This is a genomic window from Amycolatopsis sp. NPDC114484 (genome assembly GCF_055633755.1).
The window spans coordinates 113,937-169,728 of record NZ_JBVKDQ010000006.1 but is presented as its reverse complement, the minus strand read 5'-3'; the positions used below and the strand labels follow the sequence as shown (position 1 = coordinate 169,728).

Genomic DNA, 55,792 nt, shown 5'->3' with positions numbered 1-55,792 from the left:
GACGACGACGAGCTGCTCGCCGGGGTGTTGCGTGCGGGTGCGGTCGGGTACGTGTTGAAGGATTCCTCGGCGGAGGACCTGATCCGGGCGGTGCGAGCGGTCGCGATGGGTGAGGCTTGGCTCGACCCGGCGGTCACCGGACGCGTGCTCACGACCTACCGCCAGGCGGCTTCCAGTCGCCCGGCAGTGCCGTCCGGGTTGTTGACGCCGCGTGAGCTGGACGTGCTCACCGCGGTCGCGCGGGGTCTGACGGACGCGGAGATCGCCGGAACGCTGGGGATTTCCGCGAGCACGGTCGAGGCGCATTTCGAGCGGGTGTGCGCGAAACTCCGCCTCCGCGACCGTGCGGCGGCGATTGTCTACGCCTTCGACCACGGCCTGGTCACGCCCGGTGCGGCTCCGGCTCCGGCTGGTCCGGACTCATTGCGGTTCAGCGTCCTCGGCCCGTTGCAGGCTTGGCGGGGACCGAACCCGCTGGACCTGGGCCCGGTGCGGCAGCAGGCTCTCCTGGCGGCGCTGGTCCTGCGCCCCGGGGAGACGGTCAGTCCCGGGGAGCTGCTCGACGGCGTGTGGGGGCTGGAACCGCCGGGCACCGGTGGCCGGGTGGTGCCGGTCTACGTGCATCGACTGCGGAAATGTCTGCGTGCGGTGGGCGAGCGAACGGAAGACTCAGTCATCGGCAGCGATCGCGGCGGATACCGCTTCGCCCGGGAGCGAGTACGGCTGGACGTCACCGAGCTGACCGACCGGATCTCGGAAGCCGCGACCGCCACCCACGGCGGCGATCCGGCGGCTGCGGTCGACGCCTACGCCGGTGCGCTGGCCCTGTTCCACGGCGAGCCGTTGGCCGGGTTGCCCGGCCCGTTCGTCGAGGGGGAACGCCTGCGGCTGACTGAACGGCGGTTGACGTTGGTGCAAGAGAAAGCCTTGCTGCAGCTGAAGTTGGGGCGGACCGACGAGGTGGTGCACGAGCTGTCGGCGCTGCTGGCGGTGCATCCGCATCGGGAGCCGTTGGCGGTGCTGCTGATGCGGGCGCTCCACGGCGGCGGTCGCCGGGCGGACGCGCTGGCGGTCCATCGGCGGATGCGGGAGCGGTTGCGGACGGACCTGGATGTCGAACCGGGGGCGGAGCTGGACCGGGAGCTGCGAGTGGTGCTCAGCTCGGATCGGGGTCACCCGTGAGTGAACACGGGACCCTGCACCATGTCGAGTTGTGGGTGCCGGACTTCGGCCGCGCGGTCGCGTCGCTGGGATGGCTGCTGGAGGAACTGGGATATCAGCGGTTCCAGAACTGGGAAGCCGGGCGCAGCTGGCGGCTCGGGCCGACGTATCTCGTGGTCGAGCAGTCCCCGGCGCTGACCGCGGACCGGCACGACCGCTGTCGGCCGGGGCTGAACCACCTCGCTTTTCACGTCCGGGACGCCGCGACGGTCGAGCGACTGGCCGCCGACGCCGCCCGGCACGGGTGGCAGCTGATGTTTCCGGAGAAACATCCCCATGCGGGCGGCGCGGAGCACTACGCCGCGTACTTGCAGAACGACGACGGCTTCGAGGTCGAACTCGTCAGCTCTGCTGGGCAGTGCTGACCGGAGTTCGCGGGCGGTTCTGGCCCGGGTACTGCGAATCCGCCGAGTCCGAAGAATCCGCGTACTGCGAAGAAGCCGGATAACGCGACGACGTCTCCGAAGAGCTGGAATCCTCCCCGGAGCCGCTCTTCGAAGCCTCGCTCAGCTTCGTCATCAGCTGCGTAGCCGCCTCCAGCCCCTGAGTCACCGAAGTGATCAGCTGCAGCAGATTGTCCGAATCCGACAGCAAAACCCCGAGCTTCTGCGCGATCTGCCCGCCGTACTGGGTAGCGATCGCCACCGCCTGCGGGATCGCCGCCGCGATGCTCGCGCCGAACGTCGCCTGCGCCGCGGCGAACGCCTGCGTCATCAGCTGGATAATCTGCCCGACAGCCTCCGAAATGAGCCCGCCGACCTCCTGCTGCGCCTTCGCGACGACCTTCCCCGCCCCGGTAGCCGCCTTCGCCATCGCGATGCCCGCCTGGCCGACCGCCTCGACGCAGTCCGCGTGCTGCGAGCTGTTGTCGCGGTAGCTCGAAGCCGAAGATCCGCTCCACTCCGACGTTTCCGGGCCCGCGGACTGCCGGTAATCGTCCGCGACCGACGACACCTGCTGGCCGCCGCCTTCCATGCCCTGCGAATGCGACGACACCGAATCCGGGTTGCCCTGCAACTGTTTCAGCGGTTCTTCCAGGAACCGCACCAGTTCGGTGATCATGCCGAATCCGGCCGACGTCAGCGCGGCGAGCGGGTCCTGCGACGCGCCGAGCAGGTCGAGCGCGGTGGTGGCGCCGCCGAGTCCGGCGGACACCCAGTCGTGGTTTTCGACCGCCTGCGTGGTGGTTTTCAGGTCTGCCAGCAGCTGGCTGGAGTCGGTCACGGTAGCTCCTTGCCCGGCAGCGAGGCCGCGTTGCCCTGGTCGCGCCGCTCGTAGCTTTCCGCGGCCTGGGTCAGGTTCGCGCTCACTTTGTCCACAGTGGACGAAGCGTGCGACACGGCGTCATTGGTCTTGCCGACCGCCGACTGCAGGCCCGCGGTGAGGAACTGCACGAAGACGCCGAGTGCCTGGTCGCCGAGCCCGGACGGGGCGCTGCGGGCGACATTGCCGAGCCGGTCGGCCAGATCGCCGACGGTGGCCGCGTGCCGCCGCAACTGCGCGGGGTCGACCTCGAAGCCGGCGGTCACGAGATGATCCCCGGGTTCGCGAAGTAGTCGTCCTCCTGGCGCGGTGCGGCGGGGGCCGCCTCGACCGGCAGGTTGTCGCGGACGAGCTGGAGTGCGGGGCCGTCGCCGACGTAGTCGGTCATGATGTCCACGACCTGCGCGCCTGCCTGGCGGTGCGCGTCGTGGACGGTCGCGAGGATGAGCCGGGCGAGCGCGTCGGCTTCCAGCGCGCGAGCGGCGGGGCTCAGCCGCAGGTCGGTGAGCGCGCCGCTCGGGCCCACCTGCACCTCGACCTCTCCGCGCGGCGACGCGGCCCGGCCGCCGACCCGGCTGAGGCTCGCGCTCGCGGCCTCGGCGTTGGCCCGCATCCGGGACAGGTTTTTCTGGTAGTCGGCGAGCCAGGCCGCCGAGTCTTGGATCGGCACGGAAGGTCCTCCGGTCGTTTTCGGTGCGGTCATCGCGGCCGCCGCGCGACGGTGGCGAGCTCGCCGAGGGCGAAGCGCAGATCGGCCGGGCGCAGCGAGTTCACGCTGAGCCAGCCGTCGCGCGCGGGGTTGATCCGGACGCGGCCGCGCGGTCCGTCCAACCAGGACAGTTCGCGGCCCGCACGGGTGCGCCCGTCGCGGGTCGCGCCGAGCTGGCCGCGGCCGGTCAGCGGGACGACCAGGCCGACGAGACTGTCCAGCGCCGCCGGGTCTCCGCCGCTGTCCCGGACCAGATCGCGCAGCCGGTGGGCGCGGGAGACGTCGTCCTCGTCGTCGGTGAGCGCCAGTGCCTCCTTGACCGCGTGCGCGGGCAGCGTGACCGGCATCGTGCGGGCCGCCTCCACCTGCGGGATTTCCGCGAGCACGGCGTCCAGCAGCGCGGTCTCGTCCACCCGGCGCACCGACAGCGTGTCGGCTTCGAGCCCCTGACGGCAGATCAGCGCTGAGGACCGGTAGACGAGTGCGGTGACGGCGGTCGCCCCCTCGGCGTCCGCCACCACCAAATCAACGATGCCGCGACATTCCCGCAGCGCGGTCACCGCTTCCGCGGCGAGGCCGTCCGGCCCGGAGTCGTCGGCGAGACCGCGCGCCTTCAGCGCTTGTCCGGCGGTGGCGAACAGGATCTCGCGTTCGCCCTCGATCCGGCCGTAAGACGGCACCCGCAACGGAAACGGCCAGCTCGCCCCGGCGTGCACGGCCAGCAGGTCGGCCTCGACGAGTCCGATGTGGACGGTCTCGTCGCCGGCACGGGGCAGCACGGCGGTCATTCGGCGTGCCGTTCGAGCCGCTGGAACGCTTCCCGCACGCCGGATTCGTGCTCCTGATAGCGCCGGATGCCTGCCTGCAGCGCCTCGTGGAATCCGGTCAGTTCGGTGTCCGCCGCGCCCAGTTCGCCGGTGAGCCCGGCGTGCCCGGCGGCCTCGCGCAGCCGCTGCGCCAGGTGCAGCGCGGGCGGCGCGGTGCCCAGCTGCGGGAGCCGGTCGGCGAGCCGTCCCGCCGAACCGACGAGTTGCCCGGTCTGCTCGCCGAGCCTGCCCAGCGCGGCGACCTGCCGGTCCAGCGCGTTCGGGGCGACCTCGTGGCCGGTCATCGGGTGCTCCTGTCGTTCTTGTCGATCACAGCCCGATCACCGGGCTGATGGTCTTGTCCTCGGGGTGCAGGAGCGGCTGGTCGAGCACCGGCATCTTGTTCTGGTGCTCCTCTTCCTCCTCCTGCGAGGCGTTCGCGCCGCGGCCGGGCATCATGCCGTTGCCGCTGGCCGCGCGAGCGGCGGCCATCTCCGCCATCGCGGCGTTGTGGGCGAGCATCGCGCCTTCCATGCCGAGCGCGGAGCGAAGTCCGGCGGACAGGCCGGATTCGACCGGGGCCGCGGTGGTCAGCGCGCCCCACGGCATGCCGCTGCCCGCGCCGGAGCCGGCTCCGCCGAGCGGACCGGCGTAGCTCGAAGCGCTGGTCGAATCGTCCGCGCCGTAGGAATCGGCGGTCGTCGCCCCGGCGGGCGGCGGATTGATGGCGCGCGAACTCTTGTGCAGGCTGGTTTCGTAGCGCTGCATCACGTGCACCGCTTCGGCTTTCTGTTCGGCCGCAGCGACATTCGAGGCGAACAGGCTAGCCCCGCCGCCCGCGACCGCGCCGATCGCCGCGCCCATCAACGCCCCGGGGCCTGCTCCGATGCCGCCCGCTCCGGCGCCGAGGATCCCGCCGATGACCGCGCCCGCACCCGCTCCGGCCGCCGCGGCGGCGACTGCGCCCCCAGTCGGGTCGCCTGGCGGCTTCGGCATGGTGTTGCGCGCGACGGCGAGCGAATCGCCCGCGTTCTGGGCCGCGCCGCCGACGGTCCCGGCTCGGTCGCCGATCCCGGACGCGCGGTCGCCGAGCGAGCCCAGCCGTCCGGACGCGCGTTCGGCGGCCTGTCCGCTCCAGTTCTCGTGCAGCGTTCCCTGCTGCGATTTGAGCGAATCGGCGTGCGTGCGCATCTCCGAACCGTGCCGCTGCCATTCCGCGGCGACCGTGCTGACGTCGCCGACGTCCGCCTTCTCCCACAGCATCTGGTACAGCTGCTGGTGCGTGTAGGCGTTCCAGTTGGTGCTGCCCGGCGGGACCGGGGCCCCGAAGTAGCCCTCCCACACGTTGCGCAGCGCGGACACCACGGGCCGCGCCAGGTCGCCGACCGGCCCCGCCTTGTCGAGTCCCGCGAGCGCCGAGTCCGCCAAGTTCTCCACCCCGGCCGACGCGGCGTCGACCACTGATCCGGATTCTCCGGTCATACCCCCGCCTTCGCCTCTGCCCGGCCAGCTTCCGCCGGGCGCCCGCGCACGGTAAGAGGCGGCGATGAAATCACGATGAAAACTGTGCTCACCGGGGCGGGACGAGGTCTCCGCTCTCGATCCGGTCCGCGGTGCGGGCGAGCCACGCGGCGTCGTGACGGAGCCGGGAAACCAGGAAATGCGCCTCGATCATCTGCATTTCCGGCAACTCGGCGTGGTCGAGCGTCTTGGACAGCTCGCGGTGCTGGTCTCGGACCCGTTCTGCCCGGTCTCGCAGCAGGGTGACCGCGCGCGACGGCGGAAGCGCGCCGAGGTAGGCCAGCGCGATCAGGAACCGGGAGTCGAGGTTCGGGTCGGCGTCGCGCAGTTGCCGTTCGATCCGTTCGCGGAAATCGGCGAGGCCTTCGCCGGTCAGCCGCACCGGCTGCGGATCGCGGTCGCCGTCCGGTTCGACGAGCCCGTGCCGCGTCAGCGTGCCGACCAGCGTGTACACGGTCGACGTCTTCGGGTTCAGGAACGGATAGCGCGTGCGGAGTTCGCGCAGGAGCGCGTACTGGTGGCGCGGGGTCTCCACGAGCAGGCCGAGCATCGGCAGCACTAGCGGGTTGTCGAGAGCGTTCGTCGGCACCGGACCAGGGTAGCGCACGCTAGTCGTATACGAGTACATTGCTCGTATACGACTACTGGAGAGGGATGGTCATGATCACCTTTGGCGTGTGGCCCGGCGTGGTGAGCACGGATCTCGTGCGGCTGGAAACCTTCATCGACGCGCCGCCGGAGGACGTCGGACGGACCGCGGAAGCGTTGCGGGACCTCGCGAAAGGCACGGAGCGGTTCTACGTGCGGTGCTATCGCGGCTATCGGGGCCCGCACAAGCCGACGCCGCCTGACGCGGTGCCGTACCTCGGCGACGGGCGAGTGGTGGACTACGTCCTCGGCTACAGCAGTCCGGAGGTCGACCTCGACGGGTTCGCCGCCGCGGTGCGCGCCGCGGTTCGCGAAGTCGCCGAGTTGGGCGGCGGAAAACTGCAGGTCTGCGAGGAGGTCAACGTGGCCGCGCCGCTGGACGGCGGCAGCCCCGGCTGTTACGAAGCGCTCGGTGCCGGGCTCGCGGCGGCGCTGGACGAGCGGGCGCGGCAGGGAGTCGACGTGGCGATCGGGTTCAACGCCGCGGTCGCGCTTCCCGGTGATCCGTTCTGGGAGGCGGTGCGCTCGGCGGTGGATCCGGAAGTGCTGGCGCGGGTGGATTTCCTCGGCTTGGACTTCTTCCCGGACGTGTTTCGCCCGGTGCCCGCCGACGCGTTGGAAGGCGCGGCGGCCTACGTCGTGCGGTCGTTTCGCGAGTCCGCGTCGGCGATCGGGATCCCGGACGCGGTGCCGATTCACATCACCGAGACGGGTTGGCCGACCGGGCCGGAGAATTCGGAGGAAAAACAGGTTCAGGTGATGGAATCCGTGGCGCGCACGGTATTCGGGCTGGCCGCCGAGGTCGGCGTGGACACCTATGAGATTTTCGGGCTGCGGGACGGGTTGTCGAGCGGTCCTCGAGAGAATCGGTTCGGCTTGCTGCGGGACGATTATTCCGCGAAACCGGTGTACGAGACGGTGAAGCGGCTGATCGCCGAACATTCCTCCTGACCGCGAGGTCCGCGAAAGATGGACATTCCGCCGCGTGCCGGACTCTTTTAGTTCCATCTGGCCCCTGGCCACGGGGAAGGCGAGGCCCGATTCTGGAGCGGTCATAGATCACCAGTGCCCTCAGGGAGATACCGTGCGCAGAAATAAGTGGGTGGCAGGCGCGTTGGGTGCCTGCGCACTGGTCATTGGCGTGGCGCCAGCGGCCAGCGGCTACGTCGGCGAGCAGTTGCCGGACACCGCCCGGCAGCCAGCCGGGGCGGCTTACCGCGACGGCGACTCCGCCTCCGCCACGTTCAAGGACGCCAAGGGCAACGCGGTCGGCTCCGCGTGGTTCACCGCCGACAGCCGTTCGAACAACGTCTGGGTCGAGGTGTACCTCACCGGTCATTTCGCGCCCGGTTTCCATGGCATGCACGTCCACGAAAAGGGAAACTGCACCGTCGGCGACCCGAAAAACCCGTTCACCGCGGCGGGCGGCCACCTGATGCCGATGGACCACCACACCGGACTGCCGATCGGACAGCTTCCTTCGGTGCTCGTGCAGTCCAACGGCCGCGGGTACACGAAGTTCGTGCTGGACACCTTCACCTTGGACCAGCTGTTCGGTCCTAACGGGACCTCGATCATCGTGCACTCGAAGTCCGACAATTTCGCGAACATCCCCGCCGACCGCTACGCCGTCCGCAACGATCCCAGCGCACCTGTCCCGGACGAAAAAACCAAGGCGACCGGCGACGCCGGCTCCCGGTACGCCTGCGGCGTCATCACCCGAGACCAAAACTGACTGAGTCCTTTGTGGACTAATACTGAGTGCGGTCCGTGAGGGGAACCCTGAGGGAATCAGATTCCCTCAGGGTTCCCCTCACTGCCGGTAGCCGGAGTGGTGGCGGCGGCTACTACGATCGCCGCATGTCGTGCGCAGGTCTTCGATGAGTAGTCAGCCGGTCACGCTCTCGCGGCCCGTGCGGTTCTTCAGTTTCGCGTCCGCGGCAAGCGTGCGCTGGACCGGCTTCGGCGGGGTGGCGCTGCTGGCCGTCGCGGTGTACGCCGGGGCCGCCGGGATGTCCGGGGTGCTGCCGTTCGCGGGCGGGATCGCCGGGGTCGGGCTGGTCGTGCTCGCGTGGGCACTGCTCGGCGGGCGCGTTCTCGCCTCGGACACCCCCGGCGCGGGCTGGCTGAAGTGGACGCTCGCGTTGTGGTGCGGGCCGTTGCTCGTCGTGCCGCCGCTGTTCAGCGGGGACGTCTTCAGCTATCTCGCGCAGGGCGCGGTTGCCGCGCACGGGTTCGATCTCAACGTCGTCGGCCCGCGGCAGGCGCTGGGATCGGCGTCGGACATCGTCGGCCGGGTCAGCGTGTACTGGCGCGAGACGCCGTCGCCGTACGGGCCGTTGTTCGGTGCGGTCGAGCGGGTCATCGCGCAGGTGTCCGGCGGGAATCCGATCGTCGGCGTCGCCCTGCACCGGCTCGTCGAGGTGGCCGGGCTCGTGCTGATCGCGTGGGCGGTGCCGCGGCTGGCGGCTGCGGCGGGGGCCTCGCCGCGGGTCGCGTTGTGGCTGGGAGTGCTGAACCCGCTGGTTCTCTGGCACGTGGTCGCCGGGATGCACAACGACGCGCTGATGGTCGGCCTGATGGTCGCGGGCGTGGCGGTCGCGCTGGAAGCGGTGGGCGACCGGATCCGCTGGTGGCCGCTCGCCGGCGGGGTGCTGCTCATCGCGCTCGGCACCGAGGTGAAGGTGCCCGCGCTGGTCGCGTTGGCCGCGGTCGGGACGGCGATCGCCCGTCGCCGCGGGCGGATCGGCGAGTTCCTGCTCGCCGGCGCGGGGATGGTCGTCGTCTTCGTGGCGGTCTCCGCGGCGGTGTCGCTGGCGACCGGGATCGGCTTCGGCTGGGTGTCGGCGCTGACGACCTCGGGGGAGGTCAACAGCTGGATGGCGCCCACGAACTGGTTCGGCTTCCTCGTCGGCGGCATCGGTTCGCTGTTCGGCGCGCACATCACGCAGACGATGATCGGCGTCGGCAAGGTCATCGGGTACGTGCTCACCGCGGCCGGGATCGTCGTGGTGCTGCGGCGTCAGTGGACCGGCCGGATCGACGCGGTCCGCTCGCTCGGGCTGATGCTGAGCGCGGTCGTGGTTTTCGGGCCGGTCGTGCAGCCGTGGTATCTGCTGTGGGCGGCGATTCCGCTTGCCGCGTCGCTGCCCGCCGGACGCGTGCGGTCCGTCGTGATCACGCTCGTCGCGGTGTTTTCGCTCGTGCTTCCGCCGGTGGGCGGCAATTTCAGCGGACGGGTCGGATTGCTGGTGCTCGGGTACGTCATCGGGCTCGCGGTGGTGGTCGCGGCGTTCTTCGCGCTGCGTAAAGCTTCCACAGTGGACTAATGCTTGGCCATCCAGACCTGTTCGGCGGCTCGGGCGGAAGCGATCGCGTCGTCGATCACCAGCGGGTTCGCCGGGTCGAGGGCGGTGTGCGATTCGGTGGTGTAGAAGCGGACCTCGTGGCCGTCCGGGTCGTGCAGGCCGGGCAGGATCCAGCCGAGAGTCGCGAAATGGACGCCTGCGTGCTGTTCGCCGCGGCGCGTGAGGTCGCCGGCGAGTTCGGTGAGGCCGGCGCGGTCCGGGACGCCGAGGGAGAAGTAGTCGAACCCGGCGGCGGCGTGGGCGAGATCTGGGTTGAGCACGAGGCCGAGGTCCGGCCCGCCGCGCGGATGCGTCATGGTGACGCCGGTCCGGCGGCCGTGCTGGCGGAATTCGAGGGCGACGGCGTAGCCGAGCCGGTCGGCGTACCAGGCTGCCGACCGGTCCAGGTCGGCTACCGGCAGCTTCAGGTGATGCACTCCGTCGAGGGTGGGAATCATCGGTGACCTCCACTGATGCAGTAAGACTGCAATGCAGTTATGATGCATCTTGTGAAAGAGCAGGTCAAGGCCGATGCCCGAGCCGAGTTCGGGGCCGCCCGGATCGCGCGGACCGAGACGCTCGTGGTCGCGGCGGCGCGGGAGCTGTTTCTGGAACACGGCTACGCGGCCACCGCGCTGACGCAGGTCGCGCGTCGCGCCGGGGTCGCGCCGAGGACCGTGTACGTCCGCTTCGGCACCAAGGCGGCGTTGTTCCGACGAGTCATCGACGAAGCACTCGTGGGCGACGCGGAGCCGATCGACGTCGCGCACCGGCCGCGGGCGCAGGACGCGATGACCGCGGCGACCTTGGCTGAACGGCTGAACGCGCTTGCCGACGTCACCATCGGAATCGCGGATCGCGCCGGAGCTTTGCTTGAGGTGGCGGCACAAGCCGAGGGCGCGGAGCCGGAGATCGCCGAGGCGGCACAGTCCGGTCGGCGGGAGACGGCGCGGCTGTGCAAGGATTTCTGGTCCCGTGCGGCAGCGGACGGATTGATTGCGTCCATTGTGGACACAGAACAGCTCGCGCACACCACGGACGCCTTGCTGTGCGCGGACACGGTGGTGCATCTGCGCCGGGTCCACGGCTGGTCCGCGGTGGAATACGGACGCTGGCTGCGAGAGGCGCTGGTTGCCCTGTGCGGGGTGTCCGGATAGGTTGCGATCATGGACATCGAGGTGCTCGTGTTCGACGTGCTCGGCACGCTTGTCGACGAACCGGCCGGAATCCGGGCAGGGATCCGGAAATTCGCGCCGTCGCTCGCCGGGCCGGAGGTCGAGCAGCTGCTTTCGTTGTGGCAGAAGCATGTTGAGCAGGAGCAGGGCCGCATTGTCGCCGGGGAACGGCCGTATGTCGCGAGCGACGTCATCGACCGGGAAGCCGCGCAAGCCGTCGCCGACGCGGTCGGCACCGGGGATGCGGCCGAACTAGCGCTCGCGGCTCGGAAACTGCCGCCGTGGCCGGACACCGTCGACGGGCTCGCCCGCCTCGCCGAACGATTCCCGCTGGTCGGACTCTCCAACGCGAGCCGAACAGTGCTGCTTGACCTGTGCGCGAACGCCGGGCTGCGCTGGCACACCGTGCTGTCCGCTGAGGACGCGCGCACCTACAAGCCCGCTCCGGACGTCTACCGGCTCGCCATCGACGTCGCGGGCCGCGCGCCGGAGCGGCTGCTGATGGTCGCCGCGCACGCCTGGGACCTGCGCGGGGCGCGGGAAGCCGGGTTCCGGACCGCGTACGTCGGCCGTCCGGTCGGCGACCCGCCCGGCACGGCCGATCGCTTCGACCTCCAAGCCGACGGGCTCGCGGACCTCGCCGATCGACTCGAGCGCGTCGCTCGTCGCGGCTGAGCCCGGGACCGGGCATGATCTCGGGCGTGACTGCGCCCCGGATGACCGATCTCAGCGACTTCGAACGCCGTTTGGTCGAGTCGGCCAGGGAAGGCGAACTGCTCGGCGCCGCCCAGATCGACGTCGCCGACCTGGCCGAAACCGAAAGCCCGGACCATCTCGTGCGCGCGGAGGTGCTGCGGGACGTCCTGCTCGGCAGGCACGGCGATCTCGACCCGCGCGGGATCATGCTGGCCCGGGCCCGCATCACCGGCGAACTGAATCTCGACGGGGCCACCGCGACCGCCGGCCTGATGCTGCTCGCCTGCGTCTTCGACGAGCCGCTGCTCGCGCGCCAGGCGACGTTGCCGCATCTGTACCTGATCGGCGGGCGCATGCCGGGGCTGCACGGATCCCGGGTGCGGATCGCGGGCGACCTGCACCTGTCCGACGGCGTGCGGATCACCGGCAACAACTCGGACGGCGCGATCCGGCTGATCGGCGCGCGGATCGGCGGGAGCCTGCTGTGCCGGGACGCGGAGATCTCCAATCCGGACGGGCTCGCGCTGGAGGCGAGTTCGGCGGAGCTGGGCAGCGGGCTGTACCTGCATCAGGGAACGCGGATCACCGGCTCGTCGGCCGACGGCGCGATCCATCTCAACGGCGCGTGCATCGGCGGTCCGCTGGAGTGTCAAGGCATCACGGTCTCCAATGACCTCGGACCGGCCATCGAGGCGGACACCCTGACCGTCGGCCGCAGCATGCTGATCCGGGGCTCGGAACTGAGCGGCAACGGCGAAATCGGCGCGGTGCGGTTGCAGGGCGCGCAGATCGGCGGACAGCTGGAGTTCTCCGCGACCACGCGCGTCACGTCGCCGGAGGGGCGGCTGCTCGGGCTCTCCGACGCGAAGGCCACCACGGTATTCATGCCGGGCGACCTCGTGTGTCCCGATGGGAGCACCGGTGCCGATTGCAAGCATTCCGAACTGGCGTGGCTGGACGGATTCACTTACGCGGCAATCGATCCTTCGTTCGGCTGGCGGCGGTGGCTGCATTTGCTTCGGTGCCACACCGAGTATTACGACGCCACCGGTTACCAGAAGCTGGCGGCGGTCGAACGGACCGCGGGGCACGACGGAAACGCGCGCACCATCCTGATCGCCCAGCAAGACGACCTGCGCCGCCGTTCGCCGGACGCCCTCGGCGGGCGGATGTCGCGACTGTTCCACTGGATTTGGGGCGCGCTGGCCGGATACGGCTACCGCGCGCGGCGGACCGCGGCGGCTTTGCTGCTCGCGCTCGTCGCGGCCGGAGCGCTCGGATTGTGGTCCGGGGCAACGGAAACCCGGCCCGGACACCATGCCGCCGAACGGGTCGCGGCCGGTGCCGCGTGCTCGCCGGTCGAGTTGATCGGCCTGGGACTCGACCGGGGTCTGCCGATCGCGCCGACCGGTCTGCGGAGCCGATGCGACCTCGACACGGCCAGCGCCGCCGGGCAGGTGTTCACCGCGGCGATCTGGGGGGTGCAGGTAGCGGTGTGGGGGCTGGCGACGCTGGCGCTGGCCGGGTACACGAACCTGGTCCGCAAAACCGGCTGACTTCCCGCGCTGCTCACAGCAGATCTGCCGTCGGCAGAGAAAGCGGCCGACGCCGGGTCCGCGACGGCACAGTCGAGGCATGACCAACGAATCGACTCCGCCGATGTTCGACCAGCGGCTCCGGGAACGGTTCCTGAGCCAGCGGGTCCTCGTGCTGGACGGCGTGCTCGACGACGACAACGGGACGGTCCTCGCGACCCAGATGCTGTCGCTGGCCGGCGAAGACCCGGTCAAGGACATCGCGCTGTGGATCCACTCGCCCGGCGGTTCGGTCCCGTCGATGCTCGCGATCCGCGACGTGATGCGGCTGGTGCCGTGCGACGTGTCGACGCTCGCGCTCGGGCTGGCGTGCAGTGCCGGGCAGTTCCTGCTGTCGGCGGGCACTCCCGGGAAGCGATTCGCCCTGCCGCACGCGCGGATCCTGATGCACCAGGGTTCGGCGGGCATCGGCGGCTCGGCTGTGGAGGTCGAGGTACAGGCCGACGACCTGCGCTACACCCGAGACACAGTGCTGGGCCTCACCGCGCAGGACACCGGACAGCCGTTCGACCGCATTTTCGCCGATTCCCTGCACGACCGGTGGTACACCGCCGGACAGGCGCGGGAGTACGGCTTCATCGACCAGATCGTCGACCGCCTGGAGCAGGTCGTGCCGGTGCGCACGCACGCGATGGGCCTGGGGGTACGCGCATGAGCACCTACACCATCCCGAACGTCGTGACCCGCAGCGCGGGCACCGAGCGGATCATGGACGTCTACTCGCACCTGCTGTCCGAACGGATCGTGTACCTGGGCACGGCGATCGACTCGGGCGTCGCGAACGCGTTGATCGCGCAGCTGCTGTTCCTGGAGTCGGACAACCCGGAGCAGGAAATCAACCTGTACATCAACTCCGAGGGCGGCGACCCGGCCGCGATGCTCGCGCTGTACGACACGATGCGCTTCATCAAGGCCCCGGTGGCGACGACCTGCGTCGGTCAGGCGGTGGCGACTGGCGCGGTGTTGCTGGCTGCCGGTGCGGAGGGGCGGCGATCGGTGCTGCCGCACGCGCGGGTGGTGCTGCATCAGCCTGCCGCGCAGGGGCGCGGGACGATCCCGGACCTGATCCTGCAGGCGGACGAGGTGGTCCGGGTCCGGACGCAGCTGGAGGAGATCACGTCCCGGCACACCGGCCACAATGTGGCGGAACTGCGGCACGACACCGATCGGGACCGGGTGTTCGACGCGGCCGGCGCGGTCGAGTACGGGCTGGCGGATCAGGTGATCGCGGCTCGTCCGTGAGGCGGGGTTCGCAGGCCGGTCTGGGGTTCCGGCCTGCGGCTTCCGCTGTTCAGGCGGCCATCAGCACCGGCCCGGCCGGACGGCGCGCCGGTCGCGGTCCCACCACGCTGATCCGCCGGATGTCCCCGGCGATCCCGCTCAGCAGGCCGGCCAGGTTCACGCCGAGCGCACCCGTCACCGCGGCGATCATCTCGCTCGACGGTTCCTTCCGGCCGCGCTCGATCTCGGACAGGTACTGCGGCGAGATCCCGGCCCGCTCGGCGACGTCGACGAGCCGCTCGCCCTGGTTTTCCCGCTCGGTGCGAAGGCTGCGGCCGAGCACCTCGCGCCACAGCGGTTCGGCCTCGTCGTCCCGGACGGGGGCGCGGCGCTGGTGGAAAGGAAGGATGTCCGCCATAGGCCCAGCCTGGCATCCGCCGGGCCCGGATGGACAGCCGTTCCGCTCAGGGCAGAACGCGGGTCATCCGACGAGCTGGTTGCTGAGCATGATCATGCCGAGGATCAGTGCGATCGTCGATATCGCGATGCCGACCGCGGACACCGGTTTTCCGGTGCGCCGTCCGATGACGCCGACGAGTCCGCAGGCCAGCCCGGCCAAGCCGAACGGGAGCGCGAGGTAGGCCCGGATGCCGGTCAGGTCGATCGGCAGCAGGGGGAGTACGCAGCCGAGGATGCCGAGTACCAGCGCCGCGACGCCTAGCCCGACGCCGTTCGCCGGAGCGGGCCATGGCTGGGCCGGCGGGTAGGGACCGGGGTATTGCTGGGTGTTCGGCTGAACGGGCCAAGGCTGCGGCTGCTGCGTGGGGTCCGGCATCGGTGCCGGTCCGGCTGGCGGCATTCCCTGCGGACGGGGTTCGTCGGTCATCGGGAAGCTCCTCACCGCGCGAAAAAAACGTCGGCATACCTTAGACCGCGAGCGTGAGAAGCCCAATCCGTCGCCCTCGGGTCGATAGGGTGCCCGAGAGGCAGCCACAAGCGACCGACGAGGTGACGCATGGACCGGCGCGAACTGATCGACCAGGCTCTCCGCGGCGTCGAGGCCTGGGAACGCAAATGGGGTCCCTACACTCCGTCCCCGGCAAGCCAGCCGGACGTCGATCTCGCCGCGCTGCTGGATGTCTACGCCACCCGGATGGACGCGTCCTTCCCCTTCTTCCACCCCCGCTACGCAGGCCAGATGCTGAAACCGCCGCATCCGGTCGCGGTCGCCGCCTACCTCGCCGCGATGGTGGTCAACCCGAACAACCACGCGCTCGACGCCTCACAGGCCACCTCGCCGATGGAGGTCGAGGTCATCGCGGACCTGGCGCGGATGTTCGGCTTCGCGCAGCCGTCGCTCGGCCACCTCACCTCCAGCGGGACGATCGCGAACCTCGAAGCGCTGTGGGTCGCCCGCGAACTGGCCCCGGGCAAGGCGGTCGTCCATTCGCAGGACGCCCACTACACGCACGGCCGGATGTGCCAGGTGCTCGGCGTGGAATCCCGCGCGGTGCGGGCACTTCCGGACGGGCGCGTTGACATGTCAGCGGTCGAAGCTGAAGTCCGCGGCGGCGGGGTAGGCACGGTGGTGCTGACTCCAGGAACCACCGGACTCGGGGCGGTCGACGACATCCAGCAGGCCCTTGCGCTGAAGGAACGCTACGGCGTCCGCCTGCACGTCGACGGGGCGTACGGCGGGTTCTATACCTTGCTGGACGAATACGAGGCCTACCGCGCGATCGGCTCGTGCGACTCCGTCGTCGTCGATCCGCACAAGCACGGACTTCAGCCGTACGGCTGCGGGGCGGTGCTGTTCGCCGACCCGGCTGTCGGCCGCTTCTACAAACACGATTCTCCGTATACCTACTTCACTTCCGACGAGTTGCATCTCGGTGAGATCTCACTGGAATGCTCTCGCGCGGGTGCCGCCGCTGGCGCGCTTTGGCTTACCTTGCAGGCATTCCCGCTGGAACGCGACCGCGGCCTCGGCCGGTTGCTGGCCGCGTGCCGTCGGGCGGCGAACGATTTTGCTTCCCTGCTCAAGGAATCCGACCGTTACGCGCTGCACCTTGAGCCCACTTTGGACATTGTCACCTACTGGCCCCGGCGAGACCGGATGAGTGAGATCACCGAAGCCGCCAACACCATCCTCCAGAATGGCATGGCAGACAAGGAAAACCCGCTGTATCTGTCCACTTTGCGCGTGGACGCGGACGCTTTCGCCGCGCTGCACCCGGACGTCGAACGCGACGCCGAGACCGTCACGATCCTTCGCTCGGTGTTGATGAAGCCGGAGCACGAGGCCTGGATTCCGCAGCTCAAGCAAGCACTCGACCGGTTGGCGGAGTGAGTCCCGGACAGCGGGACTGACCCGCTCGATCCGGACAGACCGCCGGTTGCATCGGTGCGCATGGCTGAGGAACCGGCCGACTGCCTCCATGTCGTCGGCATTCCCGGGGACAGTCCGTCGATCCTGGCAGCTTTCCGCAGGATGTTCGGCCGAGTGGCTTCGGCGGCTTTCGCGGGTTGCCCTGCTGACTGACTACGGCGGCTCCTCCCGGGGGTGTTCCGCCGATTTTCCAGGGCATCTAGCCAAATCCCTCCCGGCAGCTTCCCCCGGCGGAGCTCCAGTCGACTGACTCGCCGTCGACGACCCGGCCTGGCGTCACGAAACCATCATCGGTCAATCCGCCGAGGGCGGTGGCAAGTTCGTCGCTGCTCGCATCCCGCCGACTGACCCTGCCGACCGACCCCCGACTGAAATCCAGCTGGCTGACCCCCGACTGAAATCCAGCTGGCTGACCCCCGACTGAAATCCAGCTGGCTGACCCCTGGCTGAATCCTGCCGACCGGAATCCTGCCGACCGGGATCCCTCCGGCTGATAGACCGGCAGCAAGTATGCCGGTCGATTGCATACCGTCGACTTGCGACCTGCGAGCAGTCGACCAGTCCTGTGGAGATCGCCACGGGATCGCCGCAGTGGCCTTGTCTGCCCGGTTTCCATCCGCGGCCTCCTCTCCCAGTCCGTTGCCGCGGCCTCCCCTCTCTGACCTGCACACCCCTTCCCCGGCGAGGCGCAACTGTGACCCTCATCAACAACAAGCGCAAACAACAAGCCGCGTATGCAACTATTGCTGAAGCCGACAAGCGGCACCGACACGCAGAACGAGACGCAAGCCAAGGAGACGCGGGCTCATGCCATTAGCACTGGTAGCGCTGGCCATCGGGGCCTTCGGGATCGGCACGACCGAGTTCGTGATCATGGGTCTTCTCCCCGAGATCGCCTCGGACTTCGGTGTCTCCATCCCGTTCGCGGGCTTTCTGGTGACCGGGTACGCGCTCGGGGTCGTCGCGGGTGCGCCGGTGATGACCGTTCTCGGCACGAAGATCAACCGCAAGACCATGCTCATGCTGCTCATGGGCCTGTTCATCGCCGGGAATCTGCTGTCGGCGGTCGCGCCGGTGTTCGGGGTCATGCTCGCTGGGCGGATTGTCGCGTCGCTGGCGCACGGGGCGTTCTTCGGGATCGGTTCGGTCGTCGCCGCGGAGCTGGTCGCGCCGGACAAGCGCGCCGGGGCGATCGCGATCATGTTCACTGGGCTCACCGTCGCGAACATCGTCGGCGTGCCGCTTGGCACGTTTGTCGGGCAGGCGGTCGGCTGGCGGGTCACCTTCGGGATCGTTGCGGCGCTTGGCGTTGTCGGGCTGGCCGGGGTCGCGAAGCTGGTGCCGGACCTGCCCCGGCCCGAAGGGGCGCATCTGCGCAAGGAGCTGGCCGCGTTCCGGAACGTCCAGGTTGTCCTCGCGATGGCCATGACGGTTCTCGGCTTCGGCGGCGTCTTCGCCGCGATCACTTACATCGCCCCGATGATGACCGAGATCGCCGGGTACTCGGCGGGCGCGGTGACCTGGCTGCTGGTGCTGTTCGGCATCGGCATGTTCCTCGGCAACCTGACCGGCGGCCGGTTCGCCGACCGCAAGCTCATGCCGATGCTGTACGTCAGCCTCGGCGGCCTCGCGATCGTCCTGGCGTTGTTCACTGTCACCGCACACAGCAAAATCCTCGCTGCGGCAACGATTCTGCTGATCGGTGCACTTGGGTTCGCCACCGTGCCGCCGCTGCAGAAGCGTGTTCTCGACCAGGCGCACGGCGCGCCGACGCTCGCGTCCGTCGTCAACATCGGGGCTTTCAACCTCGGCAACGCACTGTCCGCGTGGCTCGGCGGCGTCGTGATTTCCGCCGGATTCGGTTACACCGCACCGAACTGGGTCGGAGTCGCGCTCGCTGCTTCCGCGCTCGGCCTCGCGTTCTTGTCGGCCGCCCTCGAACGCCGTCCGCGCGTCGCGGTGGCCGAACCCCTTGTCCAGCATTGAGAAAGGTAGTTCCGATGAAGGTCCGCCTCAACAACGGCGTCGAAATCCCGCAGCTCGGCTTCGGTGTCTTCCAGGTCCCGGACGACCAGACCGCCGCCGCGGTGACCAGCGCTCTCGAAGCTGGTTACCGCAGCATCGACACGGCCGCGATCTACGGCAACGAAACAGGCGTCGGCCGCGCCATCGCCGAGTCCGGGATCTCGCGCGAGGATCTCTTCGTCACCACCAAGCTGTGGAACGACGACCAGGGCTACGACTCGACCCTTCGCGCCTTCGACGCCAGCCTCGCCAAACTCGGTCTCGACTACGTCGACCTGTACCTGATCCACTGGCCGACTCCCGCTCGCGACCGCTACCTCGACACCTGGCGCGCACTCGAACACCTCGCCAAGGACGGCCGGATCCGCGCCGCCGGTGTGTCCAACTTCCAGCCCGCGCACCTGCGCCGCCTGCTCGACCACAGCGGCCTGGTGCCCGCGGTCAACCAGATCGAGCTGCACCCCGGCCTCCAGCAGGCGGAACTGCGGGCTTTCCACGCCGAGCACGGCATCGCGACCGAAGCGTGGAGCCCTCTCGCCCAGGGTGCGGTCCTGGCCGACCCGGCGATCACCGAAATCGCTGCGCGCACTGGGAAATCCGCCGCGCAGGTGGTGCTGCGCTGGCATCTGCAGCTGGGCAACATCGTGATCCCGAAGTCTGTGACGCCTGCCCGGATCCGGCAGAATCTCGACGTCTTCGACTTCGACCTGACCGCCGCCGACCTCACCGCGATCGCCGCCGCCGACCGTGGTCTGCGCACTGGTCCGGACCCGGATCAGCTCAACTGACTGATCGCTGGGGGGTGCCGGAAATTTGGTCGCCGGGAACCAATGCGGCTCCTGGCGACCAGGGGTATCTAGAGGCTGAGAACCCGCAGGGCTGTCGGCGAGTCTGCACGGTTCTCGGTGACCGGGGTGCATCGGAGGCAGGGAACCAGGTCGGGAGCCTGCAGGGCTGTCGGCGAGCTTGCTGGAAGCGGGGAGAACTCGAGGGCTGCCTGGTTCTCGGTGACCAGAGCGCATCTGGAAGCCGGGAACCTGCGGGACTGTCGGCCAGTCTGCCGGAGGCGGGGAGAATCCGGGGCGCACGGTTCTCTGCGACCAGAGCGCACCTAAAAACCAGGAACCGGATCCACAACCCGCAGGACTGTCGGCGAACCCGCCCGACCCGGCGAGGACTGAGCGGAAGTAGCTGCGAGAGCTTGCCTAGACCCGCACAAGCCGGGTAGCGGTGACCCCGTTCGGAAAAGCCGTCCGCTCCGCAACGGAGAACACTGTCGGATCGAACCCGCCGTCCACCATCGGGATGCCCGCACCGGCCACGACCGGATAGCTTTTCAGTACGATCTCGTCGATCTCCGGCAGCAGCGCCCCGGCCAGTTTGCCCCCGCCGCATAGCCAGATGTCTTTTCCGGTTTCCTCCGTCTTCAGGTCTCTCACCAGGCCGACGGGATCGCCGGGCACGACGGTTACGGCTGGGTCGATGTCCGGTTTCAGGGTGCTCGACACGACGTACTGCCGCAGATGCGCATAGGGACTCGGCACGCTCGGATCGAGCTGGTGCGTCGCGCGGCCCATCAGCACGGTGTCGAACCGGCGGTTCGGGGCGTCTTCGACACCGGCCATGGCGCGGAAGGCGGTCGGGACTGTCTCCGGGTACAGGGTGTTCATGAATCCCATGTAGGCGGCGGTCTGCTGAGCGTCGCCCTGCGGGAAGAAGTCGAACTCGCCCGCGGGGCCGGCGATGCGGCCGTCGAGGGCGACCGCGATGTAGTACACGAGCTTTCGCATCTGGTAACTCCGTTTGTAGTACTCTGGTTGAAGTGGTTTGAACCGTACAACTACAGCTGGAGTGGTGTCAAATGGTGCGGAGGAACGACCAGCGGCGGGCTGCGCTCGTCGACGGGGCGATCGAGGTCTTGGCGCGGGAGGGCGCGCGCGGGCTGACGTTCCGTGCGGTCGACGCGGAAGCCGGCGTGCCCGCGGGGACCGCGTCGAACTACTTCGCCAACCGCGACGAGCTGTTCACGCAGGCCGGGGCTCGGGTGTATGAGCGGCTGCAGCCGGAGGACGACTCGCTCCCGCCGGGGCTTGGCGACCGGGGGTCGTACGCGCAGTTGATGCGTGAGCTGGTCAGCCGGATCGCGGCGTTTCGCACTGGGTATCTCGCGTTGCTGGAACTCCGGCTCGAGGCGACTCGACGGCCGGAGTTGCGCCGGGTGCTGACGGAGCGGGTCCGGGCCGATGTCGAGGGGAACGTCGCCTACCACGTGGCGTCGGGGCTGCCGGGCGACGCCACCGCGGTCAAGCTGCTGATTCTCGCGTTGAACTGGTTGATCGTCGAACAGCTGACGCTGCCGGACGTTTTCTCCGAAGCGGAGCGGGAACAATTGATCACCGAAGCGGTCGAACGGATCATCGGTCCCGAATAGGGACTAACCGGGAGGAAAAGAACCGTTTAGCGGCCCGCTCTCGACCGATAATTTAGGTTTGCCTATCGTAATCTGCGTGCAGTGGGCAGACGCGGTTCCGAACTTGATGATCGGCTTGCGCGAAGGGCTGGAAGCGGGCCTCGTGGTGAGCATCCTGCTGGCCGCGTTGCGCAAGATGCGACCGGAAAACGCCACAGTGTCCACGGCTCCGGTGTGGCTGGGCGTATTGGGCGCGGTGACCGTCGCGGGTAGTTTCGCCACAATTCTCACCTTTTCCACCGATGTCCTTTCTTCCCGCGCACAGCAGATCGTCGGCGGCTCGTTGAGCGTGCTCGCGGTATTCCTCGTCACCGGCATGGTGTTTTGGATGCGGCGGACCGCGATGGGGCTTTCCGCGCAATTGCGCGGCGAAGTCGAACGCGCGGTGGCGATCGGTGCGGGCGCGCTTACCCTCACCGCGTTCCTGGCTGTCGGTCGCGAAGGGCTGGAGACCACGCTGTTCCTCTGGACGGCGGTGAAAGCGTCCGGCACGACGGTCGCGCCGTTGACCGGGGCGGCGCTCGGGCTTGGCATCGCGATCCTGTTGTGCTGGCTGCTTTACCGCCGCGCGGTGCGGCTCAACCTCGGCGTTTTCTTCAGCCGCACCGCTTTCGTGCTGATCGTCATCGCGGCCGGCGTCCTGTCCTACGGCCTCGGCGACCTGCAGGACGGGGGAGTGCTGCCCGGCCAGAGCTGGGTCGCGTTCGACCTCACCGGCACGCTTGACCCGAACTCGTGGTGGGTTTCGCTGATCAGCGGCGTCACCGAGTTGACGCCCCGGATGACCGTGCTGCAGGTGACGGCCTGGCTCGGTTACCTCGCGGTCGTGATCCCGCTGTTCGTCAAGGCCGGTCGACAGCCGGTCGAGCGAAAGCCGGAAAGCGAAGCCGCACCGGCCGGGAAGTGGGAGCGGCTCGCGGGCAAGCACACCGTGGTCGTCGCGGGCGCGCTGGTGCTGGTTCCGGTCGCGGTGGCCGCGCTGGTGATCGCTGCGCTTCCCCAGGCCGCAACGGGTTCCACGGTTTCGGTGAGCGAGCACGACTGCGCGCCGGAATGGAAGTCCGCGCAGGCCGGGGAGCAAAGCATCACCGTGACCAACAAGACCGCGAAGGCGGGCGAGATCCGGCTCGACGACAGCAGCGGCGGGATCGTCGCGGAGATCGAGACGATCGGTCCGGCCACGAGCGCCACGATGTCCGCGACGCTGGCCGACGGTTCCTACACGTTCCACTGCCTGATGTCCGGGCAGGCCACCACCGCGTCGGCTCCGGTGCAGGTCAGCGGCGGCGCGGCCAACGACGGTCCAGCGCCGGTCAAGCCGGTCACCACCGAAGATCTCAACGGCCCAAATCAGAAATATCTCGGTTACGCCGCCCAGCAACTCAGCACGGTGTCGACCGCGGTGGGGACGGTCCGTGCGGATTTGGCTGCAGGCAACGCCGACGCAGCGAAGAAGGACTGGCTGACCGCGCAGCTCGCGTGGGAGCGCGTCGGTGCGTCCTACAACAGCTTCGGCGACGCGGGCACGGCGGTCGACGGCCTGCCCAACGGATTGCCCGCAGCAGCGGCCGATCCGGGCTTCACCGGGTTGCACCGCTTGGAATACGGCCTCTGGCACGGTCAGGCTCCGGCGTCGCTGGTCCCGGTCGCCGACCAGCTCGCCCAGGATCTCGCGGCCCTGCGCGGAAAACTCGCCACCGACGACGTCGCGGGCGATCCCACGAAGCTGCCGATCCGCGCGCACGAAATCCTCGAGGACGCGATCCGCGACCATCTGTCCGGAATGGACGATCAAGGCAGCGGAACTGCATACCTCGCAACCGATGCCGACATCGACGTCACCCGCACCGTTCTGGCCGAGCTGACTCCGCTGCTCAACGAGCGCGCCCCGAAGCTGGTCCAGACCGCGACCGAACAGCTCACCACACTGCACGAAGCGCTGGCCAGCCACGCGCCCAGCACCCTTGCCCAACGCCAGGCGGTGAACGGCGCGGCCGGAGCTGTCGTCGAGACGCTGTCCGCGGTGCCCACCCTGCTCGAAGTTCCTCCGAGCCACTGATCGGCTGGTGAATCCCGAAGTGACGAACGTCAATCGCCGCAACTTCCTGAAAGGCGCGGCCGCCGGCGCGGCAGGCACCGCGCTCACCGGAGGCGTGCTGATCGGCGGTGCCCAGGCCGACGAACGCTCCGCCGGTGCGGCACCGGCCCCGGCGATGGAGCATCCGTTCCACGGTGCCAACCAGTCCGGCGTGCTCACCCCGGCTCCGGCGGAAAAACAGGCTTCCGCGGCCTTCGTGGCATTTGACTTGCTCAGCGGATCCAAGACGGACCTGATCGCGCTCCTGCACACACTCACCGACCGGGCCCGGTTCCTCACCACCGGCGGGACGCCGCCGAACCTGGGCGTCGGAAGGCCGCCGTCGGACAGCGAAGTGCTGGGCCCGTCTGTCCTCGCCGACGGACTCACCGTCACGGTTTCGTTCGGTGCCAGCCTTTTCGACCGCGTCGGCCTCGCCGCGCACAAACCGAAAAAGCTGACCCCGATGAAGATCTTCCCCGACGACGCGCCGGAAGCCGCCTGGATGCACGGAGACCTGCTGATCCAGCTGTGCGCCAACAACCCGGACACGGTGCACCACGCGCTCCGCGATCTCACCCGGCACACCCGCGGCGCGATGCAGCTGCGGTGGAAGATGCACGGCTACAACCCGCCGCCGCGGCCGTCCGGCGCGGGCCGGAATCTCCTGGGGTTCAAGGACGGCACGGCGAATCCGGTCGGCGGCGAGGCGAGCGGGCTGGTGTGGGTCGACGATCCGGCCGAGCCCGGGTGGGCGCGCGGCGGCAGCTACCAGGTGGTGCGGCTGATCCGGATGCTGGTCGAGTTCTGGGACCGGGTGTCGATCAACGAACAGGAGAAGATGTTCGGCCGCCGCCGCGATTCGGGCGCCCCGCTGGACGGCAACACCGAGACCGACAACCCGAATTACCCCGCCGACCCCAAGGGTGCGGTGATCCCGCTGACCTCGCACATCCGCAAGGCCAATCCTCGCACGCCCGCCACCGACAACCAGCGCCTGATCCGCCGCTCCTACAACTACGACCTCGGCGTGGACGCGAACGGAGAACTCCAGGCCGGGCACGTGTTCGTCTGCTACCAGCAGGACGTGCGGCGGCAGTTCGAGACGGTGCAGCAGCGGCTGGCCGGCGAGCCGCTGGTGGACTACGTGCAGCCGTTCGGCGGGGGATACTTCTTCACGCTGCCCGGTGTCCGCGACCAGAACGATTGGTATGCCAGCGGACTGTTTGGTTAGGCTAACCTTGCCTTCGACCGCACTGGTGCGGTGCAATGAGGTATGGACCTGTACTCGATCGGCGAGGTGTCGGCGCGCTTCGACGTGCCGGTTTCGACGCTGCACTACTGGGAGAGCTGCGGTCTGATCGAGCCGCGCCGCCGTTCCGGCTGGCGGTTTTACGACCAGGACCAGCTCTATCGGATCGCGCTGATCCGCACCTGGCGGGAAACCGGCCACCTGAGTCTCGACGACATCGCCGTGCTGCTCGGGAGCCACGGCCAGTCCGACGACTGGCGGAGCACGGTCACCGCCCGGATCGAGGCGATCCGGGAGGAAGTGACGCGGCTGCTCGACGCGCAGGCGTACCTGCAGCACCTCATGACGTGCCAGCACGACGGTGCCTTGGACGAGTGCCCTAGCTTCCGTGCCGGGGTCGATCTGCCGGTCGCGAAGGCGGCTCGGTAGCCGAATTTCCAGCGTGGCACCATGCTTTGACCTGGTCTTTTGCCACTATCCGTGCCGTAGTGGTGCCAAATTGAGCCAGGGTGGCTTGTGGTGGTGCCAAGCGTGTGCCATAGTGGTGCCATGGACTTGACCACGTACGTAAGCAACCTCGGGCGGGAATTCGCGACGCTGGCCGAGGCCGGCGGCGAAGAGGGACGCGCGCTGGTCGAGCGTCTGACCGGCTCCCTCGAATCGGCGATCCGGATGACCCTCCTGGACACGCTGTCCGGCGCGGCCGACGAGATCACCCGGGACCTCGCGCCCGGCTCGGTCGAACTGCGCCTGCGCGGCCGCGACCCGAACTTCGTCGTGACCGCGCCGCCCGCCGAACCCGCTCCGCCCGCCGCGGCCGCGGCCGAACCGGCACCGGAGCACAGCGAACCGCTGTTCGCCGAGGACGGCCCGTCGGCACGGATCAACGTGCGGCTGCCCGAACAGCTCAAGGCCGCGGTCGAGGAGGCCGCCGCCAAGGAAGGCCGTTCGGTCAACGCCTGGCTCGTCCGGGCAGCCACCGCGGCACTGCAGCAGCGGCCCGAACGCGACCAGCGAGCCGAGCCGTCCGGCGGCGCTTTCTCCAAGCAGAGCTTCACCGGCTGGGTCCGGTAACTCCTTTCTTCGCTAATTCCTTCACCCGTCTCTGACCTGCGGAGACGGCACACCTAACCGAAATGTGGGGACAACCATGCCTAAATTCGACACTCCCAACCCGATTTCCGTCGACCTCGACCTCGGCGTCGGCCAGGTCCGGTTCGCCGCGAGCGACCGCGCCGACACCGTCGTCGACGTCCGCCCGACCGACGTGACGGACGACTCCGACGTCAAGACCGCGAAGCAGATCCGCGTCGACTACAGCAACGGCACGCTGCACATCACCGGCCCGAAGATGCGGGCGTTCGACTTCTCCCGCAAGACCCGCTCGGTCGACGTGACGATCGAACTGCCCACCGGCTCGCGGGTTTCCGCCGAGGTGCAGGCGGGCGCCTTCCAGGGCTCCGGCGAGCTCGGGCAGGCGCGGCTCAAGACCGCGGCCGGGAACGTCAGCCTCGACCGCACCGGCCCGCTGCGCGTCGACACCTCGGTCGGCCACGTCACGGTCGACGGTGTCGCGGGCGACGCCGAGGTCACCACCGCGTCCGGGAGGATCCGGCTCGGCCCGGTCGACGGGACCGTGACGGCCAAGAACTCCAACGGCGACACCACGATCGAGTCCGCGGGCGGCGAGGTCCGGGTGCGCGCGGCCAACGGCGACATCACGCTCGAGCACGCCGGTGCGGGGGTCGACGCGAAGACGTCCAACGGCGCCATCTCGCTCGGCGAGGTCGTCCGCGGTTCGGTCGTGCTCGAGAGCGCCATCGGCGACCTGCGGGTCGGCATCGCCAAGGGCACCGCGGCCTGGCTCGACGTGAAGACCAACTTCGGCCACGTGCGCAACCAGCTGGAGACCTCGGACAGCCCCGGCGAGTCCACGGAGACCGTCGAGGTCCGCGGGCACACCGCGTTCGGCGAGATCGTCATCCACCGCTCCTGACCACAGTTTTGGAGAAACCTATGTCCAGCAACCATTCCCGGCCGGCGATCGCCGCCACCGGGTTGCGCAAATCCTTCGGCGACCACCTCGTGCTCGACGGCATCGACCTCTCCGTCGCCCGCGGCACCGTCTTCTCGCTGCTCGGCGCGAACGGCGCGGGCAAGACCACGACGGTCAAGATTCTGTCCACTTTGATCAATGCCGACGCCGGTGCGGCGCGGGTCGCCGGGTACGACCTCGCCTTGGAAGCCGACGGGGTGCGCGCCTCGATCGGCGTCACCGGGCAGTTCTCCGCGGTCGACAATCTGCTGACCGCCGAGGAAAACCTGCTGCTGATGGCGGATCTGCACCACCTCGACCGGTCCGCGCGGCAGCAGCGCACGGCGGAACTGCTCGAACAGTTCGATCTCGTCGAAGCGGCGAAGAAACCGGTGTCGACCTTCTCCGGCGGCATGCGGCGCCGGCTCGACCTGGCGATGACGCTCGTCGGCAGCCCGCAGGTGATCTTCCTCGACGAGCCGACGACCGGCCTCGACCCGCGCAGCCGCCGGGCGATGTGGGAGATCGTGCGCAAGCTGGTGGCCGGCGGGGTGACGATTTTCCTTACCACGCAATACCTCGAAGAGGCCGACGAACTGGCCGACCGGATCGCGGTGCTCGACCACGGGCGGATTGTCGCCGAGGGCACCGCGGAAGAACTCAAGCGCCAGATCCCCGGCGGGCACGTCCAGTTGCGCTTCGAAGAAGAGGCCGACCTCGTCCACGCGCAGCGCGCGCTGAGCGCGGCGTCCCGGCAGAACGACTCGCTGGTGCTGCGCGTGCCCAACGACGGCAGCCTGCAGTCGCTCAAATCGTTGATCGACCGGCTCGACTCGCTTTCGGTGAAGGTCGACGAACTTTCGGTGCACACGCCCGATCTCGACGACGTGTTCCTCGCCCTCACCGGCAACCCCACTGACGAAAAGGTGACTTCCCGATGACTGCTCCCGTTCTCGCCGGACCGGATCTGCGGTTCCACCCGGTCCGCGACTCGATGACCATGCTGCGCCGGAATCTCAAGCACATGCTCCGGTATCCGTCGCTGACGGTCATGCTGGTCGGCATGCCGGTCGTGTTCCTGCTGCTGTTCGTCTACGTCTTCGGCGGCACGCTCGGCGCCGGATTGGGCGGGGCCGGCGGCGGCCGAGCCGAATACGCCAACTTCGTCGCGCCGACGATTCTGCTGATGACTATCACCGCCACCGTGCAAGGTACGGCGATTTCGGTGGCGATGGACCTGACCGAAGGGGTCATCGCCCGGTTCCGGACCATGCATATCGCGCGGGTCTCGGTGCTGACCGGGCACGTGCTCGGCAGTGTGCTGCAAGCGTTGTTCGGGCTCGTGGTGGTCACCGGGGTGGCATTGCTGGTCGGCTTCCGGCCCGCCGCCGGGGTCGGTTCGTGGTTCGCCGCGGTCGGGTTCCTCGTGGTGGTGGCGCTCGCGCTGGTGTGGCTGTGCGTCGCGCTCGGACAGGTGAGCAAGAGTGTCGAATCGGCCAGCAACACGCCGATGCCGTTGCTGCTCCTGCCTTTCCTCGGCAGCGGGTTCGTGCCCGCCGATTCGATGCCGGGCGCGCTGAGGTGGTTCGCCGAGTACCAGCCGTTCACGCCGATCATCGAGACCCTGCGCGCGCTGCTGCTCGACAAGCCGCTCGGCAACCACCTGTGGTTCGCGCTCGGCTGGTGCGCCGTGATGGGCGTCGGCGGCTATCTCTGGTCCAAGAAGCTTTTCAATCGCGAATACGCACACTGAAAGGGGCATGGGGATGACTGGGGAAGAGATCGTGCAAGGGGTTCCGATGGGGCGGGCGCAGGGGTGCCCGTTCGATCCGCCGCCGTCGCTGACCGCGGTGCGGGACCGGGCTCCGCTGACGCGGATGGTGTTCCCGGACGGGCACGTCGGCTGGCTGGCCACCGGGCACGCGGAGGTCCGGGCGATTCTGGGGGATCAGCGGTTCAGCAATCGGTACGAATTGTGGCACTACCCGTTTCCCGGGATGGAGCAGTTTTCGGAACTGCCGCCTGCTCCGGTCGGGGACCTGACGGGGATCGACGCTCCGGAGCACACTCGGTTTCGCAAGCTGCTGACGGGGAAGTTCACGGTTCGGCGGATGCGGTTGCTCAGCGACCGGGTGGCCGAGGTCGCGGACGAGTATCTGGATGCGATGGAGCAGGCCGGGCCGGGGGTCGATCTGGTCGGGGCTTATGCGCATCCGGTGCCCGCGGTGATGATTTGCGAACTGCTCGGGGTGCCTTATTCGGATCGGGAGTCTTTTCTGGGGTATGCCGCGGCGATCAACGATGTCGATCTTTCCGAAGAGGAGAAGATGACTGCGTATGGCCAACTGCAGGGGTATGTGGCTTCGCTGGTACCGGCTAAGCGGGCCGCGCCCACGGACGACTTGTTCAGCGATTTGACCAGCAGTGAGTTGACTGACGAGGAACTGGCTGGGCTGGGGACGTTCCTGCTGGCGGCTGGGTTGGACACCACCGCGAACATGCTGGCGCTGGGGACGTATGCGCTGCTGAGCAATCCGGAGCAGTGGGCTGTGGTTCGGGATGAGCCGGAGGCCGCTGGCGGGGCTGTCGAGGAGTTGATGCGGTATCTGTCTATCGCGCACACGGGGGTTCGGGCCGCGTTGGCGGATGTCGAGATCGGCGGGCAGGTTATTCGGGCCGGGGAGTCTGTGGTGCTGTCGGTGCAGGCGGCCAATCGGGATCCGGTGAAGTTCGAGCGGCCGGATGAGCTGGATGTGCGGCGGGGCGCGACCGGGCATGTGGGGTTCGGGCACGGGATTCATCAGTGTTTGGGGCAGCAGTTGGCTCGGGTGGAGATGACTGTGGCGTTGCCTGCGCTGGTTCGGAGGTTTCCCTCGCTGCGGGTGGCGGGGGAGGTGCCGTTGCGGTCTGAGTACCAGAATATTTACGGGGTTTTGAAGTTGCCTGTCGCTTGGTGAGTTTCGGGTGGACTCCCTCGCGTTTGATTGTTTAACACCGGCTCGGCGCTATCAGGGGTGCCTTCGGCTTCGCATCGCGATGGCCGGGGGCCATCCTTGATAGCGCCGAGCCGGTGTTGACTGCGGTGGGGGCTAGGGGCGGGGTGGAGTGGACGTCTCGGTGCGGTGGGTTTGCCGGGCGCGGATGGGGTGTGGTTGGTGTGGTGATTGTGCGTTCGTCGTTGTCTGAGTTGGGGACTGTGGAGCGCGGGGCGGATGCGGTGGTGCGTGGGTTGCTGCGGGCGGTGGGGTGTGCGGGGACGGGGGACGCGTCGGTCGATGAGGAGCGGGCGCGGGTGCCGGTGTTTCATGCGGATCTGATGACGCCGACAGAGCGATTCCCAACCCGTGCGGTGTCGTAGTCGGTATCCGCAGGCATCTGTGACGGAGATGGGGGGCGGGCAGCAGCGGTGGGGCCGGGGTCGCCGTTTGACTGGCTGTACCGGGAAGGGGCGCGGATCGTGCTGCTCGGGGTCGGGCATGAGCGGAACTCGTTCTTGCACTACGCGGAATCTCTGGTGCCGCATCATCGGCGGAAGGTTCGGCGGTTTCCCTGCCTTGTGGACGGGGAGCGGGTGTGGGTGCGGACCGACGACGTCGGGGACGACAACGGGCGGTTCTTTCCTCAGGTGGGGGCGGAATTCGCGGAGACGGGCGGCGTGCGGCGGGGGAAGATCGGCGCGGCGGACTGTCAAGTGATGGACTGTGTACCGTTCGTAGGGTTTGCTCAGCGGAGGCTGGGAGAGCTGCTGGGGTGAAGCCGGCACCTATACTCGGGCGTTGTGACTGAAGGGTTCTCGCAGGTGGTGGAGCGCTGCCGGGCGTTCCTGGAGGAGCGACGGCCGCCGACGCCGTGTCTCGTGGTGGACCTTGACGTGGTGCGGGGGAACTGCGAGCGGCTTCAGGAGATGCTGCCGGAAGCGCGGATGTACTACGCGGTCAAGGCTAATCCGGCGCCGGAGGTGGTGCGGGTTCTTCGGCGGGCCGGGGCTGGGTTCGACGTTGCCGGGCGCGAGGAGATCGAGTTGTGTCTCGCGCAAGGGGTGCGGCCTGAGTTGCTGTCCTATGGCAACACGGTGAAGAAGGCGCGGGACATCGAGTTCGCGCACCGCGTGGGGGTGCGGCGGTTTACCTTCGACAGCCTTGATGATCTTGAGAATCTCGCCGCGTTCGCGCCGGGGGCGACTGTTTCTTGCCGGATTCTTGTGGACAGTCCGGGGGCGAAGACGCCGTTCGGGCGGAAGTTCGGATGCAGTGCCGAGATGGCGGCCGACCTGCTGGTTCGGGCGGCTGAGCTGGGGCTTGATCCGGAGGGGGTCGCGTTCCATGTGGGGTCTCAGCATCTTGATCCGCGGGCTTGGGAAAGCGGGGTCGCTGCCGCGGCCGAGGTGACTCGCGTGGTTGCGGAGCGCGGGGTTTCGTTGCGGGGGTTGAATATCGGCGGCGGGTTTCCGGTGGGTTACCTGACTGAACCGCCGCCGCTGGAGGAGTACGCGGCGGTTATTCGCGAATCGGTGGGGCGGCATTTCGCGGTCGCGCCCGCGTTGTCGTTCGAGCCGGGGCGGGTGGTGGTGGCTTCGGCTGGGGTGATTCGCAGCGAGGTGGTGCTGGTCTCGCGCAAGTCCGCGGCGGACGAGCGGCGCTGGGTGTACCTCGACATCGGCCGGTACGGCGGGCTTGCCGAGACTGAGAACGAGGCCATCGCGTATCGGCTGATCACTGCGCACGACGGCGGTCCGGACGGGCCGGTGGTGGTCGCGGGGCCGACTTGCGACGGGGACGACGTGCTTTATCAGCGCACGCCGTATCGGCTGCCGTTGGCGTTGCGGGCCGGGGATTACGTCGATATTCCGGACGCCGGAGCGTATACGCAAAGTTACTCTTCGGTGTCGTTCAACGGGTTTCCGCCGTTGCGGTCGTACTTTGTCGGCGGGGAGGCCGGTGGGGTCGGGGAGTTCGCCGGACGGCATGTGCTGGCTGAGTTCTCCGGGGTGTCCGCGGAGTTGCTCGACGATCCGGCGTTTCTGTGCGAGAGCTTGGAACGTGCGTTGGACAAGGCCGGTGCGACGGTGTGCGAAGTGACGTACAAGCAGTTCGAGCCGCACGGGGTGACGGCGATGGCCTTGCTCTCGGAGTCGCACGCCTCGATTCATACGTATCCGGAGCGCGGGTCTGCGTTCGTGGATGTGTTCACGTGCGGGCGTAACGCGGATCCGGAGCTGGCCGTTCAGTTGCTGCGGGACTTGCTCGGCGCGAGCGTTTCCCGGATCACCACTATCCACAGAGGACAGGAAGACAGTTGAACATCGAGGAACCGGTCGGCGCGGGGCTGACCCGGCTGTGGCAGGTGTCGGACGTGCTGGTGGACACGCGGACTGCCTATCAGCATCTGGTGATCGGCAAGACAGCGCAAGGGATTTCGCTGTTCTGCGACGATGAGCGGCAGAGTACTGAGTTCAGTCAGCTGGTGTATCACGAGGCGTTGCTGGTGCCCGCGTTGCTGCTGGCGTCCACTGTGGACCGGGTGTTGGCGGTCGGGTCCAGTGAGGGTGTGGTGTGCCAGATCGCGGCTGCGGCGGGGGCTTCGGTCGATCACGTGGACATCGACACCGAGGCGGTCCGGCTTTGTGCGGAACATCTTCCGTATGGGTACTCGTCGGCGGAGCTGGCTCGCGCGGAGCGGGGCGAGGGGCCGGTCCGGGTGCATTACGCCGACGGGTGGGAGTACGTCCGCGCTTGTGCCGAGAAGTACGACGTGGTGCTGGTGGATCTGCCGGATGAGCAGGATGGCACTGAGGCTCAGCACAATCGGTTGTACAGTGCGGAATTCCTGGAGCAGTGCCGGTCGTTGCTGACGCCGGGCGGGGTGGTGGCGTATCAGGGCGGGTGTCCGACGTTGTGGCGGAACTCGACGTTGGTGAAGTGCTGGCGTCGGTTCGAAGAGGTCTTCCCGGTGCCGGTTTACTTTGGCTCGCCAGAGCATGAGTGGGCGTTTTTCTTCGGGACGGACGTGGAAGCGCCGTTGGAGACGATGGTGGAGCGGCTGGAGACGCTGCGGTATCGGCCGATGACGATCGATGCCTTGACGTTGCGTGGGGCGACGGTTCCGCCGATCAGCCTTCGCCGGTGACGGATGTGTGGACGTTCGCGTTGATCACTCCGGACGGAGTGGTCAACGAGGCGTTCGTGGTTACGGGGCGGGTGCTTCAGGTTGATATCGCGATGATGACGTAGGTGTAGGGCGTGTTTGCTCCTGCTCCATCGCGGTGCCGGAGATGCGTGCGCGACCTTGACTCGCTGCAAAGATGCGACCCGGCCGGGCTCCGCGGTGCCGGGGACCGTGCGGTATCTCGGGGAGAACGTGATCCTCGATCTCCTATCCGGTTGCGGTGAACCGCATTCGACGGAGGATTGTGCAGCAGCTCACCGATGGCGATGCGGGGCTCCAGTCCGAATTGGACGAGGAGCGCGACCGGATCGCCGCGTGCCGGACCAGCGGGGAGTGGCGGCTGGTCGCGGAGCGGGTGAACCCGTCGATTCAGCGTCGGCTGATCGGGCTCGGGGTCGGGGAGTTGGCCGGAGCGCCGCCGGATCAGGATGTTCTTGCGGAGCGGGGCATCTTCGTTTCGGTGCTGGAGAGGCTGGTTCTCGATACGCGCTCCGCCTGAACTGCAACGGCGGAGCGCCGTCTCTGATGCGCGAAGCCGTCTCGCGCCGAGGGTTCGCCGCTTGCCCCGTCGGTCAACCGGACTGGTGGGTCCCCGGATTCGGAAGCGGAGTCGGGGTCGTGACGGGCTCGTCCGACGGGCCGGTGTTGCCGGTCTTCGTCCCTGGCTCCCAACCTGCTCCGGGCACCTGGCCCTGCGGTCGCGGGTTGAGCGGCGGTTGGTAGACGCGGTCGCGGACTGCGTCGCTGGGAGCGCGTCCGCTCGGTGCTGAATGGGCGGGTTTCGGCGCGGGGTTGCTTCGGTGTGTCGGATGCGCGCTGGCGGGCTTCGCGGCGGGTGGCGAAGGGACCGGCGGGGTTGGCGAAGCGACAGGCGGGGAAGGCGAAGCGGCAGCCGGGGCCGATGCTGCGGGAGGTGAAACGCCCGCCGAGGAAGACGTCGAGGAAGACGTCGAGGAAGGTGAAGAAGCGGCAACCGGATTGGCTGGTAGCTGGTCGCTGGAGGTCAGCCCCACGGTGACCGCGATCGCTGCGCTGGCGGCCGCTGCGGAGACCAGCAGGATTCCCCGTCTTCGATGCATGAGCGGATCCAACTGACGGCACTGACCGGTGTCAAGGCAGGCGGCGTCAGTGGCCAGCGAACCATCCCGGGAGATCCAGTCGCGCGGACTCCGGCGACGCGACTTTCCGCAGGTCGTCTTCCAGGGCGCGAAGTCGTTCGGCACCGAGGGCCGCCGACCATTCCGCGCGCAGCCGGTCGAAGATCCGTGCGGATTTGGCCAGGCAGTCGAGGCCCCGGTCGGTCAGCAGCACCAGCATGCGGCGGCCGTCGCCGGGGTCGCGTTCCCGGTGGACGTAGCCCAGCCGTTCCAGGGTGTCGATCGTCTTGCCCGCGGCCTGCTTGGTCACGCCGAGCGTGCGGCCTAGGTCGACGGCGGTCGTACCCTGCGCGCCGATCGCCTGGAAGACGAAGCCGTGCATCGGCCGTACGTCGGGGTGGCCTTGCTTCGCCAGTTCGGCGTGCAGGTCGTCGATCAGGCTGCGGAAGCCGAACAGCAGGCGCAGCGGCAGCTCGTATCCGGGCGGATCGCTTGACATAGGTAGACAACCTCGTTGACTATGTGGACAACCTTGTTGTCGATTGTAGGGGAGTGAGCAAGTGACGGTCATCAGGGACAGTCGTCGGACGGAGACGCCGAACGCGGTCATGACGACGCTGGCTTCGCCGACTCAGGGCGGCAGCCAGCAGGCGGTCTGGAAAGTCGAGATGGTGCCGGGCGCGGTCGGGCCGGTGCACGCGTTCGACACTGAACAGGTGTGGACGATTCTCGGCGGTGGGGCGGAGATCGCGCTGGGTGGCGTCGTCGAGGCCGTGAAGGAGGGGGAGACGGTAGTGCTGCCTGCTGACGCGGAGCGACAGGTGCGGGCGGACGCGAAGAGCGGCATGGTGGCGATCGTGTGTGCGCCGGGCAGTACGCGGGTGTATCGGACTGGCGTGGTGCCGGCCTGCGCGACGGCGGACGGGGACAAGATTCTTCCGGGCTGGGTGGCCTGAGCTGTGGCGGGCGTCACGGAATGTTCGGCGATCTTGAGCGCTACAACGGATATGTCTGCTCCCACCACGCCGCCCGCCGCGTCCGAAGAAACCGCCTCGGTCGTTCCCGTTCTGGACGACTTCGACTTTCCGCTCGTCGACGGCGCCGCCTGCCGGATCGACGACCCGGATTGCGAAGCCTGCCAGTAGCGGTGCGCGCACCGGGCGTGACAAGAGGTAACAACCTGAGTGACCGGTCGGTGACGGCTCGGGAAACACGGTAACTGCCGGCCGGTCCGGCGGTTACCGTCGTTCTCGCGGGCGTTGACATTGATCAAAGGTCAGTTCCGGGTCGTCGGGGCTTCCCCGGACGGAGACTCGGTCCGGTTCTACCCGGACCGGCCCGACGCGTTTTCCGCCGCGAACCTCAAGGTGCGGACCAATTCGCGAGGCGGGGTGCAGTTGCGCCTCGACGGGATCGACGCGCTCGAGACGCATTACCGGCCGCGCGTCGCGGGGGCCGAGTTGTGGCGGCAGCCGAAAGAACTGGCCGACGCCGCCGGGGCGGAACTGTTGCGGTACCTCGGTTTCACCAAGGTCGAGCGCGACGAGGGCGGTCGCGTTTCCACCAGTACGCCGGGGGAGACGAGCGGGCACATCCTGACCCGGTTCGCCGACAAGTACGGCCGTGCGGTCGCGTTCGCGTTTCCCGGGCAGCGGGCGGGACGCTCCACCGACGGCGGAGACGTGCGTCTTGATCCGGAAGCGCTGAAGGCGTCGGCGAATTTCCATCTGCTCGAAACCGGGCTGGCGTATCCGACTTTCTACTCCAAGCTTTACCCGGATCTCCGCCAGGCGATGGCCGACGCGGCGGTCGCGGCGCGCACCGCGGGCAAGGGCGTGTGGGAGCACGACGTGACCACGAGCGGGTTCCGGCTGACCAGCCGTGCCCAGTTGCGGGACGACGTGGTGTTGCTGCCGAAACTGTTCCGCCGCCTCGTGGACTACTTGAGCCTGGACGAGTCCGGCGGCGTCTCGCTCGCCGGTTTCGCGGACTACGTCGACACCCGCAACGACCGGCTTTTCACCATCCCCGACGGGCACGCCACGGAACTGCACACGCTCCTGTCCGTCCGGCGGCAGGCGTTGAAGCTCACGACTCCGCCGGAGCGGATCGTGTTCCAAGAGGCTTGACCGGCTGCCGCAGGACCGTCTTCAGCTTGTCGGGCGCGGTGCGGCGCGGGTCGCTCAGGTAGATCTCGTGGTGGTCGCCGTTGAAGGTCAGGGCATGCTCGGGCAGGTATTCGTGGTGGAGCCGGTTCAGCGTGGGCGTTTCGTCGTCGTACGAGCCGAGATGCAGGATCTGGACGCTCGTGCCTTCAGCCAAGGTGCGTAGCTGAACTCCGGCGAGCGCGGGGTTGTCCTTCTTCTTCGCGACGCTTTCGGCAGCTTCCCGGACCATCTCCCCGGTGACCCACTCCGGCTGGCTGATCAGCATCGTCCAATCCCACTTCCCCTTGTCCCGCTTGAGAAAAACGCTCGGGTCATCGGCACGCCACAGGCCCTCGAGCGGTCCGACGACGAAGTCGCGGCCAAGGTTTTTCTTGCTGGCGAACTTCACCGCGTAAGCGATTCCGTACAGCGCTTCGACGGCGTTTGTGTACTCCGGCGCGGTGTTCGGGTCGCCGTGGCCGTCGGCGGCGAGGTACTGGAGCGCGGGTACGTCGACGACGGTGAAGTCCTTCGACGGCGGCGAATACAGCGCGCGATGGGCTTTCTTGACGTCGTACTTGTCCACTGTGGTCTCCTTGGTGAGGACGCTCTCGGTCCAGGCGAGGTCGGCCGTGAGCATCGCTTCGCTGTAGTCGAAGATCGCCGCGGCCGCGTCCGGCAATGGTTCTTGGCGGGCGCGCGTCGCCCGGACTTCGGCGAGTTGTTCGCGTAACGCGGCGAGCCGAGCGGTCAGTCCGGAGCGCACTTCCGCGTCCGGCAGGCCGGGGCTGTTGGCCATCGCGACGAGGACTCGCGCGTGGATCGGGGTCAGTGCGGTGAGTGCTTCGCGGGTGGCCTCCGCGCACAGTTCGACGCCGGCCTGCGTGGCTTGGATGGTCGCGCGCGATTTCCCGGAGCGCGGAGCGCCGGTGGCTTCGATCAGGCCGCGTTTGGCCAGTTTGTCGAGGACGTAATAGATCGAGGAAAAGCCGAGTGCGGTCCAGTTGCGGATGCCGCGTTCCTCGACCACCCGCTCCAGTGCGTAGCCGTGCCGGGGCTGCTCGACGAGCAGACCCAGGACGGTCAGTTCGGCGTCGGTGAGGGCGGCCATGCCAGCTATTCTAGTACTAGAATAGCTGAGCCTCCAAGACCGCCACCTCAGGAGCCGGGTCGAAGCCGTGCCCGACCAGCCAGTGGACTACCCGCAGGCTGCGCAGCGACCACCACGCGCGGAGCACGTCGAGGTCGACGCCGTCGCCGTAACCGGCCAGGACATCGGAGAGGTGTTCCTGGTGGGCCAGCGTCAAGGCGGCGAGGTCGAAGTGCGCGTCGCCCTGGGCTGCTTCGGACCAGTCGAGCACGCCGGTCACCTCGTCGCCCTCGACGAAGATGTGGGCGACCTGCAGGTCGCCGTGCGTGAACACCGGGGTCCACGGCCGGAGCGCGGCCTCGGCGATGCGACGGTTGCCGGTGACCAGGTCGGCGGGCAGGACGTCGTTCGCGATCAGCCACGCGCATTCGCGGTCGAGGTCCGCGGCGAGTTCGCCGGGGTTGAAGCCGGGGGACGGCGGCAGCGGCGCCTCGTGCAGTTTCCGCGCGGCGGCTCCGGCGGCGGCCCAGGCTTCCGGCGACGCGGTCGACGGTTTCCCGGGGCGGCCCAGTTCCCGTCCGGGCAGCGCGGCGAGCGCGAGCACGGGCGGTTTCCGCCACCGGATCTCCGGCGTCGGGATCGGCGCCAGCGCCATCGCGGCGACCTCGGCGTCGGCGCGCGCCTGGTCGGTGTCGACCTTCAGGAACACGTCGCCGACGCGCAGGGTCGCGCGTTCGTGGTGGGCGACGATGATTTCGACTTCCTCCATGCCCGCGATTGTCAACGAAGACGATCACCGACGGCACCGGATTTTCGCGCGGGCGGCGGCGAGTACCCCCAGCACCCGCCCCTCCCCGGAGGATGTCCGCCCGGCCCCACCGCCGCCGGCCCCCGAGCCGGCGACCAGGTCCCCACCTCGGGGGCCGGACGTGCTTCTACCGTGCCCGGCGCCGTCCCCAACCTGTCCCTGGTCTGTCCTTTCGGCACCGTGGGGGCCGTTGACCTGCACGGGTATGCTCGGGCGCGCAGCGGTGCCGGAGCCAAGGGGGGAACCGCCGAATGGATTTTCGCGTGCTCGGAGCGCTGGAAATCCACACTGGATCCGACCGGCTGACGCTGCCCGGCGCGCGCCATCGCCGCGTGCTGGCCTGTTTGCTGCTCTCGCCGAACTCCGTCGTTCCGCTGCCGAAGCTGATCGAGGCGACCTGGGAGGGCGAGCCGCCCGCGACGGCCACCAAGCAGATCCAGAACTGTGTTTCGGTGCTCCGCGAGCGGCTCGGCGATCCCGGGCAACAGCTCATCGTGACCGACGGTTCCGGCTACCGGATCGCGGTCGGCGATCAGCAAGTCGACTGGCTCCGGTTTACCGGCGCTGTCGCCGCCGCCCGCCAGTCCGCGGAGGGAGGCGCGCTGGCCGAGGGCGTCGAGGAGATCCGTTCGGCGTTGAAACTGTGGCGCGGTCCGGTGCTGGACGGCCTGGACGCCACGGCGCTCGCCGGGCGGGCGGCGCGGCTGGAGGAGCAGCGGCTCACCGCGCTGGAGCTGTGCATCGATTGGCAGCTGAAACTGGGCCAGCACCGTGAGGTCGTGGACGAGCTGGCGGAGATCGTCGAGGAGCATCCGCTGCGGGAACGGCCGTACGCACAGCTGATGCTCGCGTTGGACCGCAGCGGGCGGCAGGCGGACGCGCTGACGGTGTTTCAGCGATTGCGGACGCAGCTCGCCGAGGAACTCGGGGTCGATCCCGGTGCCGAGGTGCGCCGGTTGCACGAGCAGATCCTGCGTGGCGAGACGGAAGAGCCGAGCCAGCCGGAAGAGCCGCCGAGCCAGCCGGAGCAGCCGGCGAGTCAGCTCGATCGGGCGGCTGACGAACTCGCGGCGGCGATCGTCCGGCAGTGGACCGCGGAGGCGGAGATCCGCTCGCTGCACCGTCCGGAGCCGGTGCCGTTGACCTGGACGAGCACCGAGCGCCCGGTCGCCGCGGCGGCGTCGGCGGTGCTCGGCCAGCCCGGCGACCCGAGCCGGCTGACGTTCAGCGGCGACCTCACCGACGTCGTCGCGAAGTTCCGGCAGGTCCCGGCGCGACAGCTGGTCGTGCTCGGCGAACCGGGCGCGGGGAAGTCGGTCTTGGCCATCCTGCTCACGCTCGGGCTGCTGGCCGACCCGCCGCCCGGCGAACCGGTGCCGGTGCTGCTGCCGCTGTCGTCGTGGAATCCCCGCGAGGAACACCTGCACGGCTGGCTGGCCCGCCGTCTGGTCGAGGAGTATCCGGGCCTGGCCAACACCGGTGCGTACGGCAAGGGCGCGGCCCTCCGGCTGGTGCTCGAAGGCCGGATCATCCCGGTGCTCGACGGGCTCGACGAGCTGGCGCCCGGGCTCCACACCGCCGCGATCGACGCGCTGGACCAGGCCGTCTCCGGAGGTCGGCCGCTCGTGGTGACCTGCCGCAGCACCGAGTACGAGTTCGCGGTGCGGCAGTCCGGGACGTTTCTGTCCCGGGCGGCGGTGGTGGAGATCGAGCCGGTCGAGACCGAGGACGCGATCGACTTCCTCACCGCGCGGCAGCGGTTCGGCGAAACCCGCTGGGAGCCGGTGGTCCGGCAGCTGCGGCAGAGCCCGGAAAGCCCGCTGGCACAGGCACTTCGCACGCCGTTGATGGTCGACCTGGCGAGGACGGCGTACGCGCATCCGTCGACCGATCCCGGCGAACTCTGCGACACCACCAGGTTTCCCGGCCGCGCGGCGATCGAGGGACATCTGCTGGACGAATACCTGCCGGTGGTCTACACCTCTCGGCCGGCCCCGCCCGCGCGGCTCGACCGGCCGACCCGGCCGCGCGATTACCCGGCGGAGCAGGCGCAGCGCTGGCTGAGTTTCTTCGCCCGGCAGCTCGAACGCGACCAGAGCCGCGATCTCGCGTGGTGGCAGTTGGATCGCGCGGTGCCGAGGCTGGTCATCGGGCTCTGTCTCGGGTTGCCGCCGGCGTTGCTGTTCGCGCTGACCGGCTGGATCGCCGCGGGCCCGGTGATCGGGGCGATCTACGGGCTGTCGTTCGCGGTGGCGGGTTGTGTGACGCATACCGTCGGCAGCAGGCCGGGGCCGTTGCGAGTGGAGGCGCGGTTCCGCGGGACCGCGGGCCGATTCCTGCGGCGGTTCGCGGTCGGGGTGCTGATCGGGGTGTGCCTCGGGCTGGCCTGGTCGCTGTCGGTCGGGGTGATCGCCCTGCTCGCGGTGGTGTTCGGGCTGGCGATCGGGGTGCACGTCTGGCTGGACACGCCGCTGGAGGCGAGCCGGGTGTCGAGTCCGGCGAGCGTCCTGCGCAACGACCGCGCCGCGACGCTGTCGTTCACCTTGTCCTTCATCGTTTCACTGGGCTTGTTCTACGGGATGGCCTTCGCCTTCACCAAGGAAACGCGGTTCCTCGGGGTTTTCGACGACCATTACGACCTGGCGCTGGCCTTCGCCGGAGGGTTGGCGTCGGCGTTGCTGGGCCGTTTTTTGGTGCGGAGCCCGGGAAGTCTCGCCTACGGTCTCGCCGGCGTGATCATCGGCGGCCAGGTCTTTTCGCGGGCTTCGAGCACGTCGCAGGCGATAGCGGCGGGAGTCGTGTTCGGGCTGGCGGTGGGGCTGAGCGTGTGGATCGCCCGGGCTTGGGGCGCGTACACGTTCAGCCGGTTGTGGCTGGCCTCCCGGAAGCGAATTCCGTTGGACCTGATGGGTTTCCTCGACGACGCCCATCGCCGCGGCGTCCTTCGCCAGGTCGGTGAGGTGTATCAGTTCCGGCACGCTCGATTGCAGGAACGACTCGCGGCGGAACCGTCCTAGGCCTGCAACCTCGGATCCTGCGACGGGTCCGCGTACATCGGCGGACAGCCTTGGTCGATGGCCTCGGGGCGTAGTTCGTAGTGCCAGGGTTCGTTGCGGTAGATCTGGCACAGTCCATACGCGGCACCGTGTTTCGACAGCCAGGCCGTGGCTTCGAAGGGGCCGAGGTCGATCGCGTTCCCCAAAACGTGCGCGGACCGGTCGGCGGTGGCCACCCAGCGAGCGGCTTCCTGTTCCGAGCCGTACCTGGCGATCGCCTTACGCCGAAGCTGATTCTGATACGCCGGGGAACGCCAGCCGCTGTTGACGCGGAACTCGACGCCGTCGTTCGCAGCGTCCTTCGCCGCACGGCGCAGCGCGTCCAGGAATACCGGGTCGAGATTGGCCACGGCCGGAATCTCGGCGAACACCGTCGTGCCGGACGGGACGGCTCCGTCGGCCTCGCTGAGTGCGCCGCGACGGTGAAGCACCCGGCGGACGGTTCGCCGGAAGACAGCGAGAGCCGGGCGTCGTGCTGATTCGCTGCGGGTCATGGCGTTCAGCCAAGGCGAAACGGTGTTGCCAGCGCGTACGCGGTTTCGGATATGCCAGCGATACGCGCCTGCTCGTAGCATCGAAGGCATGCGTGTGCTGATCGTCGAGGACGAGCCGTACCTGGCCGACGCCATCCGGGACGGGCTGCGCCTGGAAGCGATCGCGGCCGACCTCGCCGGGGACGGGGACACCGCGCTGGAAATGCTGAGCGTCAACGCCTACGACCTGGCTGTGCTCGACCGGGACATCCCCGGCCCGTCCGGCGACGAGATCGCCAAACGCGTCGTCGCGTCCGGCAGCGGCATGCCGATCCTGATGCTCACCGCCGCCGACCGGCTCGACGACAAGGTCTCCGGCTTCGAACTCGGCGCCGACGACTACCTCACCAAACCGTTCGAGCTGCGGGAACTCGTGCTCCGGCTGCGCGCGCTCGACCGCAGGCGCGCGCACAACCGGCCGCCGGTGCGGGAGATCGCCGGACTGAAGCTGGACCCGTTCCGCCGCGAGGTCTACCGGGACGGCCGGTACGTCGCGCTGACCCGGAAGCAGTTCGCCGTCCTCGAGGTGCTCGTCGCGGCCGAGGGCGGGGTGGTCAGCGCCGAAGAACTCCTGGAGCGGGCCTGGGACGAGAACGCGGACCCGTTCACCAACGCCGTGCGCATCACGGTCTCGGCGCTGCGCAAACGGCTCGGCGAACCGTGGCTGGTCGCGACCGTCCCCGGGGTCGGCTACCGGATCGACGACGGATCGGCTCGCGGATGATCCGCGAGCCGGGGATGAGCGTCCGGCTCAAACTGACCCTGAGCTACGCCGGGTTCCTGATGCTGGCCGGGACGCTGCTGCTCGGCGCGGTGGGCCTGTTCCTGCTGAACTACCAGGACCGGGCGCTGGAAGTCATGCCGGTGGTGATGGCTCCCTCCGGCCGCGACCTGATCAAGGACTTCGCGCCCGACGCGGGGATCGTGATGCTGCTCCTGCTGGTGTTCGGCCTGCTGGGCGGCTGGATCCTGGCCGGGCGCATGCTCGCCCCGCTGACCCGGATCACCGCCGCGACCCGGCGCGCCTCGACCGGGTCGCTCGCCCACCGGATCGAGCTGGAAGGCCGCGACGACGAGTTCCGCGAACTCGCCGACAGCTTCGACGCCATGCTCGCCCGCCTCGACGCGCACGTCGCCGAACAGCGGAGATTCGCCGCCAACGCCTCCCACGAGCTGCGCACCCCGCTGGCGATCACGCAGAGCCTCCTCGAAGTCGCCCGCAACGACCCGGGCCGGGATGTCGACGAGCTTCACGAGCGCCTCCGCGTCGTGAACGCCCGGGCGATCGAACTCACCGAAGCCCTGCTGCTGCTCAGCCGCGCGGATCAGCGGTCGTTCACCCGCGAATCCGTTGATCTGTCCCTTCTGGCCGAAGAGGCCGCCGAGACGCTTCTTCCGCTCGCCGAGAAGCACGGGGTCGTCATCGAGACTTCGGGAGATATCACTGCCGTTCGCGGGTCGCGCGCGCTTTTGCTGCAGTTGACGACGAACCTGCTGCACAACGCCATCGTCCACAACCTGCCGGAAGGCGGGACCGTGCAGCTTCGCGCCACTGCCTCCGCGACGGCGGGCACTCTCATCGTGGAAAACACCGGGGAGGAAGTCAGTCCGGAGCGGATCTGGACGTTCACCGAGCCGTTCCAGCGCGGTACTGAACGGATCCGTCGTGACCACGCCGGGGTGGGCCTCGGGCTGGCGATCGTGAAGAGCATCGCGCAGGCACATGACGGGACGCTTTCTCTCGCGCCGGGTGCTGCTGGCGGGCTTCGCGTGACGGTGCGGCTACCGGGCGCGGCGATGTCGTTCGGCGATCGTCAGGACGTGCCGGGCTAGGACGGTGTCGGCGTTGGGCGCTCCGGTCGCGGACGCGCGAGCGGACATCGCCGCGATCCGGGCTGGGTCGGTGAGGATCGGGATCAGCGTGGATTCGATCCAGGCCGGAGTGAGGTCCGCGTCGTTCACGAGCAACGCGCCACCTGCTGCGACGATCGGTCCGGCGTTCAGCCGTTGCTCGCCGCCGCGGTCCGGCAGCGGGACGAACGCGGCGGGCAGGCCGACTGCGGCCAGTTCGGCACAGGTCATCGCGCCTGAGCGGCAGATCGCGAAGTCGGCTGCGGCGTAGGCGTACTGCATTTCGTCGACATACGGCAGGACTACATACGACGGCTCGCCCGCTTCGACGGTGTGCTGCGGGCCGGTGATGTGCAGGACTTGCACCCCGGCCGTTCTCAGCTGGTCAGCTGCGCCGGAGGCGGCGGCGTTGATTGCCTTCGCGCCTTGCGAACCGCCGGTGACCAGCAGTACCGGGCCGACGGGGTGCAGGCCGAACTTCCGTCGAGCTGCTTCGCGGGTCGCGGGACGGTCGAGTCCGGTGATTGCCGGGCGCAGCGGGATGCCGATCGCGGTGCCGTGTTTCAGCCGGACGTCGGGGGAGGCGGTGTACACGTGCGTCGTCATCCGGGCGGCCAGTCGATTGGCCGCGCCTGGCCGGACGTTCGCCTCGTGGATCACGATGGGCAGCCGTCGCTGGCGGGCGGCGAGGTAGGCCGGGGCGGCGACGTAGCCGCCGAAGCCGACGACGACGTCTGCCTGGACCTGGTCGAGGACCTTCCCGGCGGTGCGGATCGAATCGCGCAGCCGGGACGGCGTCTGCAGGAGGGCCCGGGTTACCTTGCGCGGCAATGGCGCTGGAGGGATGAGCTCCAGCGGGTAGCCGCGGGCCGGGATGAGTGTCGTGTCCAGGCCGCGGACGGTGCCGAGCGCGGTCACCTCGGCGGAAGGGGCCAGCCGGCGCAGTGCGTCGGCGAAGTTCATCGCGGGTTCGATGTGCCCGGCTGAATGGCCTCCGGCGACGACCACGCGTGGTGCTCTGGTGCCCATCTAGGCGACGAGGAAATCGAAGTACGTGTCCGGATAGGGCTCGTCTTTGAGTGTGTAGTGCCACCATTCGGCTTCGTAGGCGACGAAACCGCAATCCTCCATAATGGACCGGAGGTGCTGCCGGTTCGCTGCCTCGGTCGCGGTGACGCTGGGCGAGCCGTGGTGTGAGACGACGTCCATCAGATCGAAGCCGCCGCCCATCGGGAGAAGCTCGCCGGTGTCCAGGCGGTACAGCGTCAGATCCGCTGTGCTGCCTCGGGTGTGGCCGGATTTGGTTGCCACGTAGCCGTTTTCGAACATCTCCGCACGGTTGAGGTTCGGGTAGTGCTGGCGCTTCTTCCGTCCGTCTTCGGGCTGTTCCGCCCAGCGCAGGAAGCAGTCCACGGCGCGCTGCGGCCGGTACCCGTCCCAGAGCAGCAGGCCGAAGCCCAGCGTCGCGGCTTTGTCTTGGGCGCTTCGCAACGCGGCGCACAAGGCGTGGGTGCCGACGATCCGGTTCGCCAGGTAGCCGTCGACTGGTTTGCCGGTGAAGTTGTCCCAGGTGGCGTACTTGGCGTCCCAGCGGATCCCGGGCGCGGCCTCGTCCAGGAAGGCGAAACCGTGCTTCATCGGGGCGCCCCGGCCAACGCGAGCGACACCATCAGGTCGAGCAGTTCGGAGAACGGCAACCCGGCCGCCGCCATCATCCGCGGGTACCGGCTGTAGGAGGTGAGGCCGGGGAAGGTGTTGACCTCGTTGAGCATGGCGGTGCCGTCTTCGAGCAGGAACAGGTCGACCCGGGCGAGGCCTTTGCAGCCCAGCGCGCGGTAGATGGTCTTGGCGGTCGCCTGGACGCGGGCGCGCGACTCCGCGGAGATGTCCGCGGGAACGAGGATGGTCGAGTTCTCGGAGCCGCTTTCCGGATTGTCCTCCTGATGGATCTTGAAGAAGCCGTGCGACAGCCGGATCTGGTCCGGTTCGCCGACGGTCAGTTCCGCGCCGTTGCCCAGTACCGCGCAACCCACCTCGCTGCCCTCGACCGCTTCCTCGATGAGCACCTTGGAATCGAATCGCGCCGCGTCCGCGATCGCGCCCGGCAAGTCCTGCTCGCGCGAGACCTTGGTGACGCCGAACGACGAACCGGACCGGGCCGGTTTCACGAAGACGGGGTAGGCGAACTTGCTCGCGTCGATGTCGTCGTCCGCCGGGCCGGCCCAGAAGTTCGGCGTGGCGATGCCCGCGCTGTCGACCACCAGGTAGGCCAGGGATTTGTCCATGCACAGCGCGGAACTCTGCACGTCGCAGCCCGCGTACGGGATCCCGGACAGCTCCAGGAGGCCCTGCGTCGCACCGTCCTCGCCGAGTTTGCCGTGCAGCACCGGCAGCACCACGTCCAGCCGGACCGATTCGTATTTCCCCTCGTCCTCGACAAGCAGCCCGTGGACGCTCCGGTCCGGCGACAGCATCGCCGGGCGTCCGCCGTCCTCCCACGCTTCGCCGGGGCCGTCGCACAGCTTCCAGGAACCGTCCTGGGTGATCCCGATCCAGTACGGCTCGTACTTTTCCGGGTCGAGGTTCTTCGCCACCTCGCGCGCGGATTTGACCGAGACGGGGTGTTCCTCGGAGATTCCCCCGAAGACGACCCCGACCTTGAGCTTAGCCATGGTTTGTCCAGCTTTCGAAATTCAGGCAGTTGAGGAGACTGTTTTCCACCGCGTCGCGCAATGCGTGGTCGGTGTGATAGGCGGTGTGCGGGCTGATCAGGACGTTCGGCAGTTTCTGCAGCCGCGCCAGATTCGTGTTCTCGATCGGTTTTCGACGGCAGTCGGCGTAGAACATCCCTTCCTCCCCTTCGAGGACGTCCAAGGCCGCGCCGCCCAGCCGGCCGTTTTCCAGCGCGGACAGGAGGGCTTCGGTGTCGAGAAGCCCGCCGCGGCCGGTGTTGACGACGATCGCCCCGGGTTTCAGCTGCGCGATCCGGTCCCGGTTCAGCAGGTGGCGAGTCTCGGGAGTGAGCGGGGTGTGGAGGGTGACGATGTCGCTCTGTCGCAGCAAATCATCGAGCGGAACGTAGTCCGCCGACGTCCGCGGACGAAGGTCGTAAGCCAGTTTCTGGCCGCCGAAACCCCACAGCCGGTCGATGACCGCCGCGCCGATCCGTCCGGTTCCGATGACGCCGACGGTAAGGTCGCGCAGTTCTTTTCCCGGAAGATCGCTCAACCGGTAATCGTGCGCGTCCGTCCGGCGGATGAGAGATTTCGCGTTGCGGATCGCCATCAGCATCAACATGAGCGTGTAGTCGGCGACGCTATCGGGCGAGTACGCGACGTTTTCCACCGTGATGCCGATTTTCTCGGCGTACGCGACATCGAGATGATTGCACCCGATACTGCGCGTGGAGAGATACTTGACGCCGACCTCGCTGAGCGCGCGCAAAGTGGCGTTGGTGATGCGGGTTTTGTGACTGACACTGACGCACCGATTCCCGGCGGCGAGTGCGACGTTGGCTTCAGACAGCGCCGCCGAGGTGACAGCCGGTGTCACCCCCAAACGAGACACCGCCTCCCGGACCAAGGCGGCTTCGTCCGGCCCGCACCCGTAGATCGTGACGCCGGTCGCCGGAACCAGCGACCGGACCTGAAGGCCTGTGGTGCGTGCTGGTTCGCGGTAGGTCATGCGTGCCAGTCAAGGCAGAACGATGTTGCCAGCACGTATGCGGTTTCCGATACACGGACGATATGCGGCTCCGAAATGGCGGAAAACCGCACCAGAGACGGCAATTCCCGGCGTGATAGCGAAAATCCCAGGGTCCCAGCCACTGTTTTCGCAGTTCAGCCGCTCCTTCGCGGCCTTGGTCCGGCGCGGGCGCGATACCGGGGAACACTTGTACATCGGCGACGAGCCGTGCGACCGTTGAACGGACGGAGCGACTTGCCCGGACTGTGCCGGTCGCTCGTGGCGGCCGGTGGCGGCTCTGGGGGCGGGAAGGGCGGACGCGCAGGGGAGATCGGCAGTGACGGCGGTCGTGGCAGTGCATGTCCCGCACCGGGCGGTTCTGGACGTGGTGTTCGTCCATGGGCTGGACGGCGATGCCCGCGCGTCGTGGCGCTGCGGCGGCGACGGCACGTTCTGGCCGCGGTGGCTGGCTGGCGACCTCGCCGGCGTCGCGGTCTGGACCATCGGGTACGACGCCTGGTCCAGCGGATGGCGCGGCCAGTCCATGCCGGTGCCGGACCGGGCGGTCAACCTGATGGCGCAGCTGCGCGACGCCGGCCTCGGCGAGCGTCCGCTGTGCTTCGTCGCGCACAGCATGGGCGGCCTGCTGGTGAAGGAGATCCTGCTGCACGCGGCCGAGAGCCGGAACGATTTCGCGTGTTTCGCGGCGGCGGCGAAGGGCGTTGTCTTCCTGGGCACGCCGCACACCGGTTCCGGGCTGACGCGGGCGGTGGACGCGCTCGGCGTGCTGTACCGGGGCACGCCCGCCGTCGAAGACCTGCGCCGCAACAGCGCGTACTTGCGGCAGCTCAACGACCGGTACCGGGATTGGGCGGACGAGACCGGGATCGCCAACCTGGTGTTCTTCGAAACGCGGCTGACCCGCCGGGTCCGGGTGGTGGACGAGGCCTCGGCCAATCCGGGCCTGCCCAGGGTCCGGCCGATTCCGGTGGACGCGGACCACGTCGGCCTCTGCAAGCCCGCGGACCGCGGTTCGCTCGTCTACGGGCAGGTCAAGCGGTTCGTGCTGGGCCTGCTGCCCGGACGGGGGAACGGCCGGTCCCGTCCGGCGGCGGTGCACCGGACGATTCTGGTCGCCGACGTCGAAGGGTTCAGCGACCGGAGCCGGACGAACCGGAACCAGCTTTCCGTCCGCGACGCGATGTACCAGACGCTGCGCCGGGCGTTCCGGAAAGCCGGCATCCCCTGGGAGGCGTGTTACCGCGAGGACCGCGGCGACGGGGTGCTCGTGCTCGCTCCGCCGGAGGTGCCCAAAGCGGTCTTCACGGAATCGCTTCCCGGCGCGATCGTCGAGACGCTGGAGGTGCACAACCGGGTCGCCGACGCGGGGGAACAGCTCCGGTTGCGGCTCGCGGTGCACGGCGGCGAGGTCCACTACGACCAGCACGGCGTGACCTCGAACGCGGTCGTCCTCGCTTTCCGGCTGGTCGGGTCGACGGCGTTGAAGTCCGCGCTGGCCGGGTCTTCGAGCGTGCTCGCGATGATGGTTTCGCCGTGGTTCTTCGACGAGGTCGTGCGGCACAGCCAGGAGAGCCGCGCGGAGACCTGGCGGCCCTTTCCGGTGTCGCTCAGGGGCGGTGAGACGACCGGCTGGGCGAGTCTGCCCGGCGATCCGTGGCCCGCCGAACAGGCTGGCGCGCGCGACCGGCACGAGACTCCGGACGTCGCCGGTCCTCTCGCCGAACAGCCGGTGCCGTACCCGCCGCGAGCAGGCCGAGAGGGTGAGAACGGCCAGCTGGCGAAACGGACGCTTCCCCGCGACGCCCCCGCCTTCACCGGCCGGACCGCGGAGCTGGAGAACGTGCTCAAGGAGATCACCGGCGCGGTCCACACCGGCCACATGGTCGCCATCCACGCGATCGACGGCATGGCCGGGGTCGGGAAAACCGCGCTCGCCGTGCACGCCGGACACCTTCTCGCGGAACGGTTTCCGGACGGTCAGCTGTTTCTGCGGCTGCACGGGCACACCCCGGGCGAGCAGCCGGTGGGACCGGCGGACGCGCTCGCGTCGCTGCTGACCATGATCGGCGTGACCGCGAGGCAGATGCCGGCCGGGCTCGACGCCAGGGCGGCGCTGTGGCGGGACCGGCTGGCGGACCAGCGGGTGCTGCTGATCCTGGACGACGCGCTGAGCCACCAGCAGGTCGAACCGCTCCTGCCGGCGGCGACCGGATCGCTGGTGATCATCACCAGCCGCCGCCGGCTCAGTGCCCTCGACGGGGCGGTTTCGGTCGCGCTGGACGTCCTGCCCGCCGAGGAGGCGTCGGCGTTGTTCGTGCGGCTGTCGGGCAGGTCGATCCGTCCAGGGGAGAGCGAAGCGGTCGATCGGGTGGTGCGCCTGTGCGGATGGCTGCCGCTGGCGGTGACCCTGCTGGCGGGAAGGCTCCGCAGCCGTCCGCAGCGGACCGTGACCGATCTGGCGGACGAACTGGACTCGACGCACGACCGGCTCGGCCGGCTGCGGGCGGAGGACATCGAGGTGGCCGCCGCCTTCGACCTGTCCTACCGCGAACTCCGCCCCGGCCAGCAACGGTTCTTCCGCCGCATCGGCTTGCATCCCGGCCCGGAACTCGACGCGCACGCGACCGCGGCGATGGCGGACCTTCCGGTGGCCGAGGCCGGCGCGCACCTCTGCGCCCTCTACGACGACCACATGCTCGAAGAGCCCGCGTTCGACCGCTACCGGATGCACGACCTGATCCGCGAGTACTCCCGGAATCTCAGCCACGCCGACGACCAGCGGGAGACTGAGCGGGTCGTGGGCAGGCTTTTCGACTACTACTGCGACACCGCGGCTGAGGCGGCGGCGCACATCGCCAAGGACGTGACCACTGACGGCCTCCGCGAAACCCGCTCGCTCCGCCGTCGACCGGCGCGCGACGCTCGGGTGGCGAGCAGCGTCGAGGCGTGGCGGTGGATGCGCGTCGAGGCCGTCAACCTGCTTGCCTGCGCTGACCACGCGATCCGGCACGGCTGGCACCACCACGTCGTCGACCTGTCGGCGTGCCTGGCCAAATTCCTCTACGTGGCCGGGCCGTGGGACCGGGCGTTGCGGCTGCATCAGTCCGCAGTGCGCGCGGCGGAGCACAACGGCGACGAGGCGGCGCGAGCGCATGCCTTGAACCACTTGGGAAGCGTGCAACGACGCATCGGCGACTACCTGTCCGCCGCCACTTCGCACACCGCCGCGCTGGAGAGTTACACCGCGTTGCAAGACGAGGCGGGCCAGGCCGCCGCACTCGGTCAGCTCGGTGCTGCGCGGCGTTGTCTCGACGACTATGCCGGTGCCGCCAAAGCCTTCCAGCGCGCCCTCGCGATGGTGCTGAAACACGGCGATCGCAGCGGGGAAGCGCACGCACGCAACGAACTCGGCATCCTGTACCTGGTCAGCGGCGACTACCGGGCCGCGGTCGGCTCGCACGAACACGCCCTCAGCATTTACGAGGAACTGGACGATCTCCTCGGCCAGGCGGACGCCTGGAACGAGCTGGAGGTCGCGCGGCGGGCGATCGGCGACTTCCCCGGCGCGGTCGACGCGAACACCCGCGCGGTCGGCGGCTTCCGCAGGCTCGGCGACGGCTTCCACGAATCGTTCGCGCTGAACAGCCTCGGCGTGGCCTGGCGGATGATCGGCGAGTACCGGAAAGCGGTCGACGCGCACAACGAGGCACTGGCCGTTTCCCGGGCCCTGCGCGACCGGCTGGGCGAAGGGACCGGACTCAACGAACTCGGTGCGGCGCTGCGTCTTCTCGGAGAGCTCGAGGCCGCGGAGAAGTGTCTTCTCCAGGCCCTGGACGTCTTCGCGGAGCTGGGCAATCAGCTCGGCAAAGCCGAAACGCTGAACAACCTGGGCGCGCTGCTGCTGGCGACCGGGCAGGTGGAGGAGGCGGGCGAGCGGTACCGGAGCGCGCTGCCGCTGGCCCGTGAGGTGAACAGTCCGCTAGAAGAGGGCCAAGCTTTGGCCGGGCTCGGCCGGTACGCGTTTTCGCGCGGCGATCAGGACGCCGCGCGGGAGTGTTTGCTTTCCGCGCTGGCGATTTTCGACCGGATCGAATACTGGGAAGCCGATTCCGTCCGGGACTATCTCCGCTCGGCGGTGGATCGCCTTGACCTCAACCCGAGTTGAGTGGTCCGGCGGGTTTCAAGGTGTGCGGGGTCCGCGGCATTGTCCGCAGGGAGCGCCGATTCCTGATCTCGCCGAGTTAAGGATCGACGTCGCACCGGTGCCTGCTCCGCGCGGGACGCGGGTTGTATCGGACCAGCGTACAGATTCAGGGCGACGCCGGGTATTGCGGGACTTCTGGCCGGGGAAATCCGGTAGAGCGAACGACCCTCGGCGTGCTCGGATATCCCGATGCGAGACCGGGAGCGGAGGAACGCGGCCCGCCGGGAGACAGTTCTGGCGCTGCCGGCCCTCCGCGTCTGGCATCATGCGGGAATCGTCCCGCCGCAGCCGGATGACGTGCGGATCTCGGAGTCGATCGGTCCGCTCGGCGAGTTGACGGCGTTGTGGTCGGCCCCTGCGGATCAAGCGGCGCTGGCACCGTTTCCGCCCGCGCGGACGTCGCGTCCGACGGCGGTGCGGGTGACCGTGCACGTGCCGGAGATGGCGGTCGCCGCGCGGATTTCTGCTCTTCGGCTGGGGTACCCGACGGTGCAGCCGCTGCCGGACGGTCGCGTGCTGGTGGTCGGCCCGCGGTGTGCGTGGCGGACGGGCGGGCCGGACCGCAACGCGGTCGTCTACGGTCCCGACGGCGAAGTGCTGGCCGAGCAGACCTTCGGCGACGGAATCAACCACGTGCAGACCACGCGCAGCGGCGAGGTCTGGGTCGGCTACTTCGACGAAGGCGTCCTCGGCTCGTACGGCTGGGGCGACGACGGCACCGCGCTTCCTGTCGGCCGGAGTGGGCTGGTCCGGTTCTCGGCTGCCTTGACCGAGGAATGGCATTACCCCGACTTCGCTCGGGTGGCGTGGGGCCGCATCCTGGACTGCTACGCACTCAACGTCGATGGCAACACCGCCTGGACCTGCTCCTACACCGATTTCTCCATCGTCCGGACTCGCGGCGACGACGTAACCGGATGGCGCAACGACATTCGCGGTGCCGATGCCTTGGCAGCGCAGGGTTCCCGGGTCGCGTTGTGTGGCGGTTACGAGCCGTATCGTGATCGGCTGGTGACTGGGGTCCTGGACGACGGCCGGTTCCGGGTGACCGGCGAGTACCGGCTCGTCCTGCCTGACGGGCAGGAGATGCCGAGGCAGGTCCGGGTCTTCGGGCGGGGCGCGGACTTGCACCTCGTGGCCGGAGACGACTGGTTCCGGCTCAGTCTGGAGGATCTTCCGGCGTGAGAAAATCCCCGCCCTCGTGCGGATTCTGCCACCGCGCCACCAAAAACCCCGGTTGTTCATCGACCGTTCACGCCGAAACCCCCGTGCCGCGCGTCAAAAGCTGAAGGATTCGAGATGACGCGTCGGGGGACGTGCGAGAGGGTGGGTTCGTGAAGCGCCGGTTGTCGATCGGGCTGGCTGTGGTTTTGGTGCTCGCCGTGGTGGGAGTGGTCGTCTGGGGGCGGTCCGGGGACGACCACGCGGCCGGCGGCGGGATCACAGTCGTGCGCGGGGTGATCGGGTCGGAGAAGCAGGCCTTCTTCACTGATCAGCGCGTGGTGGACGCGTTCGCCAAACAGGGGCTGAAGGTCGAGGTCGACACCGCGGGGTCGCGGCAGATCGCGACTTCCGTGGACCTCGGGAAGTACGAGTTCGCGTTCCCGTCGTCCTCGCCGGCGGCACAGAAGATCCAGCGCGACAAGAAAGTCACGACGGTCTACACACCGTTCCAGTCGCCGATGGCGGTCGCCACGTTCGAGCCGATCGTGCAGCTGCTGAGCGGCAACGGCGTGGTGCACAAGGGCGCGGGCGACTACCAAGTGCTCGACATCGCGAAGTACCTGCAGCTCGCGGGCACCCGCTGGGATCAGCTGCCGAACAACACGGCCTATCCGGTGCGCAAGAACGTCCTCGTGACCACAACGGACCCGCGCGAGTCCAATTCGGCGGCGATGTATCTGTCGATCGTTTCGTTCGTGGCCAACGGAAACAACGTCGTCTCCAGTCCGGACCAAGAGGCGAAGGTGCTTCCGCAGGTCGCGAAGTTGTTCTTGGACCAGGGGTATACGCAGAACAGCACTGAGGGGCCGTTCGAGGACTATCTGTCGGCGGGCATGGGCAAGACGCCGCTCGCGTTGATCTACGAATCGCAGTACGTCGACCGCGTGTTGCGGAAGGACGGCTCGATTCGCCCGGACATGCGGATGCTTTACACCGCGCCGACGGTGTATTCCAAGCATACGCTGGTTCCCTTCTCCGCCAACGGAAACAAGGTCGGCCAGGCGCTGTCGACGGATCCGGAACTCGGCAAGCTCGCCGCCGCCTTCGGGTTCCGCACGACGAATCCGCAGGTGTTTCGCGAGGTAGCCGCGCAGGCCAAGGTTCCGGCCGAGCTGGTCGACGCCGTCGAGCCGCCGAGTTTCGAGACCCTGGAACGAATGCTCGACGCGATCCAGAAACAGTACTGATGGACGAATTCACCCTCACCCCGCCGGATCCGGTGGCGGCGGTGCCCATGGAACGCGCTGCCGGGCTCATCGCGCTTGGCGACGACACCCGCGCCGAGATTTCCCAGCGGGCGGACGAATTCGCCGCCCGGCTCGAAGCGCTCGACGTGAAGTCGCCGGAGTTCACTGCGCTGCTTGACGAAATCCTCGCGGTCGGCGAGGCGGATATGCGCACGGCGGCTACGGTCGCGGGCACGATGCTCGACCGGTCGACGAAGGCGCTCGACGCTGCTCGTTCGCCGCAGCAGGAAGTGACGACAAGCCTGACCGAGTTGCGCCGTACGGTCGCGGAACTCGATCCGGCGAAGCTGCCGATCACTGGACGCAAACTGCTCGGGATCTTCCCGGCCGCGGCCAGCGCGAAGCGGGCACTCGATCGGTACCGGGCGGCGAATGAGCCGGTGAACGCGCTGGTCCGCGAGTTGCGCGTGCGGCAGGACGTGCTGCGACGCGACAACGCGGCGATCAAGGGCGAGCGCGAGCGGCTCTGGGTGACGCTCGGCAAACTGGCCGAAGCCGCCGCGTTCGCTGAGGCGGTCGACGGGGCGATCGATCGGCAGGCTGGCGTCTTCGACCTGACGGATCCCGCGCACGCCAACGCTTTGCGGGCGGATCTGCTGTATCCGATCCGCCAGCGGCACCAGGACGTGCTGACGCAGTTGGCAGTTAGCGCGCAGGGGTATCTCGCGCTCGATTTGGTGCGGCGCACCAACGATGAGCTGATCCGCGGTGTCGAGCGCGCGGCGACTACGACGGTTTCCGCGCTCCGCGTCGCGATGTTGGTGAGCGCGGCGCTGGCCAATCAGCGTGACGTGCTCGACGAGGTAAACGCGTTGCAGGCGACCACGAACGGTCTGCTGCGGGCGAACGCGGAGCTGTTGCAGTCGCAGAGCGAGGAAATCCGCAAGGCTTCGAGCGACCCGGCGATCGCGGTCGACACCCTGCGCGAGTCGTTCGACCGGATCTACTCGGCGTTCGACGCGATCGACGGGTTCAAGGCCGAGGCTGTGTCGCGCATGGCGTCGACTGTGGAATCTCTGTCCGGGGAGTTGCGTCGCGCGGAGGATCGGCTGCGCCGGTCGCACGAGGGGGAGCTGTGAAGAAACTCGGCGTACTGGCGCTGGCCGCCGCGCTGCTGCTGACTGGCTGTTCGACGGCGGAACCGACCGATCCGGGCCAGCCCGCGCCAGGCACGTTGCGAGTGTTCGCGGGCAGCGAGCTGGCCGATCTGCAGCCGGTCCTCGACGAAGCCGCGAAGGCGACCGGCGTGCAGGTCAAGTTCACTTTCACCGGCACGTTGGAGGGTGCGGAAGCGCTCGCGAAGGGCAGTGTCGACGGGAAGTACGACGCGGTGTGGTTCTCCTCGAACCGTTACCCGGCAGGCATTCCCGACGCGAACAAACGGCTCGGCAACCAGGCGAAGATCATGCGTTCGCCGGTCGTGCTCGGGCTCTCGGCACCGGTCGCGCAGCGGCTTGGCTGGGACAAGAAGCCGCCGACCTGGGGCGACATCGCGGTGGCGGCCGGGAAGAAAGAGTTCAGCTACGGGATGACCGACCCGTCGGCGTCGAACTCCGGGTTCTCCGCGCTCGTCGGGGTCGCTTCGGCGCTCGCCGGGGCGGGCGCGGCGGTCGACGCGAAGCAGATCGAGGCGGTCACGCCGCAGCTCACGCAGTTCTTCAGCGCACAGCAGATGTCGGCGGGCTCGTCGGGCTGGCTGTCCGATACGTTCCAGAAGCGCGCGACCGGGCAGGACCCGGGCCAGAAGGTGGACGGACTGATCAATTACGAGTCCGTCCTGCTGTCCTTGAACGCCTCCGGCAAGCTGCCGCAGCCGCTGACGCTGATCTATCCCGCGGACGGCGTCGTCACCGCCGACTACCCGCTCACCCTGCTCACCGGCGCGAGCGACGCCGCGCGCACGGCACACCAGAAGCTCTCGGACTACCTGCGCACACCCGATGTGCAGCGCCGGATCATGACTGCCACCCAACGTCGTCCGGTCGTCCCCGGAGTACCGCTCGGGCAGCAGTTCGCGTCGCATGACCTGGTGGAGCTGCCGTTCCCGGCGACGCAACAGGCCGTCGATGCGTTGCTTTCGGCCTACTTCAGCAAAATCCGCCGTCCGTCGCGGACGTTGTACCTGCTGGACACGTCGGGGTCGATGCGGGACGGCCGGATCGAGGCGCTGCGTTCGGCGTTGTCCGGACTCACCGGCGCGGACAGTTCGCTCGTC

The 55,792-nt window shown here is 68.7% G+C and carries 56 protein-coding genes and 1 pseudogene (2 of these 57 only partly in view); 38 read left to right on the top strand and 19 right to left on the bottom strand.

From position 1 onward, the window contains the following. Both ACZ7SW_RS17555 and ACZ7SW_RS17550 read left to right on the top strand, forming a co-directional pair. Positions 1-1,182 carry the 3' portion of a BTAD domain-containing putative transcriptional regulator gene (locus tag ACZ7SW_RS17555; protein ID WP_470231448.1) on the top strand. 273 nt of this gene lie to the left of the window's left edge, so only the last 1,182 of its 1,455 coding nucleotides appear in the window; its start codon lies off the left edge, out of view; it ends in the stop codon at positions 1,180-1,182. Beyond that, entirely contained in the window at positions 1,179-1,586 is a 408-nt protein-coding gene (locus ACZ7SW_RS17550) for a VOC family protein (RefSeq protein ID WP_470231447.1), read from the top strand. The genes ACZ7SW_RS17555 and ACZ7SW_RS17550 overlap by 4 nt, the downstream gene beginning before the upstream one ends. On the opposite strand, the gene ACZ7SW_RS17545 is transcribed toward ACZ7SW_RS17550, so the two are convergent. From ACZ7SW_RS17545 to ACZ7SW_RS17515, 7 genes are all read right to left on the bottom strand, one after another. Continuing rightward, positions 1,564-2,445, bottom strand: coding sequence for a hypothetical protein (locus ACZ7SW_RS17545; RefSeq protein WP_470231446.1), 882 nt, complete (start codon positions 2,443-2,445; stop codon positions 1,564-1,566). The two genes, ACZ7SW_RS17550 and ACZ7SW_RS17545, sit on opposite strands and share 23 nt — an antisense overlap. After that, the gene (locus tag ACZ7SW_RS17540; RefSeq protein WP_344266811.1) at positions 2,442-2,750 is read right to left on the bottom strand and encodes a type VII secretion target; all 309 of its coding nucleotides are present in this window, start codon (positions 2,748-2,750) and stop codon (positions 2,442-2,444) included. The genes ACZ7SW_RS17545 and ACZ7SW_RS17540 overlap by 4 nt, the downstream gene beginning before the upstream one ends. Further along, positions 2,747-3,154 (bottom strand): YbaB/EbfC family nucleoid-associated protein, encoded by a 408-nt coding sequence (locus ACZ7SW_RS17535; RefSeq protein ID WP_470231445.1) that lies wholly within the window; start codon positions 3,152-3,154, stop codon positions 2,747-2,749. The genes ACZ7SW_RS17540 and ACZ7SW_RS17535 overlap by 4 nt, the downstream gene beginning before the upstream one ends. A gap of 29 nt (positions 3,155-3,183) precedes the next feature. After that, positions 3,184-3,981 (bottom strand): ESX secretion-associated protein EspG, encoded by a 798-nt coding sequence (locus tag ACZ7SW_RS17530; protein ID WP_470231444.1) that lies wholly within the window; start codon positions 3,979-3,981, stop codon positions 3,184-3,186. Continuing rightward, positions 3,978-4,304, bottom strand: coding sequence for a hypothetical protein (locus ACZ7SW_RS17525; protein WP_470231443.1), 327 nt, complete (start codon positions 4,302-4,304; stop codon positions 3,978-3,980). Before ACZ7SW_RS17525 ends, ACZ7SW_RS17530 begins: the two co-directional genes overlap by 4 nt. A 25-nt stretch (positions 4,305-4,329) precedes the next feature. Continuing rightward, positions 4,330-5,481 (bottom strand): WXG100 family type VII secretion target, encoded by a 1,152-nt coding sequence (locus ACZ7SW_RS17520; RefSeq protein ID WP_470231442.1) that lies wholly within the window; start codon positions 5,479-5,481, stop codon positions 4,330-4,332. An 88-nt stretch (positions 5,482-5,569) separates the two neighbouring features. Beyond that, positions 5,570-6,109, bottom strand: coding sequence for a PadR family transcriptional regulator (locus ACZ7SW_RS17515; protein WP_470231441.1), 540 nt, complete (start codon positions 6,107-6,109; stop codon positions 5,570-5,572). Positions 6,110-6,180: 71 nt separating this feature from the next. Between ACZ7SW_RS17515 and ACZ7SW_RS17510 the strand changes: the two genes are divergently transcribed. The 3 genes from ACZ7SW_RS17510 to mptB all read left to right on the top strand — a co-directional run bounded on the left by ACZ7SW_RS17510 (position 6,181) and on the right by mptB (position 9,497). Beyond that, a complete protein-coding gene (locus tag ACZ7SW_RS17510; protein ID WP_470231440.1) occupies positions 6,181-7,119 on the top strand; it encodes a hypothetical protein in 939 nt (312 codons plus the stop codon). 133 nt (positions 7,120-7,252) lie between these two features. Further along, the gene (locus ACZ7SW_RS17505; protein ID WP_470231439.1) at positions 7,253-7,903 is read left to right on the top strand and encodes a superoxide dismutase family protein; all 651 of its coding nucleotides are present in this window, start codon (positions 7,253-7,255) and stop codon (positions 7,901-7,903) included. A 145-nt stretch (positions 7,904-8,048) separates the two neighbouring features. Further along, a complete protein-coding gene (gene mptB, locus ACZ7SW_RS17500; RefSeq protein WP_470231438.1) occupies positions 8,049-9,497 on the top strand; it encodes a polyprenol phosphomannose-dependent alpha 1,6 mannosyltransferase MptB in 1,449 nt (482 codons plus the stop codon). On the opposite strand, the gene ACZ7SW_RS17495 is transcribed toward mptB, so the two are convergent. Continuing rightward, positions 9,494-9,973: a VOC family protein gene (locus ACZ7SW_RS17495; protein ID WP_470231437.1), complete on the bottom strand. Its 480-nt coding sequence runs from the start codon at positions 9,971-9,973 to the stop codon at positions 9,494-9,496. The genes mptB and ACZ7SW_RS17495 overlap by 4 nt on opposite strands. Positions 9,974-10,024: 51 nt before the next feature. On the opposite strand from ACZ7SW_RS17495, the gene ACZ7SW_RS17490 reads away from it, so the two are divergent. The 5 genes from ACZ7SW_RS17490 (at position 10,025) to ACZ7SW_RS17470 (ending at position 14,223) form a co-directional block, all read left to right on the top strand. Further along, a complete protein-coding gene (locus tag ACZ7SW_RS17490) occupies positions 10,025-10,672 on the top strand; it encodes a TetR/AcrR family transcriptional regulator (RefSeq protein WP_470231436.1) in 648 nt (215 codons plus the stop codon). Between the two features lie 9 nt (positions 10,673-10,681). Next, positions 10,682-11,365, top strand: a complete 684-nt coding sequence (locus tag ACZ7SW_RS17485; protein WP_470231435.1) for a haloacid dehalogenase type II — start codon at positions 10,682-10,684, stop codon at positions 11,363-11,365. A 26-nt stretch (positions 11,366-11,391) separates the two neighbouring features. Then, positions 11,392-12,942 (top strand): hypothetical protein, encoded by a 1,551-nt coding sequence (locus ACZ7SW_RS17480; RefSeq protein WP_470231434.1) that lies wholly within the window; start codon positions 11,392-11,394, stop codon positions 12,940-12,942. 79 nt (positions 12,943-13,021) lie between these two features. Continuing rightward, positions 13,022-13,636: a ClpP family protease gene (locus tag ACZ7SW_RS17475; protein ID WP_470231433.1), complete on the top strand. Its 615-nt coding sequence runs from the start codon at positions 13,022-13,024 to the stop codon at positions 13,634-13,636. Further along, on the top strand, positions 13,633-14,223 hold the full coding sequence (locus ACZ7SW_RS17470; RefSeq protein WP_470231432.1) for a ClpP family protease: 591 nt from the start codon (positions 13,633-13,635) through the stop codon (positions 14,221-14,223). Before ACZ7SW_RS17475 ends, ACZ7SW_RS17470 begins: the two co-directional genes overlap by 4 nt. A 49-nt stretch (positions 14,224-14,272) precedes the next feature. Here the strand turns inward: ACZ7SW_RS17470 and ACZ7SW_RS17465 are convergent, their stop codons facing one another. Together ACZ7SW_RS17465 and ACZ7SW_RS17460 are read right to left on the bottom strand one after the other, a co-directional pair. Beyond that, a complete protein-coding gene (locus ACZ7SW_RS17465; RefSeq protein ID WP_470231431.1) occupies positions 14,273-14,620 on the bottom strand; it encodes a helix-turn-helix domain-containing protein in 348 nt (115 codons plus the stop codon). Positions 14,621-14,683: 63 nt separating this feature from the next. Continuing rightward, complete coding sequence (locus tag ACZ7SW_RS17460; RefSeq protein WP_470231430.1) at positions 14,684-15,088, bottom strand: hypothetical protein; 405 nt, start codon at positions 15,086-15,088, stop codon at positions 14,684-14,686. 129 nt (positions 15,089-15,217) lie between these two features. Between ACZ7SW_RS17460 and ACZ7SW_RS17455 the strand changes: the two genes are divergently transcribed. The 3 genes from ACZ7SW_RS17455 to ACZ7SW_RS17445 all read left to right on the top strand — a co-directional run bounded on the left by ACZ7SW_RS17455 (position 15,218) and on the right by ACZ7SW_RS17445 (position 19,404). Then, positions 15,218-16,552, top strand: coding sequence for a pyridoxal phosphate-dependent decarboxylase family protein (locus ACZ7SW_RS17455; RefSeq protein ID WP_470231429.1), 1,335 nt, complete (start codon positions 15,218-15,220; stop codon positions 16,550-16,552). 846 nt (positions 16,553-17,398) lie between these two features. Continuing rightward, positions 17,399-18,577, top strand: coding sequence for an MFS transporter (locus ACZ7SW_RS17450; protein WP_470231428.1), 1,179 nt, complete (start codon positions 17,399-17,401; stop codon positions 18,575-18,577). A 14-nt stretch (positions 18,578-18,591) separates the two neighbouring features. Then, entirely contained in the window at positions 18,592-19,404 is an 813-nt protein-coding gene (locus ACZ7SW_RS17445; RefSeq protein WP_470231427.1) for an aldo/keto reductase, read from the top strand. Between the two features lie 417 nt (positions 19,405-19,821). On the opposite strand, the gene ACZ7SW_RS17440 is transcribed toward ACZ7SW_RS17445, so the two are convergent. Next, complete coding sequence (locus ACZ7SW_RS17440; protein ID WP_470231426.1) at positions 19,822-20,406, bottom strand: dihydrofolate reductase family protein; 585 nt, start codon at positions 20,404-20,406, stop codon at positions 19,822-19,824. Between the two features lie 71 nt (positions 20,407-20,477). Here ACZ7SW_RS17440 and ACZ7SW_RS17435 point away from each other — a divergent pair, with 71 nt between their 5' ends. From ACZ7SW_RS17435 to ACZ7SW_RS17370, 14 genes and pseudogenes are all read left to right on the top strand, one after another. After that, positions 20,478-21,047, top strand: a complete 570-nt coding sequence (locus ACZ7SW_RS17435; RefSeq protein WP_470231425.1) for a TetR/AcrR family transcriptional regulator — start codon at positions 20,478-20,480, stop codon at positions 21,045-21,047. Positions 21,048-21,123: 76 nt separating this feature from the next. Further along, positions 21,124-23,145 carry an iron uptake transporter permease EfeU gene (gene efeU, locus ACZ7SW_RS17430; protein ID WP_470231424.1) on the top strand — a complete coding sequence of 674 codons (2,022 nt, stop codon included), beginning with the start codon at positions 21,124-21,126 and terminating at the stop codon, positions 23,143-23,145. 19 nt (positions 23,146-23,164) lie between these two features. After that, positions 23,165-24,397, top strand: coding sequence for a Dyp-type peroxidase (locus tag ACZ7SW_RS17425; RefSeq protein ID WP_470231423.1), 1,233 nt, complete (start codon positions 23,165-23,167; stop codon positions 24,395-24,397). Between the two features lie 42 nt (positions 24,398-24,439). Further along, positions 24,440-24,844: a MerR family transcriptional regulator gene (locus tag ACZ7SW_RS17420; protein WP_470231422.1), complete on the top strand. Its 405-nt coding sequence runs from the start codon at positions 24,440-24,442 to the stop codon at positions 24,842-24,844. Positions 24,845-24,964: 120 nt separating this feature from the next. Next, positions 24,965-25,489 (top strand): YlcI/YnfO family protein, encoded by a 525-nt coding sequence (locus ACZ7SW_RS17415; protein WP_470231421.1) that lies wholly within the window; start codon positions 24,965-24,967, stop codon positions 25,487-25,489. Between the two features lie 76 nt (positions 25,490-25,565). Then, a complete protein-coding gene (locus tag ACZ7SW_RS17410; RefSeq protein ID WP_470231420.1) occupies positions 25,566-26,411 on the top strand; it encodes a DUF4097 family beta strand repeat-containing protein in 846 nt (281 codons plus the stop codon). Positions 26,412-26,431: 20 nt separating this feature from the next. Continuing rightward, positions 26,432-27,391 (top strand): ATP-binding cassette domain-containing protein, encoded by a 960-nt coding sequence (locus ACZ7SW_RS17405; protein WP_470231419.1) that lies wholly within the window; start codon positions 26,432-26,434, stop codon positions 27,389-27,391. After that, complete coding sequence (locus tag ACZ7SW_RS17400) at positions 27,388-28,203, top strand: ABC transporter permease (RefSeq protein ID WP_470231418.1); 816 nt, start codon at positions 27,388-27,390, stop codon at positions 28,201-28,203. Before ACZ7SW_RS17405 ends, ACZ7SW_RS17400 begins: the two co-directional genes overlap by 4 nt. 13 nt (positions 28,204-28,216) lie before the next feature. Continuing rightward, positions 28,217-29,407, top strand: coding sequence for a cytochrome P450 (locus ACZ7SW_RS17395; protein WP_470231417.1), 1,191 nt, complete (start codon positions 28,217-28,219; stop codon positions 29,405-29,407). A gap of 449 nt (positions 29,408-29,856) precedes the next feature. Then, positions 29,857-30,204 (top strand): AAC(3) family N-acetyltransferase, encoded by a 348-nt coding sequence (locus ACZ7SW_RS17390; protein WP_470231416.1) that lies wholly within the window; start codon positions 29,857-29,859, stop codon positions 30,202-30,204. 24 nt (positions 30,205-30,228) lie between these two features. Beyond that, positions 30,229-31,296 (top strand): annotated as a pseudogene (locus tag ACZ7SW_RS17385) (type III PLP-dependent enzyme); the annotation flags it as partial. Between the two features lie 60 nt (positions 31,297-31,356). Continuing rightward, positions 31,357-31,749, top strand: coding sequence for an adenosylmethionine decarboxylase (gene speD / locus ACZ7SW_RS17380; protein WP_470231669.1), 393 nt, complete (start codon positions 31,357-31,359; stop codon positions 31,747-31,749). After that, complete coding sequence (locus ACZ7SW_RS17375; protein ID WP_470231415.1) at positions 31,746-32,576, top strand: spermidine synthase; 831 nt, start codon at positions 31,746-31,748, stop codon at positions 32,574-32,576. Before speD ends, ACZ7SW_RS17375 begins: the two co-directional genes overlap by 4 nt. Before the next feature lie 283 nt (positions 32,577-32,859). Further along, positions 32,860-33,114: a hypothetical protein gene (locus ACZ7SW_RS17370; RefSeq protein ID WP_470231414.1), complete on the top strand. Its 255-nt coding sequence runs from the start codon at positions 32,860-32,862 to the stop codon at positions 33,112-33,114. A 626-nt stretch (positions 33,115-33,740) separates the two neighbouring features. Here the strand turns inward: ACZ7SW_RS17370 and ACZ7SW_RS17365 are convergent. Next, positions 33,741-34,211 carry a MarR family winged helix-turn-helix transcriptional regulator gene (locus tag ACZ7SW_RS17365; RefSeq protein ID WP_470231413.1) on the bottom strand — a complete coding sequence of 157 codons (471 nt, stop codon included), beginning with the start codon at positions 34,209-34,211 and terminating at the stop codon, positions 33,741-33,743. A 61-nt stretch (positions 34,212-34,272) separates the two neighbouring features. Here ACZ7SW_RS17365 and ACZ7SW_RS17360 point away from each other — a divergent pair, with 61 nt between their 5' ends. The 3 genes from ACZ7SW_RS17360 (at position 34,273) to ACZ7SW_RS17350 (ending at position 35,841) form a co-directional block, all read left to right on the top strand. After that, a complete protein-coding gene (locus tag ACZ7SW_RS17360; protein WP_470231412.1) occupies positions 34,273-34,668 on the top strand; it encodes a cupin domain-containing protein in 396 nt (131 codons plus the stop codon). Between the two features lie 51 nt (positions 34,669-34,719). Next, positions 34,720-34,857: a hypothetical protein gene (locus ACZ7SW_RS17355; protein ID WP_344269295.1), complete on the top strand. Its 138-nt coding sequence runs from the start codon at positions 34,720-34,722 to the stop codon at positions 34,855-34,857. 114 nt (positions 34,858-34,971) lie between these two features. Further along, positions 34,972-35,841 (top strand): nuclease, encoded by an 870-nt coding sequence (locus ACZ7SW_RS17350; protein WP_470231411.1) that lies wholly within the window; start codon positions 34,972-34,974, stop codon positions 35,839-35,841. Here the strand turns inward: ACZ7SW_RS17350 and ACZ7SW_RS17345 are convergent. Both ACZ7SW_RS17345 and ACZ7SW_RS17340 read right to left on the bottom strand, forming a co-directional pair. Next, positions 35,801-36,970, bottom strand: coding sequence for a GyrI-like domain-containing protein (locus ACZ7SW_RS17345; RefSeq protein ID WP_470231410.1), 1,170 nt, complete (start codon positions 36,968-36,970; stop codon positions 35,801-35,803). The genes ACZ7SW_RS17350 and ACZ7SW_RS17345 overlap by 41 nt on opposite strands. Before the next feature lie 16 nt (positions 36,971-36,986). After that, positions 36,987-37,718, bottom strand: coding sequence for a phosphotransferase family protein (locus ACZ7SW_RS17340; RefSeq protein ID WP_470231409.1), 732 nt, complete (start codon positions 37,716-37,718; stop codon positions 36,987-36,989). Between the two features lie 290 nt (positions 37,719-38,008). On the opposite strand from ACZ7SW_RS17340, the gene ACZ7SW_RS17335 reads away from it, so the two are divergent. Next, positions 38,009-40,774, top strand: coding sequence for a BTAD domain-containing putative transcriptional regulator (locus ACZ7SW_RS17335; RefSeq protein ID WP_470231408.1), 2,766 nt, complete (start codon positions 38,009-38,011; stop codon positions 40,772-40,774). Here the strand turns inward: ACZ7SW_RS17335 and ACZ7SW_RS17330 are convergent. Then, entirely contained in the window at positions 40,771-41,244 is a 474-nt protein-coding gene (locus ACZ7SW_RS17330) for a M15 family metallopeptidase (protein WP_470231407.1), read from the bottom strand. The genes ACZ7SW_RS17335 and ACZ7SW_RS17330 overlap by 4 nt on opposite strands. 151 nt (positions 41,245-41,395) lie before the next feature. On the opposite strand from ACZ7SW_RS17330, the gene ACZ7SW_RS17325 reads away from it, so the two are divergent. After that, positions 41,396-42,070, top strand: a complete 675-nt coding sequence (locus tag ACZ7SW_RS17325) for a response regulator transcription factor (protein ID WP_470231406.1) — start codon at positions 41,396-41,398, stop codon at positions 42,068-42,070. Further along, positions 42,067-43,179 (top strand): sensor histidine kinase, encoded by a 1,113-nt coding sequence (locus tag ACZ7SW_RS17320; protein WP_470231405.1) that lies wholly within the window; start codon positions 42,067-42,069, stop codon positions 43,177-43,179. The genes ACZ7SW_RS17325 and ACZ7SW_RS17320 overlap by 4 nt, the downstream gene beginning before the upstream one ends. Here the strand turns inward: ACZ7SW_RS17320 and ACZ7SW_RS17315 are convergent. Genes ACZ7SW_RS17315 through ACZ7SW_RS17300 form a run of 4 tightly spaced genes read right to left on the bottom strand, consistent with a single transcriptional unit; the run spans position 43,129 to position 46,881 of the window. Continuing rightward, entirely contained in the window at positions 43,129-44,226 is a 1,098-nt protein-coding gene (locus ACZ7SW_RS17315) for a UDP-N-acetylglucosamine--N-acetylmuramyl-(pentapeptide) pyrophosphoryl-undecaprenol N-acetylglucosamine transferase (protein WP_470231404.1), read from the bottom strand. The two genes, ACZ7SW_RS17320 and ACZ7SW_RS17315, sit on opposite strands and share 51 nt — an antisense overlap. Beyond that, entirely contained in the window at positions 44,227-44,835 is a 609-nt protein-coding gene (gene vanX, locus ACZ7SW_RS17310; protein WP_470231403.1) for a D-Ala-D-Ala dipeptidase VanX, read from the bottom strand. It lies immediately after the preceding gene. Continuing rightward, positions 44,832-45,869 carry a D-alanine--(R)-lactate ligase gene (gene vanA / locus ACZ7SW_RS17305; RefSeq protein ID WP_470231402.1) on the bottom strand — a complete coding sequence of 346 codons (1,038 nt, stop codon included), beginning with the start codon at positions 45,867-45,869 and terminating at the stop codon, positions 44,832-44,834. The genes vanX and vanA overlap by 4 nt, the downstream gene beginning before the upstream one ends. After that, entirely contained in the window at positions 45,862-46,881 is a 1,020-nt protein-coding gene (locus tag ACZ7SW_RS17300) for a D-isomer specific 2-hydroxyacid dehydrogenase family protein (protein ID WP_470231401.1), read from the bottom strand. Before ACZ7SW_RS17300 ends, vanA begins: the two co-directional genes overlap by 8 nt. 337 nt (positions 46,882-47,218) lie before the next feature. Between ACZ7SW_RS17300 and ACZ7SW_RS17295 the strand changes: the two genes are divergently transcribed. The 5 genes from ACZ7SW_RS17295 to ACZ7SW_RS17275 form a co-directional block, all read left to right on the top strand. Further along, positions 47,219-51,067, top strand: a complete 3,849-nt coding sequence (locus ACZ7SW_RS17295) for a tetratricopeptide repeat protein (RefSeq protein WP_470231400.1) — start codon at positions 47,219-47,221, stop codon at positions 51,065-51,067. Between the two features lie 228 nt (positions 51,068-51,295). After that, positions 51,296-52,291, top strand: coding sequence for a hypothetical protein (locus tag ACZ7SW_RS17290; RefSeq protein ID WP_470231399.1), 996 nt, complete (start codon positions 51,296-51,298; stop codon positions 52,289-52,291). Between the two features lie 149 nt (positions 52,292-52,440). Continuing rightward, a complete protein-coding gene (locus tag ACZ7SW_RS17285; RefSeq protein WP_470231398.1) occupies positions 52,441-53,517 on the top strand; it encodes a hypothetical protein in 1,077 nt (358 codons plus the stop codon). Continuing rightward, positions 53,517-54,656: a toxic anion resistance protein gene (locus ACZ7SW_RS17280; protein ID WP_470231397.1), complete on the top strand. Its 1,140-nt coding sequence runs from the start codon at positions 53,517-53,519 to the stop codon at positions 54,654-54,656. The genes ACZ7SW_RS17285 and ACZ7SW_RS17280 overlap by 1 nt, the downstream gene beginning before the upstream one ends. After that, positions 54,653-55,792 carry the 5' portion of a vWA domain-containing protein gene (locus tag ACZ7SW_RS17275; protein ID WP_470231396.1) on the top strand. Its footprint extends 474 nt past the window's final position, so the window shows 1,140 of its 1,614 coding nt (coding positions 1-1,140); its start codon is at positions 54,653-54,655; the stop codon falls past the right edge of the window. Before ACZ7SW_RS17280 ends, ACZ7SW_RS17275 begins: the two co-directional genes overlap by 4 nt.

Bases quoted from the DNA above. Each gene is read 5' to 3' on its own strand.
- ACZ7SW_RS17420 (WP_470231422.1), top strand. From the start codon at position 24,440: ATGGACCTGTACTCGATCGGCGAGGTGTCGGCGCGCTTCGACGTGCCG.
- ACZ7SW_RS17315 (WP_470231404.1), bottom strand. From the start codon at position 44,226: ATGGGCACCAGAGCACCACGCGTGGTCGTCGCCGGAGGCCATTCAGCC.
- ACZ7SW_RS17345 (WP_470231410.1), bottom strand. From the start codon at position 36,970: ATGGCCGCCCTCACCGACGCCGAACTGACCGTCCTGGGTCTGCTCGTC.
- ACZ7SW_RS17340 (WP_470231409.1), bottom strand. From the start codon at position 37,718: ATGGAGGAAGTCGAAATCATCGTCGCCCACCACGAACGCGCGACCCTG.
- ACZ7SW_RS17455 (WP_470231429.1), top strand. From the start codon at position 15,218: ATGGACCGGCGCGAACTGATCGACCAGGCTCTCCGCGGCGTCGAGGCC.
- ACZ7SW_RS17395 (WP_470231417.1), top strand. From the start codon at position 28,217: ATGACTGGGGAAGAGATCGTGCAAGGGGTTCCGATGGGGCGGGCGCAG.
- ACZ7SW_RS17465 (WP_470231431.1), bottom strand. From the start codon at position 14,620: ATGGCGGACATCCTTCCTTTCCACCAGCGCCGCGCCCCCGTCCGGGAC.
- ACZ7SW_RS17445 (WP_470231427.1), top strand. From the start codon at position 18,592: ATGAAGGTCCGCCTCAACAACGGCGTCGAAATCCCGCAGCTCGGCTTC.
- ACZ7SW_RS17460 (WP_470231430.1), bottom strand. From the start codon at position 15,088: ATGACCGACGAACCCCGTCCGCAGGGAATGCCGCCAGCCGGACCGGCA.
- ACZ7SW_RS17525 (WP_470231443.1), bottom strand. From the start codon at position 4,304: ATGACCGGCCACGAGGTCGCCCCGAACGCGCTGGACCGGCAGGTCGCC.
- ACZ7SW_RS17335 (WP_470231408.1), top strand. From the start codon at position 38,009: ATGGATTTTCGCGTGCTCGGAGCGCTGGAAATCCACACTGGATCCGAC.
- ACZ7SW_RS17405 (WP_470231419.1), top strand. From the start codon at position 26,432: ATGTCCAGCAACCATTCCCGGCCGGCGATCGCCGCCACCGGGTTGCGC.
- ACZ7SW_RS17435 (WP_470231425.1), top strand. From the start codon at position 20,478: ATGGTGCGGAGGAACGACCAGCGGCGGGCTGCGCTCGTCGACGGGGCG.
- ACZ7SW_RS17280 (WP_470231397.1), top strand. From the start codon at position 53,517: ATGGACGAATTCACCCTCACCCCGCCGGATCCGGTGGCGGCGGTGCCC.
- ACZ7SW_RS17355 (WP_344269295.1), top strand. From the start codon at position 34,720: ATGTCTGCTCCCACCACGCCGCCCGCCGCGTCCGAAGAAACCGCCTCG.
- ACZ7SW_RS17510 (WP_470231440.1), top strand. From the start codon at position 6,181: ATGATCACCTTTGGCGTGTGGCCCGGCGTGGTGAGCACGGATCTCGTG.
- ACZ7SW_RS17485 (WP_470231435.1), top strand. From the start codon at position 10,682: ATGGACATCGAGGTGCTCGTGTTCGACGTGCTCGGCACGCTTGTCGAC.
- vanA (WP_470231402.1), bottom strand. From the start codon at position 45,869: ATGGCTAAGCTCAAGGTCGGGGTCGTCTTCGGGGGAATCTCCGAGGAA.
- ACZ7SW_RS17415 (WP_470231421.1), top strand. From the start codon at position 24,965: ATGGACTTGACCACGTACGTAAGCAACCTCGGGCGGGAATTCGCGACG.
- ACZ7SW_RS17400 (WP_470231418.1), top strand. From the start codon at position 27,388: ATGACTGCTCCCGTTCTCGCCGGACCGGATCTGCGGTTCCACCCGGTC.
- ACZ7SW_RS17470 (WP_470231432.1), top strand. From the start codon at position 13,633: ATGAGCACCTACACCATCCCGAACGTCGTGACCCGCAGCGCGGGCACC.
- ACZ7SW_RS17520 (WP_470231442.1), bottom strand. From the start codon at position 5,481: ATGACCGGAGAATCCGGATCAGTGGTCGACGCCGCGTCGGCCGGGGTG.
- ACZ7SW_RS17300 (WP_470231401.1), bottom strand. From the start codon at position 46,881: ATGACCTACCGCGAACCAGCACGCACCACAGGCCTTCAGGTCCGGTCG.
- ACZ7SW_RS17450 (WP_470231428.1), top strand. From the start codon at position 17,399: ATGCCATTAGCACTGGTAGCGCTGGCCATCGGGGCCTTCGGGATCGGC.
- ACZ7SW_RS17410 (WP_470231420.1), top strand. From the start codon at position 25,566: ATGCCTAAATTCGACACTCCCAACCCGATTTCCGTCGACCTCGACCTC.
- mptB (WP_470231438.1), top strand. From the start codon at position 8,049: ATGAGTAGTCAGCCGGTCACGCTCTCGCGGCCCGTGCGGTTCTTCAGT.
- vanX (WP_470231403.1), bottom strand. From the start codon at position 44,835: ATGAAGCACGGTTTCGCCTTCCTGGACGAGGCCGCGCCCGGGATCCGC.
- ACZ7SW_RS17440 (WP_470231426.1), bottom strand. From the start codon at position 20,406: ATGCGAAAGCTCGTGTACTACATCGCGGTCGCCCTCGACGGCCGCATC.
- ACZ7SW_RS17290 (WP_470231399.1), top strand. From the start codon at position 51,296: ATGCGAGACCGGGAGCGGAGGAACGCGGCCCGCCGGGAGACAGTTCTG.
- ACZ7SW_RS17530 (WP_470231444.1), bottom strand. From the start codon at position 3,981: ATGACCGCCGTGCTGCCCCGTGCCGGCGACGAGACCGTCCACATCGGA.
- ACZ7SW_RS17495 (WP_470231437.1), bottom strand. From the start codon at position 9,973: ATGATTCCCACCCTCGACGGAGTGCATCACCTGAAGCTGCCGGTAGCC.
- ACZ7SW_RS17475 (WP_470231433.1), top strand. From the start codon at position 13,022: ATGACCAACGAATCGACTCCGCCGATGTTCGACCAGCGGCTCCGGGAA.
- ACZ7SW_RS17325 (WP_470231406.1), top strand. From the start codon at position 41,396: ATGCGTGTGCTGATCGTCGAGGACGAGCCGTACCTGGCCGACGCCATC.
- ACZ7SW_RS17320 (WP_470231405.1), top strand. From the start codon at position 42,067: ATGATCCGCGAGCCGGGGATGAGCGTCCGGCTCAAACTGACCCTGAGC.
- ACZ7SW_RS17365 (WP_470231413.1), bottom strand. From the start codon at position 34,211: ATGTCAAGCGATCCGCCCGGATACGAGCTGCCGCTGCGCCTGCTGTTC.